The following is a 57671-nucleotide window of genomic DNA, read 5'->3' as shown; positions in this document are numbered from 1 at the left end:
CTATGCCCCGCGGCACTTCCTTTTCTTGCTTCGCCAAGAAAAGGAAGCAAAAGAAGGCGACCCCGGCATCTGCGTCCCGCTACGCGGGATGCCCTCGCTGTGGACGGATCGAGGCGGCGGCTGCGCGACTTGGCCTGCGGCCTTCGAACAGTGCTCGCCGAAACCCCGCCCCGCCCGTTCCTCGCTCGGCTTGATACAGGGGAATCCGCGCAGCGCAACGATTGCGGATACTATGGTATGTATTGGGCTGCAAGCATTGATTTTGTTGGATTGTGGGTGAATACCTGTAGGGTTGGCTAAAGCTGACCCTACACCTGCCGCCAATTAGTACGAAATGCCCGTTGAGCCGCGCCGTTCGGGAGGCGGTTGGCAAGGTTTTAAGATGCGGCTGTTTGAGCGTTGCGACGCTAGCGCAACGCGAGTTCCCGCCTCGCCTTGCCGAGCGCTGGACGGACGGGGTTTCGCGGTGATCGGGCGCGTTAGGGTTGCAAGGGGCAAGGCAAGACTGCCCCTTGCTCGTCCGGCGGGCGAAACCGCCGGTTTACCGCCTGCGGCAGCAGGCTATGCCGATGTCGATGAGCGAATTGGTTTTCTGCGCCGTTGGCGCGATGTTTTCAATGCGTGTTTCCCGCAGGGGGATTTCCGTTGGTCACCGTCGCGCAGACGGGAAGGGGTATTTGCTTCGCCAAATACCCCTTCACCCCAAAGGCGGCCCAGGCGAAAAGCGCTCCGCGCTGCCCTTGCTGCGTCGTGAGCCAAACGATAAAGCCGTTTGTCTCTCTCCTTGCTACGGTTTTCGCTACACGGGAAACCAAGCCCCAGCTTCACCAGCGCGGTAAATACTGGCGGCAGTATTGTGCTGAATGCATTGCTGGGATTTGGTTTGGTGAATATACCTGTGCGGTTGTTACCACGAGTCGCCCGTGGAGCCGCGCCGTTCGGGAGGCGGTTGGCAAGGTTTTAAGCCGCAACCTGTTTGAGCTGCGCGACGCTAGCGCGCAGCGAGTTTTGCGGCGCCTTGCCAAGCGCTGGACGGACGGGGTTTCGCGGTGATCGGGCGCGTTAGGGTTGCAAGGGGCAAGGCAAGACTGCCCCTTGCTCGTCCGGCGGGCGAAACCGCCGGTTTACCGCCTGCGGCAGCAGGCCATGCCATCGTGAATCCAAAATTACAGATTTTTACTGCCCGCAAAATTCAATCAACCGGCATTGGCGGCTATGCGCCGCGGCACTTACTTCTCTTGCTTCGCAAAGAGAAGTAAGCAAGAGAAGGCGACCCGGGCTCAAAGCGCTCCGCGCTGCCCTTGCTGCGTCGTGAGCCAAACGATAAAGCCGTTTGCCTCTCTCCTTGCTGCGGTTTTCGCTACACGGGAAATCAAGCCCCAATTTCACCAGTGCGGTAAATACTGGTGGCAGTATTGTGCTAAAGGCATTGCGGGGATTTGGTTTGGTGAATATACCCTTGTCTTGGTTGCCTCATCAGGCGGGCGAAGCCGCAGGTTTGCAACCGGCATTAAACCATCAGTGCAATAAAAAAAACCGCCCAACAGGGCGGTTTTTTTTATTGCGGGCTAGCTGGCTTTACAGCTTAAAGCGCCGTACCACGCCATGCAGCGAGCCGGCCATCTGGTTGATGCCGGCCAGCGTGTGCCGGGTTTGTTGCAGTGCTTGGTCAGTGGTATTGACCTGCTGGCTGATGCGCTCGGAGACTTGGGCGATTTGCTCGGTGGCCAACGATTGCTCGCGGGTGGCGGCCGAGATTTCGTTGATTTGGGTGAGTACGCCCTGCATTTCTTGCTGCATGGCTACGATGCGGTCGCCCACATCGGCCACAGTCTGGCGGCCGGCTTCTGCGCCGGCGGCGGTGGCGGTGGTGCGCTCGACGGCTTGGGCGGTTTCGCTGCAGATGGTGCCCAAGAGGCTTTCGATTTCGACTGTGGCTTGCGCAGTGCGCTCGGCCAGGCTGCGCACTTCGTCGGCTACCACGGCAAAGCCGCGGCCTTGCTCGCCAGCGCGGGCCGCTTCGATGGCGGCGTTCAGCGCCAGCAGATTGGTCTGGTTGGCGATGTCTTTAATCACATTGGTGATGTTGTTGATCTGTTTGGATTCGTGATCCAGCCGGCTAATCGATTCGGCCAGCGCGTGCAGCGTGGTTTCCATCGAGTCGGTGCGCTGGCGCATGGTGCTCATGGCTTGGGCGCTATTACGGGCGCCTTCGTCGGCATGGCTCACCGAGCGTTCCACTTGGCTGGTGCTATCGGCAATGTGGGCAATGCTGACGGTGACTTCCTCGATGGTGGCGGCGGTTTCTGAGACCAGATCGGATTGCGAGCGCGATTCGCGGGCCAGCTGATCAACGACTTTTTCAATATCCTGCACGCCTTGATTCAGGCGATTGGTTTCGGTTTGCACGGTGCTGATCAGTTTGTGCAGCTCGCCAATAAACTGATTAAAGGCGCCGGCAATGCGGCCGGTTTCGTCTTGCTGGCGATCATCCAGCCGCACGGTGAGATCGGCTTCACCGCTATTGAGCTGGCGCATGGCGGTCAGCAGGCGCTCCAGTGGGCGGGTAACCAGATTACCCAGCCAGAACGAGACCGCCGCCGCGATCAAGATCAGGATCAGGCCCGCGCCGGCTTCTTTAATCAGTAGCGTGCGCAGAGTTTTGTGAACAACGCCCAAATCAGCATCGGCTACAGCCACGATGGTGGTGCCATTGGCGGTGCGGAAAGGCAGATAGATCGAGCGGAATTCACCGTAGCTGCTGCTGTATTCGGTCCAGGTGGGGCGGCCTTCATTCAGGGCGGTGAGCAATTCGGCATTCGGGTTTTCATACACTTTCAGGTATTGCTCGGCATTGGGGTCGCGCTCTTCTTCGGGCGAGAGTGATGAGAGCACGTAATGCGGCTTGCCGTCTTTCATGACAAAGCTGTAGACATAAGGCAGACCCAGCGATTCGGCAAAGCGGGTGAGCTGCACGCTAATGGCGCGTACCTGCTTCAGATCGGCGCTATCGCGCGGCGTGAGCTGGCTGTGCAGCGTTTCCGGCACGATAAAGCGGTAGCCATTGGCGGCGGCGCTGAGCTTGCCATCAATGGCTTCAATGGCCACGGTGCGGGTTTCGAAATAGCTGAAAATACAGAACGTGACCACGGCCAGCGAGGTCAGCAAAATCAGCACCAAGCGGATCTTGGCTTTCAGGGTTGTCATGGCAAATTACCTACCAACAAGGACTAATAGCTCTCACCATAACCGATTGCTGATCGTTTGGTTAATCAGGGCTGTCGGCAAGGGTGTGATTGCTACAACAAAGTGAAAGTCTGGCGACGAAAGGTCAGGTTTCACCGCTCTTTCGCCGGTATAGCGCAGATGTGGCGCGGTGGCTCGCTGCATTTGCCTTGGTGGTCGCTTCGCGGCTACTGACGGCGCGCAGAGTTTTTTTTACAATCGCGGCCTTGGTTTAGCGGTGCTTGGCAGCTTATGAGTGATGTGTGTCAGCAATGTGGTGCCTGTTGCGCCACTTTTCGGGTGTCGTTTTATTTTGGGGAAACCGATCAGGTGCCCGGTGGCACCGTGCCGGCTGATCTGGTAGAACCGATTAGCCCTTTTCACGTAGCCATGCGCGGCACCAATCAGCCGCAGCCGCATTGCCAACAACTGAGCGGCACCGTGGGCCAAGCGGTGGGCTGCCAGATTTATCCGCTGCGCTCGAGCACTTGCCGGGAAGTGCAGCCGGGCGATGAACATTGCCACAAAGCCCGCGCCCATCATGGCTTGCCGGCGCTGACCGCGGCACAACTGGGCTAGCTGGACAAGGCCAGCCGCCAAGCCGCCAGCCTGCACGGCCTTGCGCCGGCCGGCGGGCAGCTGCAGAGCGCCGCCGGCTGTGAAACAATAGCGGCATGAAAATCTATCGTTCCGATCAGTACCCCTTGCCGCTCCCGCCTGGGCATCGCTTTCCGGCGGAGAAATACCCCATGCTGTATCGGGCTGTAGCCCAGTTCGCGGCTGACCTGATCCAAGATACCCCCCTGGCGAGCGATGCTGAGCTCTTGGCCGCGCATACGCCCGAATATCTGGCCAAGCTGCATAATGGGGCGCTAAGCGCGGCCGAGCAAAGAGTGATCGGCCTGCCGTGGTCGGCCGAATTACTGCTGCGCTCGCGCGCTTCCACCGGCGCTACGTTGGCGGCCTGTCGGGCTGCGCTCGCTGAGGGCTGTGGCGTGAGTTTGGCGGGCGGCACGCACCATGCGTTTGCCGATCATGGCAGCGGCTTTTGCGTGTTTAATGATAGCGCGGTGGCACTGCGAGTCTTGCAGGCGGAAGGCGCAGTGCAGCGCGCGCTGGTGATTGATCTGGATGTGCATCAGGGCAACGGCACGGCGCAGATGCTGGCTGATACGCCAAGCCTGTTTACCTTTTCCATGCATGGCGCGAATAATTTCCCCTTTGCCAAGCAGCAAAGCGATTGGGATATCGAGCTGGCAGATGGTTGCGACGATGCGCGCTATCTGGCCGAGCTGGCCGGCGCCTTGCCGGTGTTACTCGCGCAAGCGCAAGCCGATCTGGTGATCTATCTGGCGGGGGCCGATGCTTATGCGGGCGATCGCTTGGGTAAGTTGGCGCTCACCCCGGCTGGCTTGCGCGCCCGCGATATGTTGGTGCTGGATGCGTGCCGGCGCTTTGCCCTGCCGGTGGCGATCACCATGGGGGGCGGCTATGCGCAGCCAATTAGCGATACGGTGGCGATTCAAGCCACGACGGTGCAGCTGGCATGGGTGCGCTTTGCTTGATGGTATGTTTTGCTAGGTATTGCAGCTATTGGGTTTTCAGATGATACCCGGCGGGGTATGTGTACTTACGCGCTAGTGGATCACGCGGGTAAAGTTGGGCTTGCCTTGTTGCTGGCGCAGCCAAGGTAGCAGCTCTTCGGCGCTGAGCCCCGGATTAATCAGCGGGCCATCCACCCCATCTACGCCCAGTTGTTGGGTGACTGGCCAGAATTTTGCCTCGTTAAACCCGCTGAGATTGAGCTGCAGCCCCAGGCTGTGGGCGAGCAAGATATTGTGTTCGAGCAGGGTTTTGGCCAATGGGTCTTGCGTGAGCTGGTTGAGCACGCCGGCGGCGAGATTGATTTCATTGGCGGGCAATCGGCCAATGAGCTTGACCCATTGCAAATGCAGCTGCGCGGTTTGGATGCCGACGGGTAGATTTTGCAGGCGCAGCAGATTCAGCGCCGCCATAGTGCCGGCATGTTCTTCATCTAGCTCATGCAGATTGATATCCAGCCCCAGGCTTTCCGGCTCTAGGGCGTAATCTTGCAGGCGATTGATCAGCGTGCGCGCCTGCAAAGGGCTGCTGAGCAGTGCTAGCGGGATTTGCAGCCGGGCCGAAAATGGCAAGCCTTGCTGCGCCCAGGTGCTGAGCTGGGTGCAAATGTTTTTCAAGTGATGATCATAAAGCTGTAAAAACGCCCGCTCCTGGCAGCCTTGCGGCGCGTACTGGTTTTGCAGCAAGGGGCCATGTTCGGGGTGGAGCCACACCAACTGGGCCAGTAGTGCGCGCACGGTTTGCCGTGCCGGATCAAAGCGCGGCCAGTAGCGGATCACAAATTGATTGTCATTGATGCCGGTTTGAATTTCGGCCGCGCTGAACTGGCTGCTGGCCAGGTTTTGCCGCGGTGCGCGTTGCAGCAGAAGATTTTGCAGCATCTCTAGCCGCAGCGGCTTTTGCAAGGCGGTCAGGATACTCAGCCCGGCTTGGCGGCCCATATTGGCCACGGATTCCAGCAGCGCCGGCTCGCGCGAGCTTAAGATCACAATCGGAATATCAATCTGCGCCCGCCCCAGCTCTTGCAAGAGCCCCACGCCGTTGATGCCGGGCATTTCCAGATCGAGCAAGATCAGATCAATTTGCAGGCCGCTTTTGAGCTTAAGCAGCGCATTCATGCCGTCATCTGCCGTTTCGCTCACTGTCCAGCGCATTTCGGCGCACAGGCTGGCGGCGTATTGCAGCTGCACGGCTGAATCATCCACCAGCATCACGTGAATGTCGGGTTGGCGTTTGGGGTCGCTCATGATCACGGGGCTCAAGACAGGGTTATCCCGTTATAGCAAAGCCCGCCCAGCGTCGTGCCGCCGATTTGTGCAGGCGCAGCAAGCAAGCGGCCGCCGTGCGGTGGATGTAAGGCTAGTGCGCTGTTAATACTGGGTAGGGGTAACTATCTGCAGGCTAAATAATTAAATGCCTGGCTTGATATACCCATGATTAAAATCTGACTTTTAAAGAAATAATCGTGTTTGAATGGTGAAATAAAGCGCATTTTGCCGGCCAAATCTTACATCTGTCAGCGCAAAATGACCGGTTATCCCCTTTGCGGCGGTGCTGCGGGCTAGGTCTGCCTAGTTTGCAGCATGCAAAGTGCCGTGGGGGTGAGCATGAAGTGGTTGGGGGTTTTGCTGTTGTGCAGCGCCATGGTGGGGGCCGAGCCGGTGAAGCTGGTAACCGGCAGCGATTATCCGCCATTTACCGATAGCAAGCTGCCTGATGGCGGGCTGGCGACGGTGCGGGTGCAACGGGCATTTGCGGCTGCGGGGGTGGATAGCGAATTATTTTGGCGCCCGTGGGCCAATGGCTATAAAGCCACGCTGCAAGGGGAGTTTGCCGCGACCTTCCCTTATATCCGCACGCCCGAGCGCGAAGCCGAATTTTTATATTCGCAACCTCTGTTTGAACTGCGGCTTTTTGTCTTTGGCCGGCTGGGTGAAAACTTGAATGGTAGCCAGCCGGCTACTTTGCGGGGCAAACGCTATTGCCAGCCATTGGGTTGGGCCGTGCTGCCGGCGATTGAGGCACTGATCAAACGGGGCGAGCTGTATTATCACCGCCCGAATGATATGGCCGCCTGTATGCGGCTGATTGCCCTGAACTACAGCGATTTTACGGTGACCGATCATGCGCAGGGCTTGCAGCTCTTGGGGCAGCTGCCGGCTACCGGCAATATTATTCCGCTGGGTGAGGTGATGAGTGTGCAAACACTGCATCTGATTGTGCCCAAAGCCGCGCCGGGTGGGGCGGCCTTGCTGCAGCAATTTAATACTGGCCTCCAGCGCTTGGGGAATAAGCCTGCGCAATAGGGTATGGGCTTGCAGGATTTATGTATCAATCCTTGTGGCTTGATACATGGGTTGGGTATTTTGGGTTTCGATAAAAAAACAGCCACCCCGCAGGGTGGCTGTTGCTATTGGGCAAGGGTGGTGTAACTTAGCGTGGCTGATACAGCACTTTGCTATCGCGATTCAGCCAGATCGGGTCGGTCAGGGTTTTGAGGGCCATGCCGCGCAGTTTGGTTTGCGTGTCGGCACTGACCGCAATGCCCCACTGGGTAAAGAACGGCGTGAGGTCGTAGCCCGCGACGCGGCTGGTTTCGATGATAAAGGTTTGTTTCTCGGCTTCATCACCGCTTGGGCGTTGCGCAGCGGGCATATTACGGTAGTTGGTGCCCAGCTTGGCGTAAAAATCACGCCCAAAGGCCAGATCCAGCTGCCAGAACATGGTGGCGCGCACAAACAGATCGCTCTGCGTAGCAAAATCGCGCGTGGCTTGATTCAGGTAGGCAAAGGTTTTGGTCCAGGTGCCTTGGGTTTCATAGCGCGATAGCTGGCCCAGGCCGCGCTGCACATAGGCCGAAGACAGATTTACAGTCACTTCGGTCTGGTCGGCCCAAGTAAAGGTGCTCATCTGATATTGGTGGCCCAGCTCATGCCATGGGCCCCAGCCATCGGTTTTCAGCTTTTTGCTATTGAGCACGGTGCCAATCGCGCCATCATCGCTGGCGGTGGCCATCCGGTATTGCCATGAATACATCCAGCCATCGTAGGGGGCCAGCTCGACAAAGTGGAAGCGATGCGGCGTTGGATTGTGCGGCCAGGCTTGGCCGGGTTTGATACCGTATTGCTCGTCTTCCAGCCGTACGATCTCATCCCACAGCGTCATCAGGGCCACGGGGTCATCCACATGACGCAAGATTTTGCCCATGCTGGCGGTAAGCATCATGCGGCGGCTGACCAGCTCGGCATACGGCGCATCGCCGTATTGCAGCAGCATTTGCTGCCATTGTTCGGCATTGTGCTGGCCCAAGACAAAGCGCGGCATCACGCGCCCGCCCGAGACCAGCTCAACCTTTAGCTCGCCATTGGTCGGGGTATTAAAGGCTGCCACGTACACGGCGGCTTTGACTTTAGACACGATGGTGTTGCTACCCACATTCAGTTTGATCTTCTGGGCGGTGTCGTAATTCCAGGTGTCGTCATCGATATTGTGCAGCCAGATTTCCGGCTGTTTATTCGGCGCGCTACCGCTGTAGACATAATTCACCACCAGAACATCACCGGGCTGCACCCAATAGCCGGTTGATTGGAAGGGGGTGTGATTAAAGCTGCGTAGCTGCGCGGCACGCAGGCTACCAATATCGCCCGGCTGCTCAAGCGTGAGGCTGCGAGCTGGAATCAGACCGCTGACCGGCGTTGGGCTTGGTTTCGGGGTTGCAGTTGGCGCGGCAGTCGGGGTGGCTGTTGGCGTCGCGGTTGGGGCTACGGTAGGTTTAACTGTTGGCGTGGCCGTTGGTGCCAGCGTTGGCTTCACCGTGGGTACGACCGTCGGTGTTGCGATCGGAGTTGCGCTTGGTTTAACAGTGGGGGTTGCGCTGGGTGTGATGACAGGGGTACTGCTTGGCGCATTGGTCGGCTGGGCTGGGCCGACGAGGCGCCAAACGCCATAAGCTCCCGCTTGCGCTGGATTATCACCCTTGGTCCACCATTCATTGCGATACACCTGGCCCTGATAGCTCACCAGCTGGCCTTTGTTGGCGTAGGTGGTGTTGGCATCCCAGGCTTTCACCGTGCTGGGGGCGGTGGTCGCGTTCGGGGTAGCCGTTACGCTGGGCTGTGTCGTGGTGGGAGTGGCCGCGGGCGGAAAAGTGCTATTGGGCGTCGCTGTCGGAGTTGCCGCTGCGGCGTTGACTTTACGCCAGACGCCCCACGCGCCGCTTGTGGCCGGGTTGTCCCCTTTGGTCCACCAGCCGTTGGTGTAACGTTGGCCCTGATAACTTACCACCTGACCTGCTTCGGCGTAGGTGGTACTGCTATTCCATTCGCTGGCTGCATCCGCAGTCACGACGTGGAGAGCAATGGCGGCGATGAGGCCGTATTGAGGTAGCAATTGCATGGTGTATCCTGTTCGGTCAATGCCAGATATTGAGTACTGGTATGGGGTATTGCCTGCTAGGCATTGTAAATTTTTGCTTAGCGGGCAATACATATGATTAGTCTAGCGATAGATTGATCACACTTGGGCCGTTGGGCAGATTGAGTGGCTGGCCAACGACTTCGCCGCCAGTACCCATCAGGAAGCGGCCACCCTCAGCGCTAAAGCTGTAGTTCGCGCAGATTTCGTTGTGCCACTCGTTGTAAACCGCATCGCCGGTCGCTTTGCGAATTTCGCTCCAAGCGCCAGTGCTGGGGTTGCGATATTGCACATTGCTGAAATATGCGGCACGGCGGGTGTTGGCGAGGCACGAGGCTTTTTCTTCATACCAATCCTCCACAAAGGCCGAGGTACCGTACGGTGAGACTTTGGCCTGATAGCGCATGGTGGCAAATTTCTTACGCTGTCCATTGCTCAGATCAGTGAAGTACAGCGTGTAATCGGTTTTGCCATCGCTGGTTGCTGCGACTTCCAGCTCGAATCGATAAGTGACATTGGCTTGCGGCGTGTACGGGGCATAACACTTGATGCCTGTACCTTCGCCACCAAAATTCGAGCAGGTCGCCATCCCTTTATCAATCACCACCGGGCTCACGCCATTTACATCCCAGAGTGAGAACAGCAACTGGGAGGTTTGAATGCCGGTATAACCACCGGGGAAATTGATTGCCGAATAGTAAGTCGTCGGCGCCCAGCTCACCGGGGTGACATCCACTTTAAAGCCATTCCACAGCGGGGAAGACCAGTTGAGGTGGATCGAGTTGGCTCGGGTGCTGTGGGCAAACGCCTGTCCCGTGATTTCGGCCTCGCGGCGGCTACCATCGGCCAGGGTAATGCTGGCCCGTACCTGCTGACTGCTGGCTTTACCGGCGGTCCACCAGGCACTGATTTGGCCATTGCTATCGGTTTTTGCTGCCAGTGGGAAAACCCAGCCGCTGTCATTGCCGTTTACAGGGGTCCAGCTCACCGCGCAGCCCGCTACAGGCTTGCCCGCATTACTCACCTGAACCTTAATCACTTGTGGGCGATGGGTATCGTTGCCACTGGTTTCGTTGCTGGGGTCGTATAAAGTGCTGGAATACACCGAGCCGATCCGCGCCACGCCGGCGCTTGGGGTGAGTGCGGTTATTGCCGTGGCGGCACAGCTATTCGCAACAGGGCTTGGGCTGACGGTAGGAACTGGTGCAGCAGTCGGCGCAGGTGTGGCGCTTGCCACTGGCGTTGCCGTTGGGCTTGGTTTCGGGCTGGCACTTGGGGCTAGCGTGGCTAGCGGCGTTGGCGCGAGGGTAGGGCGAGGGGTTGCGCTTACTAGCGGCGTGCTGCTCGGGGTTGCGGCCGCGCCGATCAGTCGCCATACGCTGCTCTGGGCTGGATTGTCGCCGCGGGTCCACCATTGATTGCGATACACCTGACCCTGATAGCTCACAACCTGCCCAGCTTGCGCATAAATGGCATTGGCATCCCAGGGCTGCACGCTATTTGGCATGCTGCTGCTCGTTGGGGCCGGAGTGGCGGTGGTGACGGGTTTAGGGGTGGGTGTAAATGTAGGGGCTACCGTCGGTGCTGGACTATTACTACCAACCTTGCTCCAGACGCCCCACGGCCCGGTTTGCCCGGGTGTTTCTCCCTTGGTCCACCAGTTATTTTGATACAGCTGCCCCTGATAGCTTACCTGAGTACCCGGGGTGGCGTAGATGGTGTTGCTATTCCATTCACTCACGGCCAGCGCGGCCGGGCTGATGGCGATAGCGATCAGACCCAAAGCGGTCAAACGCATAAGATGCTCCTCCAGAGCTATTTTTTTATATTTGCGCACATCGGCTAAATCGATGCGTTCGTCATGATGCCGGAGGAATTTAGCAGAAATATCAGGATTCGATGATGGTCCTGAAGGGCAGCTTGTAATCTGCATCACCGCTGGGGCTGGCTTGGTCAGAAAATGGGGTTGGTTGCTGTTATTAGTGGATTGATTTAATTGGTTATTTCTTGTTTTGAAAGCAATAAAAAACCCGCTCGAAAGCGGGTTGTCCGACGAATGGCGGCAGGTGCTCAGCCGGCTTGGGTCGGGATGGCGTTGCTGCTGTGGGTAATGCGGTTATTGCTATCCACATACACCAGCGAAGGCTTGTGATTGGCCAGCTCTTCTTCGCTGTAATCGGCAAAGGTAGCGATGATGAGCAGATCGCCCACTTGCGCGTGGCGGGCGGCAGAGCCGTTCACCGAAATAATGCCTGAGCCGCGCTGGCCTTTGATCGCGTAAGTAGAGAAACGCGCACCATTATTGATGTTCCAGATGTCGATCGCTTCGTATTCGCGGATATTGGCCGCTTCAAGCAGATTTTCATCGATGGCGCATGAGCCTTCGTAATGCAGTTCAGCATGCGTCGCGGTGACGCGATGCAGCTTCGATTTGAGCATATTGCGTTGCATGGTGTTCTCCCGCCAGAGGCGCAGAGCCGAAAAAGATAGGCGCGATTATAAAACTTTGCCCCAAAAAGCCAAGCGTAAATAATCAGGCTGGACGATAGATCAGGCAACCGTCTAGTAAGTATTCACCGTCCTTGGTGCGGGCATCGGGCGCGATGCGGTCAAATTCATAGCGTCGGCCATCCAGGAGCAACCAGGCCGGGATCGGTTTTTCCTGAAAACGGCCCAGCGTTTCTTCGGCCCGCACGATGTCTTGCGCGCTGATGCTGGGGCGATAGCTTTGCTGGCGGCTGATTTCGGCCGCATCTTCGCGTGCATCGCGCTCTTCGGGCAGGGGCCAGTTACGTACTTCGGCCTGGGGCGCGGTTTCGCGTGGCTGCGTGGGTAGGCTGCGCAAATACCAGTTAAACAGGATGCGCGGCAAAATAACGCGCTTGACCTGTTTCTGGTTGTTAATCACGCAGGCGACACCAAAATCGGCGCCACACTGCTCGCAGCGCGCGGTGGCGGCGATGGCGATATGGTCTTCTACCAGCCGGGCCACGCCATGCATATGTTTGGCATGCAGCATGTGGCCGCAGCTGATGCAGGGTTTGGAAAATTGCCGTACTTCCTGGCCATTGGCAAATTTCAAAGGCAGAAAATCGGACAAACGACGGTTGGGCTGCATGCGGCTTCCTAAATGAGTGACCCGGCGCGGCCGGGCCTGACGCTTAAATGGTGGCGATTCGCGCTTCGACGGCCAATTCCAGATAATCGATATTCAAACGCTGTAGTGAGACTGTGGTGCCGGCCGGCAGTTCCGGCAGCCCGCCCACGCGCAAGACCAATGGCATGCCATCGACCCGCACTAGGTTTTCTTTAATGACCTGCGCGGTGAATTCCTGCATGCCTTCCTGTTCCAGATAGCGGATGCACCAGTAGCGCTCCATTTTGTCCTGGAAATCAGCATAGGCGGCGTAGGCCGCATCAAAAGCCGAAATGGCGCTAAACAGCTCGGCATCATTTTTCTGATAGCGCGGTTTTTCCTGCCGAATCATCGCCACAAGTTGTTGCTGGTTGATGAAATCCACCGCCCGGCGCAGCGGCGAGCTAGACCACATATAGCAATCCACGCCCAAACCGGCATGGGCGGTGGCTTGGGTCGAGAGTTTCACCCGGCCGCCGCCTTGCGAGCGGTAAATGCCGGCGATTTCAGCGTCGCGCAGGTCGGTACCCCACTGGCTGTTCACCAAAATCATCAGCTCGGCCACCAGTTTATCCATGGGCGCGCCGCGTTTGCGCGGTACGATGCGCACGCGCTCGGGCTGGCCCTCGACGCGATCAATGTAAAAACTGTAATCCAGTCGCACCGGGCCGGGTTGATCGGCCTTGCCGCGGCGGCCTTCCAGTGCGCCAGCCAGATGCCAGAGGAAGGTGAGTTCCTGCTTGTATGGGAAATCCGGCCCGTCGGCTTTGCCGGCGGTCTCTTCATTAAAGTACGGCTCGATGTCGTGGTGACGCAGGTTGGCGGCCACGGGCACGCGCTCGATGCGTGAGTAATGGCTCAAGACATCGTAGCCGGGCGAGACTTCCAGATACATCGAGAGGGCGGGACGGGCGGCGCCTTCTTGTAGGGTAAACACTTCAACCACTTCATCCGGCAGCATGGTGATCTTGTCGCCGGGGAAATACACGGTAGAGAGGCGATCGAGTACCAGCTGATCCACCGCCGAGCCCGGCGCAATGCCCAGCACCGGGGCGGCAATATGAATGCCGACTTGCCAGTTGCCATTGGGCAGGGTTTTCAGGCTGAAGGCGTCATCGATTTCGGTGGTGGTGGCGTCATCAATCGAGAACGCGGCCACATCGGCAATCGGCAAATCTTCGGGCGCGAACACCGGCTCAATCGCCGGAAAGCCTCGGCCTTTCGGGAAATGGGCGCTTAAGAAACCATCGAGGTGATACTGGGCCAGATCGCCCAGTGCGCCGATTTTTTCCAACAGGCGCAGCGGCGATAATTGCGCCGCTTCGGCGGCCTGAGCCAGCGCTTTGTATTCGAGGCCGTTTTTATCCGGGCGATGTATCAGGCGGGAAAGGTTGCTAGCAAAGGCTTCTGGCACGATACCCCGGAGGAGTTCCTCTTGCCAGACGGCCATTTGCTCGGCTTCACGCGCTTTGCGCTCCAGCCCGGCCAGCGCGGCTTTCAGGTTTTCTTCGGGGGCGGCTTTGTAGCGGCCTTTGCCTTTGCGATAAAAATACATCGGCGCGCCATGCAGGGCGATAACGGCGGCGGCCTGCTGAGTCAGGCTGGGGTTGGCGCCAAAATACTCGGCAGCAATGTCGGCAAAGCCGAATTCATCTTGCCCGCAGCATTCCCACAGGAAATTACTATCCACCTCGGCGGCCAGGGCTTGGGCGTTTTTCAGAAATTCATCGAGGCTGATGCGATCAAAGCGGAGCAGCACATTGGCAGTTTTGATTTTGCTGCGCTTGCCGCGCGCGTCTTCCACCTGCAGGCTGGCGGCCTGTTCGTCGTTGATGGTGGCGACTTTGAAGCTGCCGTCTTCCTCGTAAAATACATTCATTGCGTCTGCGCCAAAGCCAAAACCGCCAATTATATCAAAGCGCTGAGCCTGTGCGCGCAATTGCACCGGCGGCGCGCGTCGGGAACTGGCGTATTTTGTGTGATGGCGTGCCGCAGTCATGGTAATTACGCTATAAATCGGCCACAATCACGGCATCTTTTGTGAGTTTTTCAAGCCTTGTCAGCCTCTGCTTCTGCCACCGGTTCTCGCACTCTGCTTGCGGATATCGCCCCCGAAACGCCAGCTTTGGATCGGCGGGCGGTGGCCAGTGCTTTGCGCTTTGCGCTGGCCGAAACCGCCGCTGGTGGCCACAAGCTGGTGATCCTGGCCGGTGAGAGCGGTTCGGGCAAAACTACCTTGGCGCATGAGCTGTTGCCGCCTGTGCGTGAGCGCGGCGGCATGCTGATCGAAAGCCGGATCGAATCGCTGAGCTGGGGTAGCCCGCTCGATAGCCTGTTGCTTGGGCTGAGTCAGCTCAGCCAAGCACTCTGCCAGCAGCTGAGCGATTCAGGCCTTAGTGGCCGCGAAGCACTACTGGAGCTGGGTACGCGGCTGGGCCTGATTCAAACTAGCAGTAACGAGCTGGATTTAACCCAGGCCTTGCAGCTGCAACTTTTGGCCGGTGAATTACTCAGCCACGCCAGCCGTGAGCTGCGGCCACTGGTGTGGATTATTGATGGCGTGGATCAGCTGGATCAGGATGCGCTGGCGGTGCTGGACTATCTGATCGAAAATCGCTCCACCCCCTATCTGATGATCTTGCTCTGCGTGCGCGACGCCCAGCTGCCGATGCTGGTGCGTTGGCAGATGCATGAGCTAAGTCAGCTGTATCAGCTGGCGCCATTCAGCATTCGCGACACCATGACCTGGCTGGTAGAAGAGCAGAATATCAATCCGCGCCTGGCCGCCGAGATCGCGCCGTTTTTGCAGCAAACCTGCCAAGGTAATTTGCAGTTGTGCCGCTTTTTGCTCGATAGCCTGGCCGCGCATAATCTACTCAGCCCGGTGCCGGATGCGCAGTGGGCGCAACGTTTGCAGCAAATCTCGCTGCAATTGCGGGTGCCAGAAGCAGAAAACCATTTTCGTGAGCAGCTGCTGCAGCTCACTGAAACCGGGCTAGAGATGCTGCAAACGGCCAGCCTGATCGGACTGGAGTTTGATGCACGGATTTTGCACGACTACCTACCCGAAAGTGCGGTGCTGGAGCATCTGGCGCTCGCCAGTGGTTATGGCCTGATCGAACATCTGGGCGGTACGGTGTGGCGCTTTATTCATCCGCATCTGCAGCGGCTGGCCCAGCAAAGCTGCCCGCATCAGCATGAGGCCGAACTGCATGCGCGGCTGGCCTATCGCATGATGAAATTGCCGCAGTATGCCTTGCAGGCACTACGGCACGCCCAGCAGGCCGGCCCGGCGCTCACGCAGGCCGATCGGGTGAAATATGCGCAGCGCGGCGCGCAAGTGGCCAGCGAGATTTTGCAGCAGGGCAGCCCGCTGCATGCTGCGCAGATTTTGGAGCAGATGATGGCGCTGCTCGGGCCACGGCTGTGGCTGGACGAAGTGAGCCTGAGCGAGCAAATGATCGATTTGTGGTGCGCTTGCCTGCAAGAGCCCAATCAATATCGCGAAGTGCTGGTGGTGCAAAAAAACTTGCCGGCCGAGGCCAGTGCGCAAGTGCGCTACACCTTGTCGGCCTGCCGCCAGCGGCTGGCGCTACTCACGCAAGATTATGCCGGGCTGTTTGGCACGGCCGAAGATGCGCTCGGTAGTCTGGGCCAAGATTTATCCACCCAAACCCCGTATTGGTCGCTGGTCCGCGAGCTGGTGCTGGCCGGTTGGGAGCGGCTGCGCTATCGTCCCGCGCAGCAAGCCTGTGGGCAGAATACCCCGATGGATTCTGTGCTGCGCGCGCAGCGGGTGCTGGCGGCGCTGTATGGCCCGGGTCTGCTGGCGCGGCCAACCGCGCTGGCGGCGGTGACAGTGCGCCAGCTGCGGCTGCAACATCGCTATGGCCGCTCGCCCCACGATGTGGTGGCCAAAATTGGCGCGGCGTTGGCGCTGACGGCACTGCGTCGCTATGCCGCGGCCTTTAAGCTCGCCGATGTGGCGGAAGCTGAAGCGGCGGCGCTGGATGAAAACCAAGTGCTGTGGCCACGCCATCAAGTGCCGATTTTGAGTTTGGGCTTGATTCAGCCATGGCGGGCTGGCTTGCAGCAGCTGCTACCGAATTTGTGGCGCTGGCAGCAAAACGCTTTGCTGGAAGGCGATTTTGAATATGCCGGCTATGCCAGCATGTTTTACATTGGCCATTCGCTGCTGAATGGCAGCCCGCTGCAGCATCTGGAGCGCGAAGCGGCCAAGGTCGAAGATGATTTGCGCCATACGCGGCAATTGCAGTTGTTGCCGATGTCCAATGCCTTCCGCCAGGCGCTATATGGCCTAGCACATACAAGCGATAACCCGCCCTGGTTAGGGATCGGCGCGTTTCTCACACAGGAAGGCTTTGCGGCGCTGATGCAGCGCGATGATGCGTTGAATCTATGCCATTTCCATTTGCTGTCGGCCCTGACGGCGACCTACTGCGGCGCCAGTGATGCCGCGCTCAGCCAGCTGGCTGTGGGCTGGCAGCGTCATACCGCGGTGCGTGGCTCGATTCTGGCGGCGCTGATGCAGTATTTGCAGGGCCTGAATGGCTGCCGGATGGGGCAGTATGATGGCCCATGGGCGCGCCGGCGCTTAAACCGCATTCGCCAGCGCCTACAGCAGTGGGCAGCGCTGAATCCGGCCTTGTTTGCTTGCAAGGCGGCATTGCTGGAGGCGCAATATGCCGGGCGCTTTGCCGAATTCGAGCAGGCGCAAGCGGCGTTTTTGGCTGCCATCGAGCTGGCGCGCCAGCAGCAGCAACACCACGATTACGCGCTGGCGACCTTGCTGTATGGTGAATATCTGTTTGGCCAGCAGCATTTTCACCATGCCCGCCAGCTAATTAATCTGGCGGTGACCCAATACGAGCATTGGGGCGCGCATGGTGTGGCGCATTATCTGGAACGCCGCTACGGCAATTTCCTGTTGCCACCGCGGCGCTAGGGTATCGCGCTGTAGCCTTTATTGGGTGTGGCTTGCAGGGCAATACCCACTAGGGGCGCTTAGCTTTCACCCAGCTGGGCCAGCAACTCGGTCTGATGCTCATTGATCAGCGCCTGGGTGAGTTCGCTCAAATCACCATCCATCAGCGAATCGAGTTTATACAGCGTCAGGTTGATGCGGTGATCGGTCATCCGCCCTTGCGGGTAGTTGTAGGTGCGGATGCGTTCGGAGCGATCGCCCGAGCCGACCAGCGATTTACGCTCGGCCGCTTCCTTGGCCTGAATCTCGCGTAGCTGGGCGTCTTTAATCCGCGCCGACAATACCGCCAGGGCGCGGGCTTTGTTTTTATGCTGCGAGCGATCGTCCTGGCATTCCACCACAATGCCGGTTGGGATGTGCGTCACCCGCACGGCCGAATCGGTTTTGTTAATGTGCTGCCCACCGGCGCCACTAGCGCGGAAGGTATCGATGCGTAGGTCAGCCGGGTTGATATTAATTTCTTCCAGCTCATCCGCCTCGGGCATGACCGCCACGGTACACGCGGAAGTATGAATACGGCCTTGGGTTTCGGTCGCCGGTACACGCTGCACACGGTGACCGCCCGATTCGAACTTCAGCCGCGAATAGGCGCCAAAGCCGGCAATGCGCGCAATGATCTCTTTGTAGCCGCCAAGGTCAGATTCGCTGGCCGACATGATCTCCACCTGCCAGCGATTGCGCTCGGCATAGCGGCTGTACATCCGAAATAGGTCGGCGGCAAACAGCGCCGATTCATCGCCACCGGTACCGGCGCGAATTTCCAGAAAGATATTGCGCTCATCGTTGGGGTCTTTGGGCAGCAGCGCTTTTTGCAGCTCCAGATCGAGCTCTTCAATCCGGGCCTTGCCGGCTTTGATTTCTTCTTCGGCCAGCTCTTTCATATCCGGGTCGCTGAGCATGTCTTGCGCGGCGGCGATGTCGGCATTCACGCGATTAAACTCATGCCAGAGCTCCACCACCGGGGTGAGCTCGCTGTGTTCGCGGTTGAGCTTGCGATATTGTTCCATATCGCGGGTGGCTTCTTCGGATGACAACAGCGCGTTGACTTCTTCGAGGCGGTCGGCCAATTGGGCCAGTTTGGCTTGGATAGACGGTTTCATGGTGTCTTCAATTCAAAAGCAAATCGGGTCTACCGCGATGGTAGACAACAAGAAGGGCAGCGGAGGGCGCCGCTAGAATAGGCAGGGGCCGCGCATCAGGCTTGATCCTGTAGGCGGTACAGGCGGCGCACCAGCGCTACCAAGGCTTCCTGCTCATCGGGCTGGGCGCTATTGAGGGCGGCCAGCGGCGCATGCAGAAATTTATTACTGATCTGCTGCGCCAGTTGCTCCAGCACCCGCTGGGCATCATCCCCAGCCGCGAGGCGTTTTTGCGCTTTTTGCAGCTCGGCGCGGCTGATGCGCTCGGCATGGTCGCGCAGATCGCGAATGGTGGGCACCATCGCGCGGCTGGCCAGCCATGCGTCAAATTCTTTGACCTTTTCGCCCACGATGGCTTCGGCGCTGCTCACCTCGGCTTGCCGAGAAGCCATACCTTGTTGCACCACCTGGGCCAGATCATCCACGGTGTAAAGGTAGGCGTCTTGCAGTTCGCCCACTTCGCTTTCCACATCGCGCGGTACCGCCAGATCGACAATAAACATCGGCCGGTGGCGGCGCTTTTTCAGGGCGCGCTCGATCATGCCTTTGCCCACAATGGGCAGCGGCGCCGCAGTGGAGGTCACTACGATATCGAATTCGTGAATCCGCTCAGGTAGCTCGCTGAGGATAAACGCCTCGCCACCATGCTCGGCCGCCAGTGCCGCGCCCCGTTCTAGGGTGCGGTTGGCAACGGCGATCTTACAGGGGGACTGCGCGGCAAAATGGGTGGCGCATAATTCGATCATCTCGCCCGCGCCAATCATCAGTACCTTGCATTCGGCCACGGTAGGGAAAATCCGCTCGGCCAGCTTCACCGCAGCCGCGGCCATCGAGACCGAGGCGGCGCCAATTTTGGTTTGGGTACGCACATCTTTGGCGACGGCAAAGGCGCGCTGGAATACTCCGTTGAGCAAGGTGCCCATCGTGCCGGCTTCTCGCGCCTGGCGCTCGGCATCTTTGAGCTGGCCCAAAATCTGGGTTTCACCCACCACCATGGAATCCAAGCCGCAGGCCACGCGATAGGCATGGCGGGCAGCTTCGGCATTTTTGTATAGATACAGGTGGGGGGTAATGTTCTGCAGATCTTGATGGCGATTGTTTGCCAGCCAATACGTCACTGCATCAATGTCACGGGCGTGACAATACAGCTCGGTGCGATTACAGGTGGAGACAATCGCCGCTTCAAACACGCCTTTGAGCCCCACCAGCTCGGTGAGCGCCGGCAGCATGTCTTCCGGATTAAAGGCCAGCCGCTCGCGCACTGCGACGGGCGCAGTCTGGTGATTCAGACCAAGAACGATGAGCTGCATGCCAATGCCGGACAAGGAAGCGGTAAACCGGCTATTTTAACCGGAAAAGCACAGTTTGGGCGGCGGCGGGCGGCGTTTTTCTCCGCCCGCTCCGAGACTTAGTGCAGCTTGAGGCTCGGGCGTGCCACGCGGCGCAGTTTATCGCCGATCCACAATAAGCCCGCCAGCACCCAGCCATGCACTGCCGCCTGATGCAGCCGATAGAGCGAGGCGTAAATCAGCTTGGCGCCGCGACCTTCAACATAGTAATTGCGCTTGGGCCCCACAATCGCTGCCAGGCTACCCACGGCGGCGTGCTTACCCAGTGACACCATCATGCCTTGCGGCTTGAACACAAAGGGGGTGATCGGCTGTTGCCGCAGCTTGCGAATCAGCGCATCGGCCAGCCAACTGGCTTGCTGATGAGCGACCTGGGCGGTGGCCGGCAACTGCGGGCCGCCTTCGCCATCGGGGGCGCTGGCGCAATCACCGATGGCAAAAATCGCCGGGTCGGTCAGGGTTTGCAGCGTGGTGGTGACTTCGATCTGGTTATTGCGATTGGTGTGCAGCCCCAGCGTGGTAAGCCAATCGGCGGCTTTAACCCCAGCTGCCCAAACGCGAATCATGCCCGGGATTTGCTGGCCATCGGCGAGGGCAAAACCTTCGGGGGTAACCGCCGCAACACGGCTATTGCAGGCCACCATAATGCCGCGCTGCACTAAGGCTTCATTGGCATAGGCGGATAAGGATTCGGGCGCGCCCGATAAAATCCGGTTGGCGCCTTCGATAATGGTGATTTCCAGCTGGGCTGGATTTAAATTGGCGCCATAGTTATGCATTTCGCGAATGGTATGGTCGATCTCGGCAGCGAGTTCCACACCGGTGGCGCCGCCGCCGACAATCCCGATCGTGAGTTTGCTGGCGCCATTGCCCGTGGCGCCCACTGCAAACGACAAATCCAAAATGCGCCGGCGTAGTTGCTCGGCATCCCCGGGGGTATTCAGAAACATGCAGTGCTCGCGCGCACCGGGGGTGCCAAAATCATTGGCAATCGCGCCAAGCGCCAGCACCAAGGTGTCGTAGCCGATTTCGCGGGCGCCGGTTAGCTGCTCGCCATTGGCGCCTTGCACCGGGGCGAGGGCAATGGTTTTGCGCTCGCGATCGACGCCTTGCAGCCAGCCGAATTCAAACTGATAGCCATTGCGATAGCCATGGCCAAAATAATTGACTTCATCTTCGCCGGTGTTGAGCGCGCCGGTGGCCACTTCGTGCAGCAGCGGTTTCCAGATATGGGTGGGCGAGCCATCCACCAGAATAATCTGCGCCTGCCGGCGTCCGCCCAATTGCCGCCCCAAGCGGGTAGCTAATTCCAAACCGCCGGCGCCGCCGCCGACAATAACGATACGGTGTAATGCAGTCGATGTGCTCATGGCGCCCCGCCCTCGGAGGAATCATTACAAGATAGCGGCTGCCCGGATCACTTGCAGCCTCATTTGCTCAATGGCTCTGGCATTCTCGCACACTTGCCGTTAGTTACGTAGTTTTGTTACAAAATATGCTACTGGCGTGCGTGTGGGCGTAAAAAAAGCAGCCCGAAGGCTGCTTTGTGTAGCGCGGTGCGGCGCTTATTTGCGGTTGATCGCGCGCCAAGCGATGTCATTGCGGTATTGCATACCATCAAAGTGGATGCTTTCCAGAATTTCATAGGCGCGTTTTTGTGCCATTTTGTAGCTGTCGCCAAAGGCGGTGACACAGAGCACGCGGCCGCCGCTGGTGACGGGCTGGCCTTCGGCATTCAGCGCAGTGCCAGCGTGGAAAACATGGCCATCGGCCAGCTCGCCCGGCAGGCCGGTAATCACATCGCCTTTGCGTGGGGTTTCTGGGTAATTGGCCGCGGCCATGACCACGCCCAGCGCTACGCGGCGATCCCACTCGCATTCCACCTGATCCAGCGTGCCATTCACGCCGTGTTCGATCAGCGTGACGAAATCCGACTTCAGGCGCAGCATGATCGGCTGGGTTTCGGGGTCGCCAAAGCGGCAGTTAAATTCCAGCGTTTTCAGGCTGCCGTCTTCAGCTACCATCAGGCCAGCATACAAAAAGCCGGTGTAAGTGATGCCATCTTTGGCCATACCTTGCACGGTGGGCAAAATCACTTCGCGCAGCGCGCGTGCGTGGATTTCTGGGGTGACCACAGGGGCCGGGCTGTACGCGCCCATGCCGCCGGTGTTCGGGCCTTCGTCGCCATCGAGCAAACGTTTGTGATCTTGGCTCGAAGCCATCGCCAGCACGTTTTTGCCATCGACCATCACGATAAAGCTGGCTTCTTCGCCGGTGAGGAATTCTTCAATCACCACCCGCGCGCCGGCGTCGCCGAGCTTGTTGTCTGACAGCATCGCGTCGACCGCATCGTGGGCTTCGGTCAAGGTCATTGCCACAACCACGCCTTTGCCTGCAGCCAGGCCATCGGCCTTGATCACAATCGGTGCGCCTTTGGCGTCGATGTAGGCATGCGCTTTGGCGGCGTCAGCAAAGGTTTCGTAATCAGCGGTGGGAATGCCGTGGCGTTTCATAAACGCTTTGGCAAAGTCTTTCGATGATTCAAGCTGGGCGCCGGCTTGGGTTGGGCCAAAGATTTTCAGGCCGGCTGCGCGAAAGGCATCCACTACGCCTTGCGATAGTGGCGCTTCAGGGCCGACGACGGTCAGGGCGATGTTTTCGGTTTTGGCAAACTCCACCAGTGCGGCAATGTCAGTGAGATTGACGTTGGTAAGATTTTTATCCAGCGCGGTGCCGGCATTGCCGGGCGCCACAAACACTTTGCCCGCGCGTTCAGATTGCGCCAGCTTCCAGGCCAGCGCGTGTTCGCGGCCGCCAGAACCAATCACCAGAATGTTCATATGGACTCCATCAGGATGCCCGCGCCGGACGAGGCCAACGCGCGGACAGGTAGTTTAGTAATCGAAACGGGCAAACAGGAACAAGACATTCCCGTTGTTTTTGCCACCGGGGATATAGGTGGCATAGAAATTGGTTTTGTCGTATTTCACGCCCAGCATGGGCAGCAAGAAAGGCATGGGCAGGTAGTCGAAATCGGAATTGCGGAAGAACACCCCGCCTGTCCAGCCCGCGCCGGCGCGCAGCGGGCCAGCCACATTCCAGTACCACATATGGCCGTAGCCGACGTGAAACTGCGGCTGCTCGTGTGAATCGGCAAAGCCAATGGCGTAGATCATTTCTTCGTTGCCATTGCCGATCGGGCGGTGATAGCCCAAACCGCCGCCGTAGGCGAATTCGTTGTAGCTATCGATATTTTCTTTGTCGTAGGTGGCGCGGTTATGCCAGGCGTAACCGGTGAGGTACAGTCCGCCGGTGCCTTCGTTCCAGGTGCCGCTAATGTGGCTACAGGCGGCATCAAAACCCCACCACCAGTTTTCACATTCTACCGCTTTGGCCGGCAGGGCAAGGGTGGCGGCCAGTAGGCAGATGGCCCAGATTTTTTTCAGCATGGCTGACTCCTGAATGGGTATATCGATACAGGCCTTGTTTATTAATGGCTGCATGGATATACGCACTAGTGGTATATGGAAAATACAAATGGGATGCTGGCAGTGTACTGCAGCATCCCCGCGTGGCGCGTGACGTTTCGTAACCCATCCCGCGCCGCGGCACTTACCGTAGTGTAGTGCCGCTGTGTGTGCGCTTAGTGACGGAAGTGACGAATGCCGGTCATCACCATCGCAATGCCGTGCTCATCAGCGGCGGCAATGACTTCTTCGTCGCGCAGTGAGCCGCCCGGCTGGATGATGGCCGAGACGCCGTTTTCGGCAATCACATCCACGCCATCACGGAACGGGAAGAAGGCATCCGATGCGGCGACTGAGCCACGCAGCTCAAGGCCCGCATTGCGCGCTTTAATCGCGGCGATTTTGGTTGAATCCACGCGGCTCATCTGCCCGGCGCCAATCCCGAGGGTCTGGCCTTTGCCGCAGAACACAATCGCGTTGGATTTCACAAATTTCGCCACATTCCAGGCAAACAGCAGGTCTTTCAGCTGCTCATCGCTTGGTTGCAGTTTGGTCACCACTTTCAGGTCGGCCAAGGTCAGCGCGTGCACGTCTGGGGTTTGCACCAGCAGACCGCCACCCACGCGTTTCAGATCAAAACGGTTTTCGCCGGTTTCGATGGCGACTTCCAGTACGCGTACATTCGGTTTTTTCGCGACCAGAGCCAGCGCTTCAGGGGTGTAGCCCGGAGCGATCAGCACTTCGAGGAATTGCGCCGATACCGCTTCCAGTGTGTCGACATCCACCACTTTATTGAAGGCGATAATGCCGCCAAATGCGCTGGTGGTGTCGGTGGCAAACGCCAGGCGATACGCGGTGTACAGATCTTTGGCTACGGCCACACCACATGGGTTGGCGTGTTTAACGATTACGCAGGCAGGCTCGGCAAACTGCTTCACGCATTCCCACGCGGCATCCGAGTCGGCGATGTTGTTGTAGCTCAGCTCTTTGCCTTGGTATTGCTTGTAGTTGGCAAGGCTACCCGCTGCTGGCTGCAGATCGCGGTAGAACGCCGCAGATTGGTGTGGGTTTTCGCCGTAACGCATGTCCTGCACTTTTTCGAATTGCAGATTCAGGCGGTTTGGATAGGCGGCTTTTTCGCCATCTTCGGTCAGCGCGGTCAGGTAGTTGGAGATCGCGCCATCGTAAGCGGCGGTGTGGCTAAAGGCTTTCTTGGCCAGGTTTTTGCGGGTGGCCAGGCTCAGGGCGCCTGCGTTGGCCTGCATTTCGGCGATCAGGGCGCTGTAATCGGCGGCATCGGTTACGATGGCCACGTGAGCGTGGTTCTTCGCGGCAGAGCGCACCATAGCCGGGCCGCCGATGTCGATGTTTTCGATCGCATCTTCGTAGCTGCAGTTAGGCTTGGCGATGGTGGCTTCGAATGGGTACAGATTCACGCACACCAGATCGATATTGCCGATCCCGTGCTCTTGCATGGTGCTCACGTGGGCATCCAGATCGCGGCGACCCAGAATGCCACCGTGGATTTTCGGATGCAGCGTTTTTACGCGGCCATCCAGCATTTCGGGAAAGCCGGTGTAATCGGCGACTTCGATCACGGGCAGACCTGCGTCTGCAAACAGCTTGGCCGTGCCGCCGGTAGACAGGATTTCGACGCCTTGGGCCACCAGGGCTTGCGCGAATTCGAGTACGCCGGTTTTGTCAGATACGCTAATCAGCGCACGAGTGATTTTGCTCATCGTTCTTCCTCAAAGATCACACTACTCAATCAAAAAAAGGCCAAGCTGCGGTGCGCCGTGAGGCTTACAGCAGATTGTAGGTTTGTAATTTCTTGCGCAGGGTATTGCGGTTAATGCCTAGCATTTCGGCGGCCTGGGTCTGGTTACCCCCCACGCGCGCCAGAATATCGATCAGCAGCGGCTTTTCCATGCGGCCCAGTACCATGTCGTACAGGGCGCTGGGCGGCTCACCGTCCAGATCGTTAAAGTATTGGTCCAGCGATTGTTGAATCGCGATGGCAATCACATCGGTTGCTTGGTTCATGGTTAATCCGATTTTTCTTATTGTGGGTGGCGCGCATCCGCTGCGGATAGCAGGGCGGCGGCCGCAGAGTCAGCCGGGGTCGCCGGCTGGTATTGCAAGCGCTCGCCATAGGCGAGCAGCTGATCAAAAAATTGGCGCGTCATCTGCGCTTGGCCGGCGGTAGATTCCTCGGCGTACATGGCTTGCCGGAATTCATTACTCCCCGCTAGGCCCTTGGTATACCAGGCAATGTGCTTGCGGGCGATGCGGCAGCCCGAATACTCGCCATAGAAGGCGTACAGATCATCCAAGTGCTGCAGTAAGACGTCGCGAATCTCGATGACTTCCGGTGGCGGCAATTCTTCGCCAGTGGCCAGAAAGTGGGCGATTTCGCGGAATATCCACGGCCGGCCTTGCGCGGCGCGGCCAATCATAATCGCGTCGGCGCCAGTGTCGTGGAGTACCTGTGCGGCCTTGCGAGGGCTATCGATGTCGCCATTGGCAATCACCGGAATGTTCAAACTGCGTTTCACTTCGCGAATCAGCGCGTAGCGGGCGTTGCCGTTGTACATGTCTTCACGCGTGCGGCCATGAATCGCCAGGGCGGCAATTCCGGCCGCCTGCGCGCGCTCGGCTACCCGCAAGATATTTTCGGCGCCATTGGCAAAGCCGAGGCGGGTTTTTAGCGTAACCGGGATATTGTCCGGCGCCACGGCGGCGACGACGGCATCCAGTATCTGGCCCACCAGTGTTTCGTCTTGCAACAGGGCTGAGCCAGCCAGCTTGTTGCAAACCTTTTTCACCGGGCAGCCCATATTGATATCGATAATCTGCGCGCCATTGGCCACCTGATAGCGGGCCGCTTCGGCCAGCTGGGCTGGGTCAGAGCCGGCAATCTGCGCCGAAATGGGCGCCAGCTCGCCAGCAAAATTGGCGCGATTGATGGATTTTTTGTGCGCCCGCAGCGATTGATCAGCCGTGATCATTTCCGACACGGCGTGGCCGGCGCCAAAGCGCTTGCACAGCTGGCGGAAAGGGCGATCAGTCACCCCGGCCATCGGCGCAACGATCAGATTGTTTTTGAGCTGATACGGGCCAATGTGCATGGCGCAAGGGCTGGGGGAATCAAGGAAGGCGCGGATTGTACCCGCTGATTAAAAAATAGGCAAACATTAAAAAGAGCAAGCAAATTGACCTGTCTGGGTATAGCCCAGCGAGCAAATACCCCTCTGTGTTGTATGGCTATACAGGGTGGGGGTGAGTAGGGTGGAGTCGCAGGCGGCCACAGCGTATCATGGCGCGCATTCACGTTTTTGCCCGGAGCGGCTACCCATGACCCACGCCAGCCAGCCTGATTCTGCCGCACTGTCCAGCCAGCAATTGGCGGCGGTCAAAGATTATCTGCTTACCCTGCAGCAAAACATCGTAGCCACGCTGGAGTCGATTGATGGCCTGTGTTTTCGCACCGATAGCTGGGAGCGCGCCGAGGGTGGCGGCGGGATTAGCCGGCTGATCGAAGAAGGGCAGGTGTTTGAGCGCGGCGGGGTGAATTTCTCGCATGTGATGGGGGCGCAGCTGCCACCGTCGGCCAGCGCGCATCGCCCTGAGCTAGCCGGCCGCGCTTGGGAGGCGATGGGCGTCTCGCTGGTGCTGCACCCGCGCAACCCTTATATCCCCACTGTGCATATGAATGTGCGCTTTTTCATTGCCAAGCCGGCGGCCGGTAGCGCGGATGCGCCGGTATTCTGGTTCGGCGGCGGGATGGATCTGACCCCGTATTACGGCCATGTGGATGATGCGCGGCATTTCCATCAAACCTGCGCCGCTGCGCTGGCGCCGTTTGGGGCGGAGCTATATCCGGAGTTTAAGTCTTGGTGCGATCGTTACTTCTACCTGAAACACCGGCAAGAAGCGCGCGGCGTGGGCGGGATCTTCTTTGATGATTTTGCCCGGCTGGGTTTTGCCGAGAGTTTTGCCCTGCTGCGCGCAGTGGGCGATGCCTTTTTGCCTGCCTACGCGCCGATTGTGGCGCGCCGCAAAGACTGCGAATACGGCCAGCGCGAGCGCGATTGGCAAGGCTATCGCCGGGGGCGCTATGTAGAGTTTAACCTCGTGTGGGATCGCGGCACCCTGTTTGGTCTGCAATCGGGTGGGCGGACCGAATCGATTTTGATGTCGATGCCGCCGGTAGCCAACTGGCGCTACGACTACCAGCCCGCCGCTGGTAGTCCAGAGGCCGCGCTGTATAGCGATTTTCTGCCAGCGCGCGACTGGCTGGCCTAAACGCTGGCCCAGCTGGGGCGAATCGTGCGGCGTCGGTCTGACATGGATTAAATTTTCGTGAATTTCCCTAATTGACGCCGGCGCTTTCTGGCAAACTGCTGGACGACTGACGATAGTGTGGCAGGTAGCACGCACGCCGCCGTGGGGTGGCAGTCAGACCAGCAGAGAGGACACCAGCGGATGTTAGAACAACGACCAGAAGCGCAGGGGATGTACGACCCAGCGAATGAACATGACGCCTGTGGCGTGGGCTTTGTGGCCCATATCAAAGGGCAGAAAAGCCATAGCATCATCGAGCAAGGCTTGCTCATCCTGAAGAATATCGATCACCGCGGCGCCGTGGGTGCCGACCCGCTGGCGGGTGATGGTGCGGGTATCTTGATCCAGATCCCGGATGCGCTGTATCGCAAGGCTATGCTGGGGCAGGGTATCGTGTTGCCGCCGCAGGGCGACTATGGTGTGGCGATGTGTTTTCTGCCGCAAGAGCCTGCTGCCCGGATGGCCTGTGAGCAGGAAATCGAGCGCGCAGTGCGCGCCGAGAAACAAATCGTACTGGGCTGGCGCGATGTGCCGGTGAATCACGACATGCCAATGTCGCCGCTGGTGAAGGCGAGCGAACCCGTCATTCGCCAGCTGTTTATCGGCCGCGGCAACGATGTACTGGTGACCGATGCGCTCGAGCGCAAGCTGTACATCATCCGCAAACGTGCCTCGCACGCCATTCGCGCGCTGAAACTCAAACACGGCGGCGAGTATTACATTCCGTCCTGCTCGGCGCGCACAATTAACTACAAAGGCCTGCTGCTGGCGGATCAGGTGGGCGAGTATTACCTCGATCTGCAAGACCCCGCCTGTATCTCGGCGCTGGCTTTGGTGCATCAACGCTTCTCGACCAATACTTTCCCGACCTGGGATCTGGCGCACCCATTCCGTTATATCGCCCACAACGGCGAGATCAACACCCTGCGCGGCAATGTGAACTGGATTCGCGCGCGCGAGCGCGCCATTAGCTCGCCCGTGCTCGGTAAAGACCTCGATAAAGTCTGGCCGCTGATTTATCCGGGCCAATCGGATTCCGCCTCGTTTGATAATGCGCTCGAACTTTTGGTGATGGGCGGCTATTCACTCGCGCAAGCGATGATGATGATGATCCCTGAAGCGTGGGAAAAGAACGGCGAAATGGACGAAAAACGCCGTGCCTTCTACGAATACCACGCTGCAATGATGGAGCCATGGGATGGCCCCGCCGCAGTGGCGTTTACCGATGGTCGCCAGATTGGCGCCACGCTTGATCGTAACGGTCTGCGCCCTGCACGCTATTTGGTCACCAACGACGATCTGGTCGTGATGGCATCTGAATCTGGCGTATTGCCGATCGCGGATGAGCGCATCAATAAAAAATGGCGCCTGCAGCCGGGCAAGATGTTCCTGATCGATCTGGAGCAAGGCCGCATTATTGATGACAAAGAGCTCAAAGACAGCCTGGCCAATGCCAAGCCTTACCGCGAGTGGATTGATAAAATCCGCGTGAAGCTCGATGAAATCGAATCCGATGCCGCTCAGGCCGTGGCCCCGAAAGCTAGCCTGCTCGATGCCCAGCAAGCGTTTGGCTTTACCCAGGAAGACATTAAGTTTCTGCTGGAACCCATGGCCAAAAATGGCGAAGAAGCCACTGGCTCGATGGGCAATGACGCTGCGCTGCCGGTGCTTTCGAGCAAAAATAAGCCGCTGTATCACTACTTCAAGCAATTATTCGCGCAGGTGACCAACCCGCCGATCGACCCGATCCGCGAAGATATGGTGATGTCGCTGGTGTCCTTCATCGGCCCGAAACCCAATCTGCTGGGTACTACGGATATCAACCCGCCGATCCGGCTGGAAGTGGCGCAGCCTATTCTGTCGAGCGCCGAGATGGAGAAAATCCGCCATATCGGCCAATACACCAGCGGCAAGTTTTATTCGCATGAGCTGGATATTTGCTATCCGGTTGCGTGGGGGCAGGCTGGCGTTGAAGCCCGTTTGGCGTCCTTGGTGGCCGAAGCGGAAGACGCGGTGAAATCAGGCGCCAATATCCTGATCGTGTCTGATCGCAATATGGATCAAGACCATGTGGCGATTCCAGCCTTGCTGGCCACTTCGGCGGTGCACCAGCATTTGGTCAAGCGTGGCCTGCGCACGAGCACCGGCTTGGTGGTTGAGACTGGCTCAGCGCGCGAAACGCACCACTTCGCCTTGCTGGGTGGCTATGGCGCTGAAGCCGTGCACCCTTATCTGACCTTGGCCACTTTGGCGGATCTAGCCGGCAACGACGCCGAAACCGCGGCGAAATACCAGAAAAACTTCATCAAAGCGGTCGGCAAAGGCCTGCTGAAGGTGATGTCAAAAATGGGTATTTCGACCTATATGTCGTACACCGGTGCGCAGATTTTTGAAGCCATTGGCTTGCAAAAAGCCTTTGTGAAGAAATACTTTACCGGCACACCAAGCAATGTCGAAGGCATTGGCCTATTTGAAGTGGCTGAAGAAGCGGTGCGTCTGCATGCCGCCGCCTTTGGCTCCGACCCCGTGCTGGCCAATATGCTCGACGCCGGCGGTGAATATGCCTTCCGGATTCGCGGCGAAGACCACCTGTGGACGCCCGATGCGATTGCCAAGCTGCAACATGCAACCCGCTCGGGGCAATATTCCACCTACAAGGAATATGCCGCACTGATCAACGATCAAAGCAAACGCCACTTAACGCTGCGCGGCCTGTTCGAAATTAAAGCCGCGGGCGCTGCTGTGCCGCTGGAAGAAGTCGAGCCGGCCGCCGAAATCGTGAAGCGCTTTGCGACGGGAGCCATGTCGCTGGGCTCCATCTCGACCGAAGCGCACTCAACGCTAGCGATTGCGATGAACCGCATTGGCGGTAAATCAAATACAGGTGAAGGCGGTGAGGATGCAACGCGCTTCAAACCGCTGAAAGCCGGTCAAACGCTATCAGAAGTGATCGGCAAAAACCGCATTGAGCGCGACTATACGTTCAAAGAAGGTGATAGCCTGCGTTCGGCGATCAAGCAGGTGGCGTCGGGCCGTTTTGGCGTCACGACCGAATACCTCGTCAATGCCGATCAAATCCAGATCAAGATGGCGCAAGGTGCCAAGCCGGGCGAGGGTGGGCAGCTGCCTGGCCATAAGGTTTCGGAATACATCGGTAAATTGCGGCACTCGGTGCCGGGCGTGGGCCTGATTTCGCCGCCACCGCACCATGATATTTACTCGATCGAAGATTTGGCGCAGCTGATTCACGATCTGAAAAACGTCAATCCAGTGGCCTCAATTTCCGTCAAGCTGGTTGCCGAAGTCGGCGTGGGTACCGTGGCGGCGGGGGTGTCGAAAGCCAAAGCCGATCACTTGGTCATTGCGGGTCACGACGGTGGTACCGGTGCTTCGCCACAATCGTCGATCAAACACGCGGGCGGCCCATGGGAATTGGGCTTGGCAGAAACCCAGCAAACGCTGGTGCTGAATAAATTGCGTGGCCGGATTCGCGTGCAAGTTGATGGCCAGATGAAAACCGGCCGTGACGTCGTGATTGGTGCGCTGCTCGGCGCCGACGAATTCGGCTTTGCCACTGCACCGCTGGTGGTTGAGGGTTGCATCATGATGCGCAAGTGTCACCTCAACACCTGCCCAGTCGGAGTGGCAACCCAAGACCCTGTACTGCGCCAACGCTTCTCAGGCCAGCCTGAGCATGTGGTGAATTACTTCTTCTTCGTAGCCGAAGAAGCGCGGCAGATCATGGCGCAGATGGGTATTCGCAAGTTTGACGAGCTGATCGGCAGATCTGATTTGCTCGACAAACAAGCCGGGATCGAGCACTGGAAGGCCAAAGGGCTGGATTTCAGCAAGATCTTCTATCAGCCAAGCATGCCAGCCGAAGTGGCGCGTCTACACGCAGAAACGCAAGATCACGGCTTGGTTAAAGCGCTTGACCAAGAGTTGATTAAACAAGCAGCGCCGGCGCTCGAGCGTGGCGAAATCACGCAAATCAGCTTGCCGGTGAAAAACATCAACCGCACTGTGGGCGCCATGCTGTCGGGTGAAGTGGCGCGCCGTTACGGTCACGCCGGTTTGCCAGATGACACGCTGCGCGTGGCCCTGCAAGGCACGGCGGGTCAAAGCTTTGGCGCGTTTTTGGCGCGAGGCATTACCATCACACTCACCGGTGAAGGCAACGATTATGTCGGCAAAGGCCTGTCGGGCGGGCGGATTGTGATTCGCCCGGCGGCTAGCTTTGTGGGTCAAACCTGGGAAAACATCATCGTTGGTAATACCGTGCTGTTTGGCGCGATTGCCGGTGAGGCGTTCTTTGCCGGCGTTGGCGGCGAGCGCTTTGCGGTGCGCAATTCCGGCGCAACCGCGGTGGTCGAAGGCGTGGGCGATCACGGTTGCGAATACATGACCGGCGGCACGGTGGTGGTGCTGGGCAATACGGGCCGCAACTTTGCGGCCGGGATGTCGGGCGGGGTTGCCTACGTTTACGACCCAGAAGGCGTATTTGCGAGCCGTTGCAATATGGCGCAAGTGGCGCTGGAGCCGGTGCTGGCAGCCGAAGCGCAAGCCCAGCCATTCCACAATGGTCTGGCCGACGAAGCCCAGCTGAAAGCCCTGATTGAGCAGCACGCCGCCCTGACCGGTAGCCTGCGTGCCGCCGAGATTTTGGCGAATTGGGTCGAGGCTCGCGCCGCCTTTGTCAAAGTCTTCCCGAACGAATATCGCCGCGCGCTGACTGAAATGAAGGCAATGGCCGCCGCCAAACTTGAAGAAGCCACCCGGAAGGAGATCGCATAATGGGTAAGCCGACTGGTTTTCTGGAAATTGAACGCATCAAGGAAACATACGAGCCGGTGGCGCAGCGCCTGACGCACTATCGCGAATTTGTGCCGGCGCTTGATGATGCCGCAGCCAAGCTGCAAGGCGCGCGTTGTATGGATTGCGGTATTCCGTTCTGCAATAACGGTTGCCCGGTCAATAATGTGATCCCGGATTTTAACGATCTGGTGTATCGGCAAGATTGGCAAAATGCGCTCTCCGTGCTGCATTCGACGAACAATTTCCCCGAATTCACCGGCCGGGTCTGCCCGGCGCCGTGCGAGGCCGCCTGTACTTTGGGCATTAATGCCGAGCCGGTGGGGATTAAATCGATCGAACGCGCCATTATCGACAAAGGCTGGGAAAACGGCTGGATCGTGCCGCAACCGGCGGCGCAGGCCACTGGTAAAAAAGTCGCCATCGTCGGTTCTGGCCCGGCGGGCCTCGCCGCCGCGCAGCAGCTGGCGCGGGTGGGGCATGCGGTCACCGTGTTTGAAAAAAATGACCAAGCCGGTGGTTTGCTGCGCTACGGCATTCCGGATTTCAAGCTTGGGCAGGATGTGATTGATCGCCGGTTGGCGCAGCTGGCGGCTGAGGGTATTGTCTTCAAAACCAATACTGTTGTTGGCTCTGGCGATATACCCGCCGGGATTGTCAATGATGCTACTACCGTAGTGACGCCTGCTGAGCTCAATGCTGAGTTTGATGCGGTGATTCTGGCCGGGGGCGCCGAAGTGCCGCGTGATTTGCCGGTGGCCGGCCGTGAGCTCAAGGGGATTCACTACGCGCTCGAACTGCTGATTGCGCAAAACAAGCAAGTGGCAGGTGGCGCAGCTAACCCGATCAATGCCGCAGGTAAGCATGTGGTGGTGATTGGTGGTGGCGATACCGGTAGCGATTGTGTTGGCACCAGTAATCGCCATGGCGCCACCAGCGTGACTCAGTTAGAGCTGATGCCTATGCCGCCCGAAAGCGAAGACAAACCCCTGGTATGGCCGTATTGGCCGGTGAAACTGCGGACGTCGAGCAGTCACGAAGAAGGGGTGAGCCGTGATTTTGCGGTGCAAACCCAAGGCTTCGTGGGCGAGAATGGCCAGGTCAAAGCCGTGAAACTGGTCAAGCTGGATTGGGCCAGTGGTAAGCCCGAAGTGGTGGCCGGCAGCGAGTTTGATATCCCGGCCGATCTGGTCTTTCTGGCCATGGGCTTTACCAATCCGATTGCTAGTATTTTGGATGCGTTTGGCGTGGAGAAAGACGCACGTGGCAACGCCAAAGCCAGCACAGATGGTCAAGGCTGTTACCGAACTAGCGTCGATAAAGTCTTTGCCGCCGGCGATATGCGCCGTGGTCAATCCTTGGTGGTGTGGGCCATCCGCGAAGGCCGGCAGGCGGCGCGTGAAGTGGATGCTTACCTGATGGGGGCGAGTAATTTGCCACGCTAAGTGGGTATCTGTTGCGCGGTAGCTTTTTATCTAGCTTGCCGAGCAATACCCCTTAAATAAGCCAGCCTTGCGCTGGCTTATTTTTTGCGCGGCCGCCCTTGGCGGCGCACCGTATAATGAACGATTACCTGTTTTGCACTGGAGTTCAGCATGAGCGATCAAGCCACCCCTGCCGCGCCCGCCGATTGGCTGGTGATTTTGCGGCCCGACCATGAGCGTAAAGTGGCGGCCAAAAGTAAGCTGTATCGCCTGCGGCATAATCAGCCTGAGCGCCTGCGCCAACTGGAAGCCATCGTCGGGGATGCTCAGTTTAAATACAACCGCTACAAACGGGTGATCGACTCACCAGAGCCCAAGTTGATCGAGCGGTTGCGCCAGGCTTGTGTGGCGGTGATCGGCCATGATCGGGATTTGGTGCATTATCTGATCGCAATAGCGATTGAGCGCAGCGATGCGGCGCATCAGCGTGGCTTGGCGGGGTCAGCGACCGCTGCTGCTGCGCGGCCGGTGCCAGCGCGGCTGACGGGTTCGCCTAGGGCCAGACAGGCGAAGGCTGCGCAAATGAAGGGCGCCCCCGCAGCTGCTGGCGAACAGCCAGCCACCGAGGCGAAGAAAACGCTGACCGTTCGCCCGCGTAGTAACAAGGAAGGGGCCGCCGCGCCGGCGCCAGCCGGTAAGCCCACTAAGCCGCGCTCGGCTTAAGCTCATCCTGCTTGGGTTGGGCCGCTGCGACGCTATCTGGCATGGCGGGGGCGCCCACCGCGCTGGATTTGCCTTGCGCTTTTAGTTCGTGCAGATCGGCCAGGATTTGCCAGCTAAGATGATCTACCCGCTGATTTAGCGATTGCAGCGTAGCTTCGGCTTTCAGATTGACCTCAAAATCGCGCAGCATGGTGAGCCGATCGCGGGCGGCTTGGCGGTTTTGCGACATCATGATGATCGGCGCCTGAATCGCGGCCAGCATCGACAAAATCAGATTTAAAAACACATACGGGTAGGGATCGAAAGCCTGCGCACGCAGGATGTCGGTATTCAGTACCGCCCAGCCGAGCAAAAAAGAGGCAAAGAGCAGGATAAAAGTCCACGAGCCGCCGAATTCGGCCACCCGGTCGGCTAGTCGCTCGCCAAAGGTCACCCCTTCGACCGGGATACGCTCATCCCCCCGATTGGCTTGCAGGCGGCGCGAAATGCGCAGCAGGGCATTGCGTTCGCGCTCGCCGATGTCTTTAAACCCCGAGTTCAGCAAATGCTCGGCCAGAAAGCGCAGCTGATGATCATCTTGACGCATGATGGTCTCCGGCGGGAAAAGGTGTGGGCGCTTAGTGTACGAAGTTTTGCCTCGCCGGCAGCTTAAGCTTTGTTCATTTTGCCGGCAGCAGCCGTGGGCAATTGACGAGGGCTTGAATCGGATTTGAATTCAGGCTGACAAAGTGAAAAATACCCAGATGGCGTAGTTTCAGGGTTTTTCCCGATTGTCCAGTGCCAATTGGTTTGGGTTGCGTTTAGCACCCTTAAAAGCTAGAATCAAGCCCTTTCTCTTGACTAGGGTCAATCCCTAGTGCGTTTGTTTTTTTGGCTTAAGGGTTCCGTTGTGATGGATAGACAAAGCTGGTTGGAAGGCACGCTGTACCGCCCGCAGTTCGAGCAAGATAGCTGCGGCTTCGGTTTGATCGCGCAGATGGATGATAAACCGTCGCATTGGCTGGTATCGACTGCGATTAATTCTCTGGCCTGTTTGACCCACCGCGGCGCCGTGGCGGCCGATGGCAAGTCTGGCGATGGCTGCGGTCTGTTGTTCCGCAAACCCACTGGCTTTTTGCAAGCCGTGGCCGCCGACAATGGCTATACCCTGGCGGAGCAATTCACTGCCGGCCTCGTATTTGCTGGCTTGGATAAAGATACCTGTGCTCAGTCGCTGGCGAATCTGCAAGCCGCAGTCGAAGGCCAGGGCCTGAGTGTAGCCGGCATTCGTGACGTACCTGTGAATCTGGATGCGCTGGGTGAAGCCGCAATGGCCTCATTGCCTTCGATCAAACAGATTTTCGTGAACGCCCCAGCCGGTCTGTCCGAACTCGACTTTGCCCGCAAGCTGTACCAAGCCCGCCGTATTGCCGAAAAAGCCAACGCCAACGACAAAGATTTTTACATCCCAACCCTGAATCCGTACGTGCTGTCGTACAAGGGTTTGGTTACCCCCGATAATCTGCCAGTGTTCTACCTCGATCTGAAAGACGAGCGTTTTGCCTCGAGCCTGGCGGTATATCACCAGCGTTTCTCGACTAATACCTGGCCACAATGGAAACTGGCGCAGCCATTCCGTTTTCTCGCGCACAACGGCGAGATCAATACCCTGACCGGAAACCGCGCCTGGGCCAAAGCGCGTGAAGCCATCATGCACAGCGAACAGCTGGACATGGATGCGATCCGCCCTATCGTTCAAACCAATGGTTCAGACTCGATGAGTCTGGATAATATGCTGGAAAGCCTGGTGCTGGGCGGCGTAGATGTCTTCCGCGCCTTCCGCCTGCTGGTGCCACCGGCTTGGCAAAACGTGGATTCGAACGACCGTGATCTGCGTGCGTTCTACGAATACAACTCGCTGCACATGGAACCATGGGATGGCCCAGCCGGTATTGTTTGGGCCGCTGGCGACTACGCCGGTTGTGCACTTGACCGTAATGGCCTGCGCCCAGCACGTTATGTGATCACCAAAGATCGCCATATCACCATCGCCTCAGAAATCGGTGTATGGGGTTACAAACCGGAAGAAGTGGCCAAAAAAGGTCGCGTTAAACCGGGTCAGATCGTGGCGGTGAACCTGAAAACCGGCGAGTTTATCGATACCGAAACCATCGATAACGGCTTGAAAGGCGCGCAACCTTACCGCGCATGGCTGAAAGAACACGCCATTCATCTGGAAATGGCCGAAGACAACAAACCACTGGAAGAAATGGATAAGGCAACGCTGTTGACCTACCAAAAACAATTCCAGCTGACGTTTGAAGAGCGCGACCAGATTCTGCGCGTACTGGCCTCGGATGGTCAGGAAGCCATTGGCTCGATGGGTGATGACACCCCGATGGCAGTGTTGAGCCAGAAAGTGCGCTCACCATTTGATTACCTGCGCCAGCAATTTGCGCAGGTCACCAACCCACCGATCGATCCGATTCGCGAAGCGATCGTGATGTCGCTGAACACCTGTTTCGGCCCCGAGCGCAATCTGTTTGAAGACGGCCCAAGCCACGCTAAGCGTTTGGAAGTTACTTCACCGGTGCTGTCGACCGACAAATTCGACGCTATCGTGTCGCAAGCCGATGCCGACTTCAAAGCTGCCCGCTTTGATCTGAGCTTTGATGGCGCGAGCACCACGCTGAAAGCCGCAGTTGAGCAATTGCAAGCCGATGTATTGGCGAGCGTGCGCAACGACGGCACCGTGATTGTGGTGCTGTCCGACAAGAACATCGCCAAAGGCCGTCTGCCGATTCCGGCGCTGTTTGCCGTGGGCGCCGTGCACCATGCGCTGATCAACGCTGGCCTGCGCTGCAAAACCAATATCATTGCTGAAACCGCAACCACTCGCGACCCGCACCACTTTGCGTGTCTGATCGGTTACGGTGCGACGGCCGTCGTGCCGTATCTGGCTTACCAAACGATCAAAGAATTGATCGAGCTGGGCCAAATCGAGCATTCGCTGGAAAAAGCCGCCAATAACTTCCGCAAAGGGATCAACAAGGGTCTGATGAAGATCCTGTCGAAGATGGGTATTTCGACCATCGCCTCTTATCGCGGCTCACAGCTGTTTGAAGGCGTGGGGATTGGTGAAGAAGTGATCGACCTGTGCCTGACCGGCACGGTTTCTCGTATCTCTGGTGCCGGCTTTGCTGACTTCCAAGAAGATCTGGCCAAACTGAACAAGCTGGCCTTCAACCCGATGCGTCCACTGGCGCAGGGAGGTCTGCTGAAGTATGTATTTGGCGAGGAATACCACGCCTACAACCCAGACGTGGTGATGGCGCTGCAAAAGGCCGTGCAAAACGGCGACTACAAAGCCTACAAGCAATACGCTGAACTGGTGAACAAACGCCCAGTCGCCATGCTGCGTGACCTGATGGCGCTGAAACTGGATCCAGCCAAAGCCATTAGCCTCGACGAAGTTGAGCCGCTGGAAAGCATCGTGAAGCGCTTTGACTCTGCGGGTATGTCTTTGGGTGCTTTGAGCCCAGAAGCGCACGAAGCCTTGGCCGAAGGCATGCACCGTTTGGGCGCGCGCTCGAACTCGGGTGAAGGTGGTGAGGATGAAGCTCGCTACGGCACGCCGAAAATGTCGAAAATCAAGCAGGTGGCCTCAGGTCGTTTCGGTGTTACACCGCATTACCTCGTGAATGCTGAAGTGCTGCAGATTAAAGTCGCCCAAGGTGCCAAGCCGGGTGAAGGTGGCCAGCTGCCGGGCGATAAAGTATCGCCACTGATCGCAAAACTGCGTCACAGCAAACCAGGCATCAGCCTGATTTCTCCACCACCGCACCACGATATTTACTCGATCGAAGATTTGGCGCAGCTGATTTTCGACTTGAAACAGGTTAACCCTGAAGCGCTGGTATCGGTGAAACTGGTGGCAGAACCAGGCGTGGGTACGATTGCTGCGGGTGTAGCCAAAGCCTACGCTGACTTGATCACGATTTCTGGTTACGACGGTGGCACTGCTGCTTCGCCTCTGGCATCAGTTAAATACGCAGGTTCGCCGTTCGAGTTGGGTCTGACCGAAGCACAGCAAGTATTGCGTGCCAATGGTCTGCGTGGCCGTGTACGCGTGCAGGCGGATGGCGGTCTGAAAACCGGTCTGGACGTGGTGAAAGCCGCAATCATGGGTGCAGAGAGCTTCGGCTTTGGTACTGGCCCAATGGTGGCGCTGGGTTGTAAATTCCTGCGGATTTGTCACTTGAACAACTGCGCAACCGGCGTAGCCACGCAAGAAATCAAACTGCGTAGCAAGTACTTCATCGGCCTGCCAGAAATGGTGGTGAACTACTTTACCTTCATCGCGCAAGAAACCCGTGAGCTGATGGCATCACTGGGTATCCGCAAATTTGAAGATCTGGTGGGTCGCACCGAGCTGCTGGAACTGATCGATGGCGCCACCGAGAAACAGAAAAAACTCGCCCTGAGCGCCCTCTTGAGCCAAGGCAGCACGCCAGAAAGCGAGCCACGCTTCTGCGTTGAAGCCAGCAACCCGTCTTTCGATAAAGGCGAGTTGGCGGAAGAAATGGTGCGTGATGCCTTGGCGGGTATCAAAGCCGGCACCCGTCAGCGCTTTGAATACAATGTGCGCAATATCCACCGCTCGATCGGTGCCCGTCTGTCTGGCGAGATCGCTAAAGCCCACGGCGCAGCAGGTTTGGCCGATGGCGCGCTGCACATCAAGCTGAACGGCTCGGCCGGTCAGTCGCTGGGGGTGTGGAACTCGAAAGGCCTGACGCTGGAACTGGAAGGCGATGCCAACGATTACGTGGGCAAAGGCATGAACGGCGGCAAAGTAGTGATCTACCCACCGAAAGGCAGCGATTTTGCGTCGCATGAAGCCACCATCGTTGGTAATACATGTCTGTACGGCGCCACCGGTGGTGAGCTGTTTGCTGCTGGTATGGCTGGCGAGCGTTTCGCAGTACGCAACTCGGGTGCTACCGCCGTGGTCGAAGGCGTGGGTGATCACGGTTGTGAATACATGACCGGCGGTTGCGTGGTGGTACTGGGTGAAACCGGCTACAACTTCGGCGCGGGTATGACGGGCGGTTTTGCGCTGGTTTACGATCCAAACATGAAGTTTGCTTATCGCTACAACAACGAGCTGATCGATACCAATCTGATCAATGGCGAAGCGTACGGCGCGATCCGAGCCTTCCTGAAAGACAAGATCAAGGCGCACGCAGAGCTGACTGGTTCGGCGAAAGCGGCCGAGCTGCTGGCCAACTTCGATGAAGCCGTGGATTACTTCTGGCTGGTGAAACCGAAAGTCGCCAAGCTGGATGCGCTGTTGAAAGACTAATGTGTGCGGTGCAGCGCAAGGGTGCTGCACCAGACGAGTTCAAAGGTAGGTCTGTGGGGTATTGCCCGCTAACGCATGATCTACCTTGCATTGAGGTTTATACCCATGTCTGATGTGTTTCAGTTTCTGAATGTAGCGCGCAACCCCGGCGAAAAAGTGGCGGTGGAAAAGCGCAAATTCATTTTCAAAGAAATCTACAGCCCGCTGGATAAAAGCGCGGCGGGCGAGCAGGCTGGCCGCTGTCTGTCCTGTGGTAACCCGTACTGCTCGTGGGAGTGCCCGGTGCACAACCACATTCCCCACTGGCTGCAACTGGTGGATGAAGGCAAGCTGTTTGAAGCGGCTGAGCTGAGCCACAAAACCAACTCGCTGCCAGAAATTACCGGCCGCGTCTGCCCGCAAGATCGCCTGTGCGAAGGTGCGTGTACGCTGAACCAGGGTGGTTTTGGTGCGGTGTCGATTGGCTCGGTGGAAAAATACATTACCGACGAAGCCTTCAAAGCCGGCTGGCGCCCTGATATGTCGAGCGTGATTAAAACTGACAAGAAAGTCGCTGTCATTGGTGCGGGCCCAGCCGGTTTGGCATGTGCTGATGTGCTGGTTCGCAATGGCGTACAACCTGTCGTATTTGATCGCTACGAAGAAATCGGTGGTCTGTTGACGTTCGGTATTCCTGAATTCAAGCTAGAAAAAGAAGTCATCGTAACCCGTCGCAAAATCATGGAAGCGATGGGCGTTGAATTCCGCCTGAAAACCGAAATCGGTACCGATGTAACCATCGACGAGTTGCTGGCCAACTACGATGCGGTATTTATGGGCATGGGCGCCTACAAATACATGAAAGGCGGCTTTGACGGTGAAAGCCTGCCAGGCGTACTGGAAGCACTGCCATTCCTGATCAACAACGTGCGCAACACCATGGGTACTCTGGATGGCGAAGCGTTCCAGTCGATGCAAGGCAAGCGCGTGGTAGTGCTGGGCGGTGGCGATACCGCGATGGACTGTAACCGCACTTCAATTCGCCAGGGCGCCGCCAGCGTGATCTGTGCTTACCGTCGTGACGAAGAAAACATGCCGGGCTCGAAGCGCGAAGTGGCCAATGCCAAAGAAGAAGGCGTGGAATTCCAGTGGAATAGCCAGCCAGTGAAAATCGAGCAAAACGCCGATGGCAGTCTGGCGCTGACTCTGGTTTCAACCCAACTGGGTGCGCCGGATGAGAAAGGCCGTCGTCGTCCTGAGCTGGTGACAGGTTCTGAGCGTGTGATCAATTGTGATCACGTGATCGTCGCCTTTGGTTTCCAAGCCGAAGCTGAAAGCTGGTTTGCCGCGCAAAACGTGAAGACCGATGACTGGGGCCGCACCGTGGCGCCGGAGCAGCAAGCGTTCAAACACCAGACCAGCAATCCGAAAATCTTCGCCGGCGGCGATCAGGTGCGTGGTGCCGATCTCGTGGTGCGTGCGATTTATGAAGGCCGTAACGCTGCTGAGGGTATACTTGCCTATCTGGGCGAGTGGTAAGCCAAGCAGCAACCGTCAAAACCCCGCTCGCGGGGTTTTTTTACGGCCATTTTTCGGGATAGGGCAGTGACAGTACAGCAAAGCCTGCAGCAGGGTCTGCAGTTTTTCCGCCAAGATCAGCTCAATAGCGCCGTGCGGGTCTGGCTGCGTGGCCTTAATAGCGTCAGCGCGCCAGCAGACGAAGCGCCGTTTTGGTGCTGGCTGGGCGCTGCCTTGCGTCGGGCTGGTCAGTCCGCGCAGGCGTTGTTGATTCACCATCAGCTCTTGCAGGAACAACTCGCCACCCCTTACTGGCTAGCTCATGCCCGCATTCAGCTGGGGCTGGATTTGCTGGCCCAGCGTGAGCCCAAACTCGCCCAGCACTACGCCCAACCACCGACGGCCGAATGGGCGCAGGATGGTGAATTACTGATGCAGTACGCCGAATTGCAGTTGGGCCTGGCGGACGATAGAGGCGCCGAGCAAAGCTTGGAGGCCGCCATGCAGGCGCTAGATACCGATCCACTGGCCGTGGCCGTGGCCGGGCTGCATTTATTGCAGCTATATGGGCGGGATGGGCAGGTGAGCGCGGTGCGATTGCAGCAGGTAATCGCCCGCGCTAGTGGCCATGTGGCCCTGCTGGGGCAGCAGGCGCAGCGCGAAATGTGGTTGCTGCTTGGGCAAGCGTGTGAGCGATTGGGCCAGCGGAAAGAGGCAGTGCAGCACTTTGAGCGTGCACTGGCCTGCCCGGTGAGTAAACCCACGCCAGCCAAACCACGCCGACTATCGCTGGTGGAATATAAGCTGCGGCAGATGACCAGCGAAATCGAAATCGAGCTCTTGCGCGAGAAAAACGCGGTACAGCATCAGCAAGTGCAGCAGCTTGAAGCCTCAGGTTTTCGCGATGAAATTACCGGCCTGTATAACCCGCGGTATCTGGCAATGCGCTGGCATGATCTGCATGCCGCGGTGGAAGAGGGCGGCATGCTTTGCCATGTGAGTCTGGGGATTGATCTCTTTGCCAGCATTAGCGAGGTACTCGGCAAAGACAATGCGCTGGTGTGTTACCACCAGGTGGCGCGGGTGGCGCAAGAAGCCTGCCCGGCCGACTGGATCTTGGTCGCCAGTGGGGCTGGGGCATTTGATCTTTTGGCCGCCAATGCCGGCCGCACGGCAATCGAACAATTTTATGCCCGGCTGCAAAGCGCGGTGCAAGCGCTGGATATGCTCTACCTGCCCGAGCCTTTGCATCTGAGCGCTGGGGCGGCGTTTCATCAGCGGGGTGAAGCGCGCGATATTTTGCAGCTACGCGCGAATCTGGCGCTGTTTTTGGCGCAGCGCGAACAGCGCAACCAGATTTGCTGGGATGGAGAAGTCTGATGCAAGCTGCGCACGAATACGCTCAGCAAAAACTAGAGCTGCAAACCATTTTGCAGGATTCGGCTTGCGGACGGCCGCCTTCAACCTATATCGCGCTGCAGTTAATGCAAAGCACCGAAGGCCAGCCTGAGTTGGCCGCGATTGCCTGCCTGATTCAGGGCCATGCCTGGCAGCATATTAGCGAGCATGCTAAGGCGCAGATGGCTTTTGCCGCCGGCATGGAGGGCTTTCGCCAGCTGGGCATGGCCGCCGAAGAATGTGACGCCAGTATTTTGCTGGGGATGTCATATCTCTTGGCGGGGGAGCCGCAGAAAGCCTTAGACCAATGGTCGAATGCTCTGCAGCTGGCGCGCAAACTCAGTGATCGGGGCTTGATCTGTAGGGTATATCTCGGAGTTGGGCAGGTTTACATAGGTTTCAACGATATACCCTCGGCATTGGCTTTTAACGAGCTGGCACTAGAGCTGGCGCGGCTGTTAAACGATGATCAGCGCAAAGGTGAGGCGCTGTTGAATGTGGCTAGCGATGCCTACCGCTTGGGCCGCTATAACTACACCCTGCAATGCATCGCCGAGGCAGAAAAACTGCTGCAAAGTACCGTCACCAATGCCATCTGGTCGGCCGAAGTAGTGTATTACCGCGGCCTCGTTCACACACGGCAACAACACTATGCGCAAGCTCGCGCTGAGCTCGAAACGGCCTATATGCTCAGCGATCGCAATGACAATCTGTGGGGCAAAGCGCATGCACTCACCGCCTTGGGCGAGCTACTTTTGCTGCTGGATGACCCTAGCGCGGGTGAAACCCTGAGCAACGCCTTTGGTCTGGCCAGCGGCGCACAGCTGCAGGCACTGATGCAGCGCTGCGCCACGGGTTTGGTTGGTTGGTATAAGCAGCAAGACCAGCATGAGGCGGCCTTGCCGTATTACGCTGTTCTGCTCGCGCCGCAGCAAAGCGCGGCAGCCAACATCTCGCCAGCGTATCTGCGGCAAATTCAGGCAAGGCAAGCGCAAAGCCGCATCCGCTGGCTAGAGGCCCAAGTGGCTGGCTGATATCCCGTATTGGACTGTCATGCCGCGCTGATTAGACTGTCGGCATGGATAGCCCAACTTTTCTCTCTGCTTTTATTCTGCTGCTGCTGGTGACCGACCCGCTGGGCGGCATTCCGCTGTTTGTATCCCTACTCAAGCAAGTGCCGCGCGAGCGGCGCTGGCGGATGATTATCCGCGAAGTGAGCGTCGCGTTTATCGTGCTGCTGCTGTTTATGGTGTTTGGCCGGCAGTTTCTGGAAGTAATGCACCTGTCGCAAACGTCTTTGGGTATCGCCGGTGGGGTGATTCTGTTCTTAATTGCCCTGCGCATGGTGTTCCCGCACCCGGAAGGCGTGTTTGGCGATCAGCAGGGGGGCGAGCCGTATATTGTGCCGCTGGCGATTCCGCTGCTAGCGGGGCCTTCGGCCTTGGCTACGGTATTGCTGCTGGTATCGCGCGACCCGGGGCGTTTTTGGGTGTGGGTGGCGGCGCTGGCGCTGACCATGCTGGTGTGCGCCCTAACGCTGGCCTTTGCCGAGAAAATCTCGCTGGTGTTGGGCGAACGGGTAACGACGGCTTTTGAGCGGTTAATGGGCTTGATCCTCACCGCGATTGCCGTGCAGATGTTGCTGGATGGGATTCGCGCCTATTTGGCGACCCTTTAAGAGTATGGCGTTGAGTGCCTTGGTTTTATTTGCCTAGGGCTTGATACCTGCCTGGGTATTGCTGGGCTGCATTCGTGTGCTTCTTGATGCGCGGCAAAATGGCCACGGCCGGCTTGGCGGACAATACGGCGGTGCGGGCAACCATGTATCCTGCTGGTCTGCACGCTATAATCTGCCCTCTGCCTAGGAGCTGCCATGACTCAGAATGAATTGAAAGAAGCGGTTGGTCGCGCGGCGATCGCCTATGTCCCGGATGATTGCATTGTGGGGGTGGGCACCGGCTCTACCGCCAACTATTTTATTGATGCGCTGGCCGGCATCAAAGGTCGCATCAAAGGCGCCGTTTCTTCATCCGAAGCCAGCGTAGCGCGCCTGAAATCGCACGGCATTCCGGTGTATGACCTCAACACCATCGATCAGCTGCCGGTGTATGTGGATGGCGCTGATGAAATCAACCATCAGCTGCAAATGATCAAAGGTGGCGGCGCCGCACTGACGCGCGAGAAAATCGTCGCTGCCGTGGCCGAGCAGTTTATTTGTATCGCGGATGAATCCAAGCTGGTGGATGTACTGGGTACTTTCCCGCTGCCGGTAGAAGTCATCCCGATGGCGCGCTCACACGTCGCGCGTGAGATTGTGAAACTGGGTGGTCATCCGGCTTACCGTGAAGGCGTAGTGACCGATAACGGCAATATTATTCTGGATGTGCATGGTCTGAAGATCACGCAGGCGAGCGAGCTGGAAGGCAAGCTGAACCAGATTGTGGGGGTGGTCACGAACGGGATTTTTGCCCAACGCCGCGCCGATGTGTTGCTGCTGGGTACCGCGAATGGCGTGAAAACCATCAAGTAAAGCCCACAAGCAGTAAAATGAAGCGAACTTGCCGTGGCAACGCGGCAAGAGATGCAACAATTCTGTAACGAATTGCTGTTATGGTGCGCTGATCAACTAATTTGGAGTAATGCGGATGGCTGAATCTCAACATATTTCCTCGCAATTCGATGCGGACCTGAATGCTATTCGCTCGCATGTAATGGCGATGGCCGGTCTGGTTGAGGAGCAGGTCCGCCTGTCGATGCGCGCATTGGCGACGGGTGATCTGGCCGTCATCAACCAAGTGATCGAGCAAGAAACCAAAGTTAACGCCATGCACGTTGAGCTGGACGATATGTGTGTACACATGATCGCCCGCCGCCAGCCTGCGGCTTCTGATCTGCGTCTGGTGATGACCGTGATTAAATCGGTTGAAGACCTCGAAAGCATCGGCGACAAAGCGCACAAAATCTGTCTGCGCGCGAAAAACATCTTCGAAAGTGGCAAGATGCAAGTGCCCAAATTCAGCGATGTAAACCACATCGCTAATCAGGCACTGGAAATGCTGACGCGCGCGCTGGATGCGTTTGCGCGTCTGGATGCGGGTTCAGCTGCCGACGTGATTGGCGCGGATAATCAGCTGGATCAGGAATACCGCGCCCTGCAGCGCCAACTGATTACCGTGATGATGGAAGATCCACGCTCGATTTCGCTGACGCTGGATATCCTGTGGATCGCCAAAGCCACCGAGCGTATTGGTGATCTGGCGGTGAGCATTGCCGAGCACGTGGTCTATCTGGTGAAAGGCCGCGACGTGCGCCACAAACCGCTGGCCGAAGTGGAAGAAATCGCCAAGAGCTAAGCCGAGGTACGGCGGGTGCTAACAAAAAATGGGGTAATTGTATTGCCCCATTTTTTCATAGGTTTTTTGTCCGAGTTACGGTACATTGACGCACTTATTGAACGCGACCTTACAGTGCATGGAGTACCCGCCGGATGAGCGACAATACGATCATCGCTGCTGTTGATCTAGGCTCGAACAGTTTTCGCCTGCAAGTGGCCCGGGTGGTCGAGGGCTCGCTATTTCCGCTGGATTCCCTGAAAGAAACCGTCCGCCTTGGCGCGGGTCTCGATGCCCATGGCTGCCTAAGTGAAGAGGCAATCGCCGAGCTGATTGCCGCGCTCACCCGCTTTGGCGAGCGTCTGGAAGGCCTGCCGCCGCAATGTGTGCGGGCCGTAGCCACCAACACTTTCCGCGTGGCGCGCAATGCCGCCCAGTTTGTCCCCGCGGCGGAAGCCGCGCTGGGCTACCCGATTGAAATTATCGCCGGCCGTGAAGAAGCGCGGCTGATTTATCTCGGCGCCGCGCATAGCCTACCCAGCACTCGTGAACGCCGGCTGGTGGTGGATATCGGCGGCGGCTCGACCGAGCTGATTATCGGCAGCCAATACAAATCCTTTCGCACCGAAAGCCTGCAGCTGGGCTGCGTGGGTTGGAGCATGCGCTATTTTCCCGATGGCGTGATTACCCGCGAGCGGCTCGAAGCTGCCGAGCTGGCCGCCCGTGGGGCGTTTCTGCCGCTGGTGCCCGATTTTCATACCAGCGAATGGCAGCGCGCGATTGGCACCTCGGGTACTGCCCGCTCGCTGGCGGATATCCTTGAGTTGAACGATATGTCCCCCCTGGGTATCACTCGAGTGGGGATGGCGCAGCTACGGCAGCTGATGCTGGAAGCGGGCCATATCGATCGCATTCAGCTCAATGGCGTGCGCGATGATCGGCGCCCGGTGCTGGCCGGCGGCTTTGCCATTATGCAGGCGGCTTTTGATATGCTCGGCATCGAGCGCATGAATATCACCTACGGCGCGCTGCGTGATGGCGTGCTGTATGACTTGATGCAGCGGCAAACCCAATATGATGTGCGCAATCGCACCGTGGATTTTTTCCAGCGGCGCTATCACGCCGATGGCGAGCAGGCCAACCGGGTTGCGGCGCTGGCCATGCAGTTGTTTGAATCATTGCGAGGCGAAGCGGTGCCGGCCGATGCCATTCTGGCCCGGCATTTGCATATGGCCGCCAATCTGCATGAAGTGGGGCGCTCGATTGCCCATGCCAGCTATCACAAGCATTCGGCGTATATTTTGCAGCATGCCGATATGCCGGGCTTTTCGCGCCGCGAGCAGTTGTGGTTATCGCGCTTGGTGCTGGCCCATGCCGGCCGGCTGACCAAGCTCGATGGTGAATCGCTGACCCAGGCCGATTGGGATGCAATCCTGGCTCTGCGGCTGGCGGTGATTATGTATCGCTCGCGGCTGGATGAAGTGCTACCGACGCTCGAATTGCTGCGGCAAAACGAGTCATACACCTTGACCATTGATGAAGAGTGGTTGCTAGCCCACCCCCTCACGGCGCTGGCACTGAATGAGGAAAAAATGGCATGGGAAAACATCGGCGTGACCCTGTCACTGCACACCATCGCCGGCGATTAAAAGCCACCCTAAAGGCCAGTAAAGCCGGCGCTGCGCCCGGTACATTGCAATATGTGGGCCAGCAAGAGGCACAGCCGACTTTGGCCACCCTGATCGAATATGGCCGACAAGACAGCGAATTTCTGACCACTCAGTTCACTAGTCTTGAGCAAGGGCGTGAATTTAAGCCGACCTATGACACCTTCTGGCTGAATCTACATGGCTTGCAGGATGTGTCGCTGCTGCAGCTTATTGGCCAACGTTTCCGGCTGCACCCCTTGGTGCTGGAAGATATCCTCAATACCCAGCAGCGGCCCAAGGTCGAGCAATACCCGGGGTATTTGTATATCACCGCGCGCATGGTGGCGCTGGATGAAGATGACCTGATTTGCTCCGAACAGATCAGCATCGTACTGGGGCGTGATTTTGTGCTCACCTTTCAGGAAAAACCCACCGGCACCTTTACCGCAATTCGTGAGTTATTGCGCAATACCGAGTCGCAAGTGCGTAAATTTGGCGCTGATTATCTGGTCTATGCGCTACTGGACAAGCTCGTTGACCGATATTTTGCCGTGCTGGAGCAGCTGGGCGAGCGGATCGATGAGCTGGAAGACGAGATCAACGAGGGGCTACATCCGCGGCAAATGCAGGAAATCCAGCAGCATCGGCGCTCGCTGCAGGCGCTAAAGCGTGGGCTGTGGCCGTTGCGCGAGGTGATTAATATCCTGCAGCGGGATGAGGCTGACTTCTTCCACGACGAAACGCAGCTGTATTTGCGTGATGTGTACGACCATACGGTGCAGCTGATCGAGAGTGTGGAGGCGCTGCGCGAGGTGATTTCTGGCCTGCAGGATAGCTATCTGGCGTTGCAGTCGCAGCAGATGAATGCGCAAATGCGCACGCTGACCGTGTTTACCATTATTTTCAGCCCGCTCACGCTGATTGCCGGCATATACGGGATGAATTTTGAGTACATGCCCGAGCTGAAGTGGCGTTATGGCTATTGGGCGGTGCTAGCGCTGATGGCGGTGCTGGGGATCGGCTTAGGGGGCTTCTTTTGGGCTAGGCGCTGGATTTCGCGCGAATACTTCAGGTAGGTATGGCTGTTTAAGTCTTTCTATTTAAGGGGTGTCAAGCGATACCTCTTAAAATTGTTTGCGGCTAGATAAAGTATGCCGCCCAAAAAATCCCGAGCATCAGCAAAGCCAGCAGTAATTTGGCCAAATTGCCCAGCATGGTGCCTAGCCAGCTGGCGATCCCCACCTTGCCGGCTTGCCAAGCCGCCCGGCCAGCATAGAGTTCACCTGCCGTCGCACCTACTAACGGCCCGAAAATCAGCCCGATTGGGCCAGCAAAAACCCCGAGGACTGCGCCAATGGTAGCGCCCAGCATGGCACTGCGGCTGGCGCCGGCCATTTTGGCTCCCAGTGCGCCGGCCAAGTAATCCAGCGCGCTGGCGATCAGCATTAGCCCAGCTAGTACGGCCAGCGTCCAGCCGCCCACTAGTTGAAAATCGCCATGCCAAGCTAAAATCAGCATGCCGGCAAAGATCAGCGGCGTTGAGGGCAATAGCGGCAAAATAATCCCAGCCAAGCCCAGCAGCATGCAGCCGAGCGCAATACCCCACCAAAGTAATTCCATATGCGCTGATCCATTATTGGTTGAATGTCTTCAATACGACCACCAAAGCGCGGCTTGGTTCGCAATTAAAAGCACTGCCAAAACAATACTCTAAATAATTAAGCGCCAAAAAGGTTTGACGCTAGGGCGTAGCTAGTGTTTAATTCCGCTTCTCGCAGCAAGCTGCGTAGAAAAGTGGCCAATTAGCTCAGTTGGTAGAGCAGCGGATTGAAAATCCGCGTGTCCGTGGTTCGATTCCGCGATTGGCCACCAACGAATACAAGCACTTAGCCGCATCCTCGGATGCGGCTTTTTGCTTTTTCTGACGTTTTTCTGTCAGTCGCCCTTGGTGACCACTGCGGTTCAATGCGTTTGAATGCGGTTGATTCATGAAAGTTATTCATGATGCCGCCGTTTAACGCTTTATCGAGTCAGTCCTACCCTATACGCAACTCCACTTGAATTGGAGTTGCTCATGCTTTCCTTCTCTATTGCTACCCTCGGCCGTGCGGCGGAGGTGTGCCATGGCTAAAGCCTATCGCGAGGGTAAAACCTGGTCGTTTCGCTTGCGGCTCAAAGGTCAGGATATTTACCGTACAGGTTTTCCGACGGAAGCCGCCGCCAATCAGGCCCAAGCTGAAATCCGGCAGGCCTCAACGCAGCCGGCACAGCCTTCCGGCTCGGGGCCATTTTGCACTAGCTTAGGTCGCGCCTTCATGCAGTACGCGAAGGAAAGACTTCCGAGTTTGAAAGGCGCAGACAAAGACGCCAATCGTATCAATCGGTATCTGCGTCCGCTTGGGCTGCCCACGATTCACCTTGAAAAGCTGGCAGTCGCCGCTGGCTCAACCATTTACTGGAAAGTCAGCTTTGTCGGCAAGACTGAGCGCGTTATTCCCAATAGCCTTAAAACACATCGTGCCAAGCTGGAGGAGCAATCCTCAGCGAGTCAACGACAGCGGGCAGCGCTCGCTAGCATGAATATGTCGGATGTAACCTCGCATCATATCCAGCAGCTCATTGATGCGATGAAAACTGAGGGGAAGGGCGCCGCGACCATCGACCACGAACGCGCCGAATTGCGCCGCCTATTCAGCTATGCGCGCAAAATCTGGAACTGGCGCGCGCTCAGCGTGAATCCAGCAAGCGATGTCATTGCGCCCAGCCTCGACAGCAAACGAGACCGCATTTTGTCTAACGACGAATGCCGCAAGATGTTTGCGGCGCTCCATGAGTACGGCAATCCTTATGCGGTGCCCTTGGTATGGCTGATGTTGGAGACTGGCATGCGCTCGTGCGAGCCACTGACTTATGCCTCTTGGAGGTGCGTCAACTGGACACGCCGAATTCTGGAGCTGCCGGACAGCAAGACCGGCAAGCGTAGCGTTCCGCTTGGTCCTGGGGCTATGACGGTGCTAAAGATGCTCGCTGAACGCGCAGGGAACTATGCACCCGATGACCCCATTTTCCCAACAACGTACGAAGCCATCAAGAAGGCTTGGGCAAGCAGCCGGAAACAATGTGGCGTTCAAGGCGTGAATCTGCATGACCTGCGCCACACGGCCGCGACGCGTTACGCACTGGAGTTCAAAGGCGACTTACCGGTCATTATGCAAATCACCGGGCATAAAACCATCGCCATGGTGATGCGGTATATCAATCTCAAAGTCGATGACGTGGTGAATAAACTGCATGGTGAAGAACTTGATGTGGGCTCGGCCCCAGCAGGCTATAAGCAGGCATTGCAAGAAGCCATTGAGCCCGAGGTGCTGGATACATCGGCATCAAACTCGAACTCGGCACGCCAACGCAAACAGGCAAGCCAAGTGGAAGTGACAGCACCGCCCAACAGCGATAACGTCATCAGCGTTAATTTCGGTAAAGCGGCATAAAACGCAACCAGGGCGCGCCGGAAACGGCGCGTTCTAGTTTGCTGGCGGCCCTCTTGTCCCAACTGCTGGCTTCAACCCTCATCAGCATCCGTTAGGAGTAGCTTATCGCCGTGACTGACTTTCTGGAGGTAAAACAGAAACGGCAATTCGCCGGGGTAGCCATTCTGTCTGGCAAACTGGCAGAGCGACCACGATTGTTCGCGCACGCCATGAAAGCCGGGTTGGTTCGCAATGCGAGTCAGCGCATCGGCGACTACACCGAAGTGATGCTTGACCAATGCGTCTTTCAAAAACGCCAAATGTTCTGCCATCTCCGCCTTAGGCCGTTTCCAAGTCCACACTGTTTTGCCGCGAGCGGCATGCCGCACTAGCTCATACCCCAACCAGTTTAATCGCGGCTTATCGGTGATATTACGCAAGTGCTCGCTCTCGGCGCCACTACCTGCTGTAAACAACATCAGCCACTCGACGTGCTCTGCATCATTAGGCCAGAACATCACCAGCAGTGCATTGGCTTTGCCGTACTGTTTGCGCGTTATTCGCTGTGCAGGCGTGCAGCCAATGCCATACCGCGTGTGAAATTTGTTCGCCAGCGAAACGGCTTTACTGGCCTTCACGGTACCGTAGGTATACCGCGTGTAACCCTTAGGCAGGCTATCGAGTACGCGCGAGAGCGCGGCAGTTTTGGATGTGGCAATGGGTGTAGCGGCAGGCATGAACATGCTCCAAAAATGAAGAAGATGCTCTGTATAGCGCCGGCACGGCGCATGAATGCAGTGTGATTCGTCTCGCGCCAGCGAGACATAATGATGTTCCGACTTTGAAGGACACAATTTTTGCGAGCACACAACCCAAATGCACTATACGCAGACAGGAAAGACGCATTTATAAGGGCAAGCAACCAGACGAGGGTCTGGCTAGCTCGCACGCAAGGCAGCTTGCGCCATGATTTTTTGATTTGAAGAAGTTATGGCGCAGGCTGCCAACTGCAAACACACACCGGGGGAAACTCCACGTTAACGCACGCCAAGCGTTAACAAACCGCCGTAGCTGCGTGCCGGGTAACACTGGCTGGCGCGGCTGCAACGAGCGCTTGGGGCAGGCATGCCCCATTCGACTCAATCCATGCCGAGAAGTTGGGCGACACGGAAACGGGAGCCTAGGTAACTAGGACAAACCCTGTTCAAGTAGAGAGCGGTAGCCAATCCGCCCGTGAGATAGCTGGAAATGAACGGCTATGACGCGGACTAAGCAAGCGGGTTTATGAGGCCGTGGAAACACGGCAGGGGCACGAGGAGAAATCTGGACTGCCTGGCACCTCGTTGATAACGCGAGGGTCTATGATAGCTGAAGCTTGTAAGTGGGGGTGCGAGCCCCCCATCTGAGTAATCACCTTGGGTCTGCTCCTGCGGGAGTGATTCATCAATGAAGAGTTGGCGCAGGTAAGCCTAGCTATGGAACATCGTGGGCTGAAACCGGCAACGGGTAAGCGTATGCGATGCACCATCTCTGAGATGACAGAACCTTAAATCGTGGTGAGACTACTTGAACTAACGTGGGAACCTCTGACGGCCAGTGATCCGGTAGGCACCGGGTAGGCGCAAGAGGGGGAGAGTGGGTGAGTAGCGCTTGAGCGACTTTCGAGGCCTAATCAGCCAAGCGAGAAGCGAGCGAAAACCGACAGCGGTTGAAAAAGTGTGTGGTTGGGCTTGGCAGCCCTTTGCAGTGATAGCCGGATTCTGCGCCTGGCCGCGTGGAGTACGACAGTGTGACTTGGCAGTCACATGAGCGAGAAGTGTCCGGTTTTAACCCGGCGAAAATATGGAGGGTAATTAGCCGACTGAGCATCACTCTGCTCGATGTTTCAGTCGTGCAGCTGGGCATCTGCCTAGCACTCAGCCACCCCGGTTTCGGGGTGGCTATTTACCTGAGCAGAAGAAATTTACAGGCAGGCCAAGCCCAACCAGCTCGTAGGCATCACAAAAGACCAGTCCATTTTCACCAGTCTATTCGGCATCCTTCGTTATGCCGACCTGCTCAAACTTCAGCAATTCCGCTGGAGGTAGCTGCAAGGTATCTGCTAATCGACAGATATTGACGAGCGACGGATTGCGCTGCCCTCGCTCAATGCCCCCAACATAACTGCGCGCTAGGCCGCTTTCCAAGGCCAGTCGCTCTTGGGACCAGCCCAATTCTTTGCGCAGCATGGCAAGTCGTTTACCGAAAAGGATTAGGTTATCTACAGAGGTCATTGGTCGGCGATCGGAGCTGGAACGCCGGAAAGGTTAATCAAACGAACTGAATAAGGACACGCTCTATGGTGACACTCACTATGAGTGACATTTTAGTGAAGTATCCATACAATTCGTTTTTTAGGTAGGAAAAAGGATTTAGAAAGATGGCTGTTGATGCTGCCACTAGAGCTGCAGTGCTGTTCGGTTGGGCTTACAAGTGTTTTTACTGCGGGCATGATGCTTGTTTAGTGGATCACATTGTCCCAATTGAAAAGGACGGAACAGATGAGCCGCATAACTTAGTTGCCAGTTGCAAGGAGTGCAACAATATGAAAAGTGATCTGTGGCTCCCGCTTTCGGCACTTGAGGAGGCTCTAGCCTCGGCAGCGGTACTAACCCCATTTGTTCTAGAAGCTGCAGATATTTATCGCAAATCAATCCTTGTAGCTAGGGACAGGCTCGCTTACGGGTCACTACCACTAAAAGAAGGTGATAAAGGGCAGTCGCTGTTGAGTCCTGGGGTTCGCAGAATCCCTGCTGCGCGCGTCATCGCTGTCGAAGCAGCTGAAATCGCGGAAAGATATAAGGCAAAGACAAAAAAGGGTGAGTATTAGCAAAAATGAACGCGAGTAATACGCTTGCAAAAGATTTGAACTTTACGATTTACTCAAAGTGAAGGGCCGCTAGCAAATGGTTAACGGCCTTTCAATTTGTATTTGCCGGCATCGACTTATCGGCCAAAGCGGACGATATCGGTCAGAAAATCCGAGGCGATTCAGTCATTTAATCTGAAATATTTTCAGTTCATGTAAGATTTTGCTTGCCTATAACGAATTTTAGTAGCGATATTCCATGGACTGGTATTTTCCAGAAGGCCTCAATACTAATTTTGGGAATTACTGCATTCACATTTGTGCAACAGCACCGCCCGAGATCTGAGATCTGAGACCCCGGGCGATTGAATCAAAGCCACTAAACCAGCCGCTTTTAAAAGCGGTATGGCCTAGTTGTTAAAACGGGAACGCCGGGGTGCCGGTTTCCAGATCAAGCCATTGCCCGGTGCTGAGCAAATCGGTTTTACCGCTGGCCAGCGCGTAGTAGCTCAGTGGCGCCAGCGGTAGCTTCAGATCTGCAATCGATCCCAGCGCATTGTCGCTCAGTGGAATACCCAGCATGGCAAAATGTTTGCGCATGTCGTAACCGATGATGCGTGAACTCAGCACATAGAACAGATCTTCGTTTGAGATCTTGTTGTCCGGGAAGCGACCCATTCCGTATTTGGCTTTATTGGCCGGATCCCATGCTTTTGCGACTAGACGATCACCTTTGGTTAACAGCTGCAGAAATTCCAGCGTGCGCTCCATGCTCGGCTGCGTTTCACCGATGCGAAGTTTGCTGTACTGGAAGGCAATCTGGAAATGCACTACGCGTAACGGCGCCTGATTTTCTGCGCCCTTAGCCCAAGTTCTGGCTTCCATATCTGCGCGTTGCGCTTCACCGCTGAGCCCGGTTTTCCGGTTGTCGACAATGGCTTGATACAACTGCACATAGTCATTTTTGTTCTGCGCCGGCTGACCCAAAATCACCGCTTTGCGCATCATCGTGGCAAATGCCAAGATGTTGTTATTGCATTCGGTTTTACAGCCATTGCCATTGGGGGCAATGGTCATAACCCGTTGCACGGTGTTGTGGCCCAGTTCATGCGCCGCGCCCCAGCCATCCTCAATGGGCGCGTTGGCATCCGATGGGTTGCCTGAACACATAAAGCCGCAGGTGGCAATCCAGCCCACAAAATGCTGCACACTGGGTGGTTTATGCAGGGCGCCGGTGCAAGTCCAGCCCAGCGCAGTGCACAAGGCACTGGCCTGATCCGACATCGGCATATTGTCGTAACCATTGGCAAAGTGATTGCTATCAAACAACACACGTTTGAGTCGACCCAGTACATATTGCTCTGGCGTCATGTCGCCCAGCGCTTTTTTTGCGTTGCCGATGGTTTGCTGAACTTCGCCGCCGGTAAATTTGGCGGTTTGCCAGCCAAAATCGGCACGAGCTACGGCAGCGGTCGCTTCGTCCAGTTCGGCTTGCGATGGATTGCGGGTAAAGTCGAAATGCGCATATTTGGCGCTGCCTTTTATGCGTAATTTGACCACGCTGCCCGGCGTTGCGCCGCTATACGCCAGCATTAGCGGGCCGCCAAAGGGGGAAACAAAGGTATTGTCGCCGCCCATGGCAAGTGGCAGGAGGAATGAATGCGGGCGACGTGGCCGCGCGTACACCTTGTCGGTCAACGGCTTGCCGGATACCCGCAGATAATTGGTTTGCAAGCTCAGGCTACTGCTACCGGCAGCGTCTTGAACCTGAATATTCAACACTTTACCCGGAATTGCCGCGCGCCCAATCAGGGTAATGCCGCTGCTTTGCGGTAGGGTGACTTCAATGGTTTCGTAGTCGCGCGTGACCGCAATATTGGCCGCGGCAGCGGGCATGTAATCACCCGCGCCATTGGGTGGAATGCTGGTGCTGCTGCGGTTAAACCATAACCACGAATCGGATGCATACGTGCGTAAAAAGACGTCCGAATCGCCGCTGGCCGAGAGCGTGCCGCCATAGTTGATTTGGGTGCGATACCAGTCGGCCCATAACACCAGACTGCGGTAAATCTCCCGATCGCTTTCGTTAAAGATATTATTCCCGTTTTCCTGAAGGGCTTTCAGGATGGCGTGCTGCTTGTCAATTTCATCGGGCGCAAATGAGTTGGCCAGCTCAAGCTGCAGATCATTGCGCTTTAATAGCTCCAGCAAGGCGAGCAACGGTGCGAATTGATCGGCGGTGGCCAGTGCCTCTTTGGCGGTGCGCGTGGCACTGACCGAGTAAGATTCGGCGGCAGAGAAATAATGCCCGTTGAAATTATCGCCCGAGCTCATCCCCATGGCATTGAGTACTTTTTCGCCGCCGTCTGAGATTCTGTACTTGGGGTAGGTATTGGTCTGCATGTAAATCACAGGTTTACCTGCCTCAAGATACGTGCGTATCAATGCGCCAAGTGCAGGGTTGTCGGTGGTTTCGCGGCCAAATACCAGCAGATCGAGCGATTTCCAGCAGGTGTTTGCAGGGTCTTCAATGGCACAGCTCACCGCATTGGCGCTGCTGCCTAAGCGAGCCAGCAAGGTTTTAACGGTGCTGCCGTTGTAGCTCGCTGTAGCAAAATTCAGGCTTTTGGGCAGGGCGGTATCGGCATTGCCAGTGAGCAGCCAATTGAGGGCGCGGCTGAAAAACGGCAGATGCTGCTGTTCCTGCGTGGTCCCGGCCAGCATGGCGATTAAATCCGCGCCATAGGCCAGAGCCCGCCCATTGCCCACTTGCGCGACGGCAGCCATGCCGGTGCCATTGTCCGAGCTGATGAGCGGGGTGGCAAGTGAGTTTTTGATCACCAGAATCGGTCGGCTGCCATTGCTATGATTGAGCTGCAGTGCCGGGGCCGGGTTGCCATAAATATTGGCAATGGTTTGGGTTTGCCGATCGCGGAGCGTCCACGCAAGACCACGGGCGTATTCAAGCAAATCGCCCGCATCCTTGTCACTGAGCGTACTTGGGTTGCCGCTATTGAGTGCCGTTTTAGCACTGTCTGACAAGCTAACGACTTGGGTCGGCCGTGTAATCGTACCAATAGGTTTGCTACCCGCAGGTCGGGATAAATCTGGCGACTCGTAACCGGGCTCCTGATCTTTATCGAGCGCAGACGTATTGCCGGACTGGCCGCCACTTGGTTTGTTGGTGCCACTGTTATTGAGAGATTCTGAACCGCCGCCCCCCCCGCAGGCGACTAAAACGGCGGTACAGACCAAAATTGCTAGGATTGTTTTTTTCATTAAAAATCAGCTCTTATGACGTATGCATTTGCGCAGAGCGAATTTTAATTGAAATTAGCAAAATCTAATATTCAAACTGATATCGTAAGTGCAATAGAGTGAACTACCTCACAAAAATTGAGACTCAATCAAAGCTAGTCTGTGGTTTAACACATGAATGACTGCTAAGGCCGGAGGCTGTGTGAAAACACAGCTGGTCTACAATGAACAAACCGTTT

Annotated in this window: 39 protein-coding genes and 1 tRNA gene; 20 read left to right on the top strand and 20 right to left on the bottom strand. The window is 57.3% G+C overall.

The genetic code is table 11. From position 1 onward, the window contains the following. Positions 1 to 1578 precede the first annotated feature (1578 nt). Entirely contained in the window at positions 1579 to 3207 is a 1629-nt protein-coding gene (locus QV747_RS11920; RefSeq protein WP_273431276.1) for a methyl-accepting chemotaxis protein, read from the bottom strand. 270 nt (positions 3208 to 3477) lie between these two features. Here QV747_RS11920 and QV747_RS11915 point away from each other — a divergent pair, with 270 nt between their 5' ends. Next, complete coding sequence (locus tag QV747_RS11915) at positions 3478 to 3804, top strand: YkgJ family cysteine cluster protein (RefSeq protein ID WP_273431277.1); 327 nt, start codon at positions 3478 to 3480, stop codon at positions 3802 to 3804. 95 nt (positions 3805 to 3899) lie between these two features. Continuing rightward, complete coding sequence (locus QV747_RS11910; protein WP_273431279.1) at positions 3900 to 4790, top strand: histone deacetylase; 891 nt, start codon at positions 3900 to 3902, stop codon at positions 4788 to 4790. Positions 4791 to 4862: 72 nt separating this feature from the next. Here the strand turns inward: QV747_RS11910 and QV747_RS11905 are convergent, their stop codons facing one another. Further along, positions 4863 to 6074: an EAL domain-containing protein gene (locus tag QV747_RS11905; protein WP_273431281.1), complete on the bottom strand. Its 1212-nt coding sequence runs from the start codon at positions 6072 to 6074 to the stop codon at positions 4863 to 4865. A 360-nt stretch (positions 6075 to 6434) separates the two neighbouring features. Between QV747_RS11905 and QV747_RS11900 the strand changes: the two genes are divergently transcribed. After that, positions 6435 to 7133 carry an ABC transporter substrate-binding protein gene (locus tag QV747_RS11900; RefSeq protein ID WP_052190854.1) on the top strand — a complete coding sequence of 233 codons (699 nt, stop codon included), beginning with the start codon at positions 6435 to 6437 and terminating at the stop codon, positions 7131 to 7133. A gap of 127 nt (positions 7134 to 7260) precedes the next feature. Here the strand turns inward: QV747_RS11900 and QV747_RS11895 are convergent, their stop codons facing one another. The 5 genes from QV747_RS11895 to QV747_RS11875 form a co-directional block, all read right to left on the bottom strand. Continuing rightward, positions 7261 to 9222, bottom strand: a complete 1962-nt coding sequence (locus QV747_RS11895; RefSeq protein ID WP_273431283.1) for a M60 family metallopeptidase — start codon at positions 9220 to 9222, stop codon at positions 7261 to 7263. A gap of 97 nt (positions 9223 to 9319) precedes the next feature. Then, on the bottom strand, positions 9320 to 11038 hold the full coding sequence (locus QV747_RS11890; RefSeq protein WP_273431285.1) for a DUF3472 domain-containing protein: 1719 nt from the start codon (positions 11036 to 11038) through the stop codon (positions 9320 to 9322). A gap of 272 nt (positions 11039 to 11310) precedes the next feature. Then, a complete protein-coding gene (panD, locus tag QV747_RS11885) occupies positions 11311 to 11691 on the bottom strand; it encodes an aspartate 1-decarboxylase (RefSeq protein WP_028450315.1) in 381 nt (126 codons plus the stop codon). Between the two features lie 82 nt (positions 11692 to 11773). Continuing rightward, positions 11774 to 12358, bottom strand: coding sequence for a hypothetical protein (locus QV747_RS11880; RefSeq protein ID WP_028450314.1), 585 nt, complete (start codon positions 12356 to 12358; stop codon positions 11774 to 11776). A gap of 43 nt (positions 12359 to 12401) precedes the next feature. After that, positions 12402 to 14255, bottom strand: coding sequence for a ribonuclease catalytic domain-containing protein (locus QV747_RS11875; RefSeq protein ID WP_273431288.1), 1854 nt, complete (start codon positions 14253 to 14255; stop codon positions 12402 to 12404). Positions 14256 to 14432: 177 nt separating this feature from the next. On the opposite strand from QV747_RS11875, the gene QV747_RS11870 reads away from it, so the two are divergent. Next, the gene (locus QV747_RS11870) at positions 14433 to 17342 is read left to right on the top strand and encodes an AAA family ATPase (RefSeq protein ID WP_273431289.1); all 2910 of its coding nucleotides are present in this window, start codon (positions 14433 to 14435) and stop codon (positions 17340 to 17342) included. A gap of 59 nt (positions 17343 to 17401) precedes the next feature. On the opposite strand, the gene prfA is transcribed toward QV747_RS11870, so the two are convergent. From prfA to dusB, 8 genes are all read right to left on the bottom strand, one after another. Then, positions 17402 to 18481: a peptide chain release factor 1 gene (prfA, locus tag QV747_RS11865; protein WP_028450311.1), complete on the bottom strand. Its 1080-nt coding sequence runs from the start codon at positions 18479 to 18481 to the stop codon at positions 17402 to 17404. A gap of 95 nt (positions 18482 to 18576) precedes the next feature. Next, positions 18577 to 19830: a glutamyl-tRNA reductase gene (gene hemA, locus QV747_RS11860; RefSeq protein ID WP_273431292.1), complete on the bottom strand. Its 1254-nt coding sequence runs from the start codon at positions 19828 to 19830 to the stop codon at positions 18577 to 18579. 98 nt (positions 19831 to 19928) lie between these two features. Continuing rightward, positions 19929 to 21239, bottom strand: coding sequence for an NAD(P)/FAD-dependent oxidoreductase (locus tag QV747_RS11855; RefSeq protein WP_273431294.1), 1311 nt, complete (start codon positions 21237 to 21239; stop codon positions 19929 to 19931). Positions 21240 to 21434: 195 nt separating this feature from the next. Beyond that, the gene (gene purD / locus QV747_RS11850) at positions 21435 to 22709 is read right to left on the bottom strand and encodes a phosphoribosylamine--glycine ligase (RefSeq protein WP_028450308.1); all 1275 of its coding nucleotides are present in this window, start codon (positions 22707 to 22709) and stop codon (positions 21435 to 21437) included. 54 nt (positions 22710 to 22763) lie between these two features. Further along, the gene (gene pagP / locus QV747_RS11845; protein WP_273431296.1) at positions 22764 to 23318 is read right to left on the bottom strand and encodes a lipid IV(A) palmitoyltransferase PagP; all 555 of its coding nucleotides are present in this window, start codon (positions 23316 to 23318) and stop codon (positions 22764 to 22766) included. Between the two features lie 194 nt (positions 23319 to 23512). Beyond that, complete coding sequence (gene purH / locus QV747_RS11840; RefSeq protein ID WP_028450306.1) at positions 23513 to 25075, bottom strand: bifunctional phosphoribosylaminoimidazolecarboxamide formyltransferase/IMP cyclohydrolase; 1563 nt, start codon at positions 25073 to 25075, stop codon at positions 23513 to 23515. Between the two features lie 64 nt (positions 25076 to 25139). Further along, entirely contained in the window at positions 25140 to 25379 is a 240-nt protein-coding gene (locus QV747_RS11835; RefSeq protein WP_028450305.1) for a helix-turn-helix domain-containing protein, read from the bottom strand. A 17-nt stretch (positions 25380 to 25396) separates the two neighbouring features. Further along, on the bottom strand, positions 25397 to 26464 hold the full coding sequence (dusB, locus tag QV747_RS11830; protein ID WP_273431299.1) for a tRNA dihydrouridine synthase DusB: 1068 nt from the start codon (positions 26462 to 26464) through the stop codon (positions 25397 to 25399). Positions 26465 to 26690: 226 nt separating this feature from the next. On the opposite strand from dusB, the gene hemF reads away from it, so the two are divergent. From hemF to QV747_RS11810, 4 genes are all read left to right on the top strand, one after another. After that, a complete protein-coding gene (gene hemF / locus QV747_RS11825) occupies positions 26691 to 27641 on the top strand; it encodes an oxygen-dependent coproporphyrinogen oxidase (protein ID WP_273431301.1) in 951 nt (316 codons plus the stop codon). Positions 27642 to 27821: 180 nt separating this feature from the next. Next, a complete protein-coding gene (locus tag QV747_RS11820) occupies positions 27822 to 32474 on the top strand; it encodes a glutamate synthase-related protein (RefSeq protein ID WP_273431303.1) in 4653 nt (1550 codons plus the stop codon). Then, positions 32474 to 33937 (top strand): glutamate synthase subunit beta, encoded by a 1464-nt coding sequence (locus QV747_RS11815; RefSeq protein WP_273431305.1) that lies wholly within the window; start codon positions 32474 to 32476, stop codon positions 33935 to 33937. Before QV747_RS11820 ends, QV747_RS11815 begins: the two co-directional genes overlap by 1 nt. A gap of 150 nt (positions 33938 to 34087) precedes the next feature. Beyond that, positions 34088 to 34639: a hypothetical protein gene (locus tag QV747_RS11810; RefSeq protein ID WP_273431307.1), complete on the top strand. Its 552-nt coding sequence runs from the start codon at positions 34088 to 34090 to the stop codon at positions 34637 to 34639. Here QV747_RS11810 and QV747_RS11805 read toward each other — a convergent pair. Beyond that, positions 34620 to 35225 (bottom strand): DUF1003 domain-containing protein, encoded by a 606-nt coding sequence (locus QV747_RS11805; RefSeq protein WP_273431309.1) that lies wholly within the window; start codon positions 35223 to 35225, stop codon positions 34620 to 34622. The two genes, QV747_RS11810 and QV747_RS11805, sit on opposite strands and share 20 nt — an antisense overlap. 306 nt (positions 35226 to 35531) lie before the next feature. Here QV747_RS11805 and gltB point away from each other — a divergent pair, with 306 nt between their 5' ends. From gltB to corA, 9 genes are all read left to right on the top strand, one after another. After that, positions 35532 to 39980 carry a glutamate synthase large subunit gene (gene gltB, locus QV747_RS11800; RefSeq protein WP_028450300.1) on the top strand — a complete coding sequence of 1483 codons (4449 nt, stop codon included), beginning with the start codon at positions 35532 to 35534 and terminating at the stop codon, positions 39978 to 39980. 105 nt (positions 39981 to 40085) lie between these two features. Next, positions 40086 to 41498 (top strand): FAD-dependent oxidoreductase, encoded by a 1413-nt coding sequence (locus QV747_RS11795; RefSeq protein ID WP_273431311.1) that lies wholly within the window; start codon positions 40086 to 40088, stop codon positions 41496 to 41498. A 66-nt stretch (positions 41499 to 41564) separates the two neighbouring features. Beyond that, positions 41565 to 42857 (top strand): GGDEF domain-containing protein, encoded by a 1293-nt coding sequence (locus QV747_RS11790; RefSeq protein WP_273431313.1) that lies wholly within the window; start codon positions 41565 to 41567, stop codon positions 42855 to 42857. Beyond that, positions 42857 to 43909, top strand: a complete 1053-nt coding sequence (locus QV747_RS11785; protein ID WP_273431315.1) for a tetratricopeptide repeat protein — start codon at positions 42857 to 42859, stop codon at positions 43907 to 43909. Before QV747_RS11790 ends, QV747_RS11785 begins: the two co-directional genes overlap by 1 nt. Before the next feature lie 44 nt (positions 43910 to 43953). Further along, positions 43954 to 44553 carry a MarC family protein gene (locus QV747_RS11780; protein ID WP_028450296.1) on the top strand — a complete coding sequence of 200 codons (600 nt, stop codon included), beginning with the start codon at positions 43954 to 43956 and terminating at the stop codon, positions 44551 to 44553. A gap of 195 nt (positions 44554 to 44748) precedes the next feature. Continuing rightward, positions 44749 to 45405, top strand: a complete 657-nt coding sequence (gene rpiA, locus QV747_RS11775; protein ID WP_028450295.1) for a ribose-5-phosphate isomerase RpiA — start codon at positions 44749 to 44751, stop codon at positions 45403 to 45405. Positions 45406 to 45520: 115 nt separating this feature from the next. After that, positions 45521 to 46228, top strand: coding sequence for a phosphate signaling complex protein PhoU (gene phoU, locus QV747_RS11770; protein ID WP_028450294.1), 708 nt, complete (start codon positions 45521 to 45523; stop codon positions 46226 to 46228). Positions 46229 to 46362: 134 nt separating this feature from the next. Then, positions 46363 to 47856 (top strand): exopolyphosphatase, encoded by a 1494-nt coding sequence (ppx, locus tag QV747_RS11765; protein WP_273431318.1) that lies wholly within the window; start codon positions 46363 to 46365, stop codon positions 47854 to 47856. Next, entirely contained in the window at positions 47805 to 48932 is a 1128-nt protein-coding gene (gene corA / locus QV747_RS11760) for a magnesium/cobalt transporter CorA (protein ID WP_273431320.1), read from the top strand. The genes ppx and corA overlap by 52 nt, the downstream gene beginning before the upstream one ends. A 64-nt stretch (positions 48933 to 48996) precedes the next feature. On the opposite strand, the gene QV747_RS11755 is transcribed toward corA, so the two are convergent. Then, positions 48997 to 49476 (bottom strand): DUF456 domain-containing protein, encoded by a 480-nt coding sequence (locus tag QV747_RS11755; RefSeq protein WP_273431322.1) that lies wholly within the window; start codon positions 49474 to 49476, stop codon positions 48997 to 48999. A 176-nt stretch (positions 49477 to 49652) separates the two neighbouring features. On the opposite strand from QV747_RS11755, the gene QV747_RS11750 reads away from it, so the two are divergent. Both QV747_RS11750 and QV747_RS11745 read left to right on the top strand, forming a co-directional pair. Further along, a tRNA-Phe gene (locus QV747_RS11750) sits at positions 49653 to 49728 on the top strand. Positions 49729 to 49979: 251 nt separating this feature from the next. Further along, positions 49980 to 51347: a site-specific integrase gene (locus QV747_RS11745; RefSeq protein WP_273431324.1), complete on the top strand. Its 1368-nt coding sequence runs from the start codon at positions 49980 to 49982 to the stop codon at positions 51345 to 51347. Positions 51348 to 51418: 71 nt separating this feature from the next. Here QV747_RS11745 and QV747_RS11740 read toward each other — a convergent pair whose 3' ends face one another. Together QV747_RS11740 and QV747_RS11735 are read right to left on the bottom strand one after the other, a co-directional pair. Continuing rightward, the gene (locus QV747_RS11740; RefSeq protein ID WP_273431326.1) at positions 51419 to 52063 is read right to left on the bottom strand and encodes a hypothetical protein; all 645 of its coding nucleotides are present in this window, start codon (positions 52061 to 52063) and stop codon (positions 51419 to 51421) included. A gap of 1290 nt (positions 52064 to 53353) precedes the next feature. Beyond that, complete coding sequence (locus QV747_RS11735) at positions 53354 to 53599, bottom strand: helix-turn-helix domain-containing protein (RefSeq protein ID WP_028450478.1); 246 nt, start codon at positions 53597 to 53599, stop codon at positions 53354 to 53356. Between the two features lie 146 nt (positions 53600 to 53745). Between QV747_RS11735 and QV747_RS11730 the strand changes: the two genes are divergently transcribed. Then, positions 53746 to 54195 (top strand): HNH endonuclease, encoded by a 450-nt coding sequence (locus QV747_RS11730; protein ID WP_273431328.1) that lies wholly within the window; start codon positions 53746 to 53748, stop codon positions 54193 to 54195. Between the two features lie 396 nt (positions 54196 to 54591). Here the strand turns inward: QV747_RS11730 and QV747_RS11725 are convergent, their stop codons facing one another. Beyond that, positions 54592 to 57453 (bottom strand): ImpA family metalloprotease, encoded by a 2862-nt coding sequence (locus QV747_RS11725; RefSeq protein ID WP_273431329.1) that lies wholly within the window; start codon positions 57451 to 57453, stop codon positions 54592 to 54594. Positions 57454 to 57671 lie beyond the last annotated feature (218 nt).

Origin of the sequence: uncultured Chitinibacter sp. (genome assembly GCF_945957625.1) — a bacterium.
In the GTDB taxonomy this organism is placed as follows: Bacteria; Pseudomonadota; Gammaproteobacteria; order Burkholderiales; family Chitinibacteraceae; genus Chitinibacter; species Chitinibacter tainanensis.
The sequence above is the reverse complement of the archived record's forward strand: the minus strand, read 5'-3'. Positions and strand labels throughout refer to the sequence as shown.

Coding starts and splice junctions, on each gene's coding strand:
- corA (WP_273431320.1), top strand. CDS start 47,805: ATGGGAAAACATCGGCGTGACCCTGTCACTGCACACCATCGCCGGCGA.
- QV747_RS11785 (WP_273431315.1), top strand. CDS start 42,857: ATGCAAGCTGCGCACGAATACGCTCAGCAAAAACTAGAGCTGCAAACC.
- panD (WP_028450315.1), bottom strand. CDS start 11,691: ATGCAACGCAATATGCTCAAATCGAAGCTGCATCGCGTCACCGCGACG.
- QV747_RS11855 (WP_273431294.1), bottom strand. CDS start 21,239: ATGAGCACATCGACTGCATTACACCGTATCGTTATTGTCGGCGGCGGC.
- gltB (WP_028450300.1), top strand. CDS start 35,532: ATGGATAGACAAAGCTGGTTGGAAGGCACGCTGTACCGCCCGCAGTTC.
- QV747_RS11905 (WP_273431281.1), bottom strand. CDS start 6,074: ATGAGCGACCCCAAACGCCAACCCGACATTCACGTGATGCTGGTGGAT.
- QV747_RS11815 (WP_273431305.1), top strand. CDS start 32,474: ATGGGTAAGCCGACTGGTTTTCTGGAAATTGAACGCATCAAGGAAACA.
- QV747_RS11795 (WP_273431311.1), top strand. CDS start 40,086: ATGTCTGATGTGTTTCAGTTTCTGAATGTAGCGCGCAACCCCGGCGAA.
- QV747_RS11735 (WP_028450478.1), bottom strand. CDS start 53,599: ATGACCTCTGTAGATAACCTAATCCTTTTCGGTAAACGACTTGCCATG.
- QV747_RS11755 (WP_273431322.1), bottom strand. CDS start 49,476: ATGGAATTACTTTGGTGGGGTATTGCGCTCGGCTGCATGCTGCTGGGC.
- QV747_RS11890 (WP_273431285.1), bottom strand. CDS start 11,038: ATGCGTTTGACCGCTTTGGGTCTGATCGCTATCGCCATCAGCCCGGCC.
- QV747_RS11920 (WP_273431276.1), bottom strand. CDS start 3,207: ATGACAACCCTGAAAGCCAAGATCCGCTTGGTGCTGATTTTGCTGACC.
- QV747_RS11780 (WP_028450296.1), top strand. CDS start 43,954: ATGGATAGCCCAACTTTTCTCTCTGCTTTTATTCTGCTGCTGCTGGTG.
- QV747_RS11910 (WP_273431279.1), top strand. CDS start 3,900: ATGAAAATCTATCGTTCCGATCAGTACCCCTTGCCGCTCCCGCCTGGG.
- dusB (WP_273431299.1), bottom strand. CDS start 26,464: ATGCACATTGGCCCGTATCAGCTCAAAAACAATCTGATCGTTGCGCCG.
- QV747_RS11820 (WP_273431303.1), top strand. CDS start 27,822: ATGTTAGAACAACGACCAGAAGCGCAGGGGATGTACGACCCAGCGAAT.
- hemF (WP_273431301.1), top strand. CDS start 26,691: ATGACCCACGCCAGCCAGCCTGATTCTGCCGCACTGTCCAGCCAGCAA.
- QV747_RS11895 (WP_273431283.1), bottom strand. CDS start 9,222: ATGCAATTGCTACCTCAATACGGCCTCATCGCCGCCATTGCTCTCCAC.
- rpiA (WP_028450295.1), top strand. CDS start 44,749: ATGACTCAGAATGAATTGAAAGAAGCGGTTGGTCGCGCGGCGATCGCC.
- QV747_RS11875 (WP_273431288.1), bottom strand. CDS start 14,255: ATGAATGTATTTTACGAGGAAGACGGCAGCTTCAAAGTCGCCACCATC.
- QV747_RS11915 (WP_273431277.1), top strand. CDS start 3,478: ATGAGTGATGTGTGTCAGCAATGTGGTGCCTGTTGCGCCACTTTTCGG.
- ppx (WP_273431318.1), top strand. CDS start 46,363: ATGAGCGACAATACGATCATCGCTGCTGTTGATCTAGGCTCGAACAGT.
- QV747_RS11835 (WP_028450305.1), bottom strand. CDS start 25,379: ATGAACCAAGCAACCGATGTGATTGCCATCGCGATTCAACAATCGCTG.
- QV747_RS11805 (WP_273431309.1), bottom strand. CDS start 35,225: ATGCGTCAAGATGATCATCAGCTGCGCTTTCTGGCCGAGCATTTGCTG.
- purH (WP_028450306.1), bottom strand. CDS start 25,075: ATGAGCAAAATCACTCGTGCGCTGATTAGCGTATCTGACAAAACCGGC.
- pagP (WP_273431296.1), bottom strand. CDS start 23,318: ATGCTGAAAAAAATCTGGGCCATCTGCCTACTGGCCGCCACCCTTGCC.
- QV747_RS11900 (WP_052190854.1), top strand. CDS start 6,435: ATGAAGTGGTTGGGGGTTTTGCTGTTGTGCAGCGCCATGGTGGGGGCC.
- QV747_RS11810 (WP_273431307.1), top strand. CDS start 34,088: ATGAGCGATCAAGCCACCCCTGCCGCGCCCGCCGATTGGCTGGTGATT.
- hemA (WP_273431292.1), bottom strand. CDS start 19,830: ATGCAGCTCATCGTTCTTGGTCTGAATCACCAGACTGCGCCCGTCGCA.
- QV747_RS11740 (WP_273431326.1), bottom strand. CDS start 52,063: ATGCCTGCCGCTACACCCATTGCCACATCCAAAACTGCCGCGCTCTCG.
- QV747_RS11730 (WP_273431328.1), top strand. CDS start 53,746: ATGGCTGTTGATGCTGCCACTAGAGCTGCAGTGCTGTTCGGTTGGGCT.
- prfA (WP_028450311.1), bottom strand. CDS start 18,481: ATGAAACCGTCTATCCAAGCCAAACTGGCCCAATTGGCCGACCGCCTC.
- purD (WP_028450308.1), bottom strand. CDS start 22,709: ATGAACATTCTGGTGATTGGTTCTGGCGGCCGCGAACACGCGCTGGCC.
- QV747_RS11745 (WP_273431324.1), top strand. CDS start 49,980: ATGGCTAAAGCCTATCGCGAGGGTAAAACCTGGTCGTTTCGCTTGCGG.
- phoU (WP_028450294.1), top strand. CDS start 45,521: ATGGCTGAATCTCAACATATTTCCTCGCAATTCGATGCGGACCTGAAT.
- QV747_RS11725 (WP_273431329.1), bottom strand. CDS start 57,453: ATGAAAAAAACAATCCTAGCAATTTTGGTCTGTACCGCCGTTTTAGTC.
- QV747_RS11880 (WP_028450314.1), bottom strand. CDS start 12,358: ATGCAGCCCAACCGTCGTTTGTCCGATTTTCTGCCTTTGAAATTTGCC.